The sequence below is a fragment of the Clostridium sp. AF23-6LB genome (assembly GCF_003461085.1).
GTDB lineage: Bacteria > Bacillota > Clostridia > Lachnospirales > Lachnospiraceae > Coprococcus > Coprococcus ammoniilyticus.
Genome location: NZ_QTWK01000001.1, coordinates 230687 through 288357, shown reverse-complemented (window position 1 = coordinate 288357; position 57671 = coordinate 230687). Strand labels below are relative to the sequence as shown.

Here is a 57671-nt window from a genome sequence, read left to right as displayed (position 1 = left end):
TTTCATTTAAAGCAGAAGGATATTGATTACATAAATGAAAAAGGACTGGATACTATAAGACAGCATGCGCAGGACTTTATTGCAAAGCGGGAAGCTCCGGCGGTTATTCCAAACGATGGAAAACAGACGCCGATGAAAGGGCATCCGGTATTTATCGCACAGCATGCAACTGCAACCTGCTGCAGGGAGTGCATCCGAAAATGGCATAAGATACAGCCGGGCAGGAAATTGAGCCAGATACAGCAGGAGTATCTTGTGGATGTGATCATGACCTGGATTCAGAGAGAGATGGAGAGGAATAAGGATTAGATAGGTAAAAATAATATTTCTTTAATTGGGATAGAATACTATGAGATAATTCGCTTAATTTGTTGACTATTCCCTTAATTAACACTATTATTTAAGGAAAAGAAAGGAGAAGTAAGGGAATGCGAAACTTCAATTATTCTGCAATTAAATATCAGAAATGGGATTCAGAGATTTTAGGGTTAATTGCTGCTATTTATAAAGAAGCTGGAAAACAGGAGATGTATTTGAAGCAGCGTCCAGAGGAACTTGATAAACTTGTAGAGATTGCAAAAATACAAAGTACCGAGGCATCTAATGCTATTGAAGGCATTGTTACGACGAGTACCAGAATTCGTCAGCTTGTTGAAGAAAAGACAACACCTAAGAACCGGGATGAGCAGGAAATTGCGGGTTATCGTGATGTGCTGAATGTTATTCATGATAGCTTTGATGTGATTCCTATTACAAAAAATTATATTTTGCAACTGCACAAGATGTTATATAGCCATATGAACAATCCGCTTGCAGGGCAAACAAAGAATGTACAGAATTATATTAGTGCTACTTATCCAGATGGACATGTTGAAGTGCTGTTTACACCACTTGCTCCATTTGAAACACAGGAGGCACTCGACAGAATCTGTGAGGAATACAATCGTGTCATAGGAAATATGGAATTGGAGCCACTTATTGCCATTTCTGTTTTTATACATGATTTTCTATGCATTCATCCTTTCAATGACGGAAATGGAAGAATGAGCCGTCTGCTCACTGCATTACTGTTGTATCGGAGTGGATTCTATGTTGGAAAGTATGTCTCATTGGAAGCAAAGATTGCCAAGAATAAAGACCTGTACTATGAGGCTCTTGCTGCGGCTCAGCCGGGCTGGCATGATGGAACAGAAGATGTAGTGCCATTTATCAAATATTTACTTGGAACCATCCTTGCTGCCTATAAAGATTTTGAAGACAGAATGGCGTTGGTTGAAATAAAACTACCTGCACTTGAAATGGTACGGAGAGCAAGTCATAATAAAATTGGACGTTTCAATAAGCAGGATATACGGGAGCTATGCCCTACACTCAGTGACAGTTCTATTGAAGGTGCACTGCGAAAATTGGTTGCATCAGGAGAATTGAGGAAAGAAGGAAAAGGAAAAAATACCTGCTATTTTGGGGTGAGGTAGGTGGTTGATTTTTTGTAAATATGAATTGGGGTAAGGGGTGGATTCATAACAGGATTTTGTCTGAATACTTATCCAGATGACCAAAACTAAAATATAAGTACCAACCGTCAAATTCGATGGTTGGTATTTTTTTAGAGGTTTCTACGTCGGCAAAAACGACAGAAGAATGAGCACAAAATATGGATTCGTTGCCGATAATGTGGTATAGTAATATAGTAAATATGATTTTTGAAATCATGATAATAAAAGGCTCATAGAATATGCTTTTTATCGTGTGAAAGGAGGAGGGCGGCAGATGCGATATCTTTCAGTTGCTGAAATGGCAAAAAAATGGGATGTATCTGAACGTAGTGTAAGAAATTATTGTGCCCATGGTCGTGTGCCGGGAGCATTTCTTACCGGAAAGACATGGAATATTCCGGAAAATGCAGAAAAGCCGGAGCGCACTAACAAGAAGAAAGAAAAACCAACGACCTTACTGGATGTTTTGCAGGATGAGAAGGCGAATAAATATGCTGGAGGCATTTATCATAAGACACAGATTGATTTAACATATAATTCAAACCATATGGAAGGCAGTCGGCTGACCCGCGATCAGACCCGATATATCTTCGAGACGAATACCATTGGTATAGAAAAAGAAGTGCTTAATGTAGATGATGTGATTGAAACAGCAAGCCATTTCCGGTGTATTGATATTATTATTGATCATGCAAAATTGGCATTGACGGAAAAGTTTATTAAGGAGCTGCATCTGATTCTGAAAAATGGAACCAGTGATTCCAGAAAGGATTGGTTTGCTGTCGGTGATTACAAGAAACTGCCAAATGAAGTCGGCGGTATGGAAACCGCACTTCCGGAAGAAGTTGCAGACAGGATGAAGAAATTGCTGTCAGAGTACAATAACAAGGAAGAAAAGACCTTTGACGATATTCTGGATTTTCATGTGAAGTTTGAACGTATCCATCCATTTCAGGATGGAAATGGTCGTGTGGGACGTTTGATTATGTTCAAGGAATGCCTGAAATACAATATTGTTCCATTTATTATCGAGGATAATTTGAAAATGTTTTATTATCGAGGATTGAAAGAATGGGACAATGAAAAAGGGTATCTGACTGACACTTGCCTGACAGCACAAGATAGATATAAAGCATACCTGGATTATTTTAGAATTGCATATTAAAAGTGCAAATACTGCGGCACAATATCGTGCGACAGTAACATTGAATGCTGTACAGTAATATTAACAGAACCCACCATGCCTCTGATTTTATGCGCAACCCGGTGGGACTTTTTTACTTATGGGGTGTTTTACGTATCAGTATCCAAAACAAATATTAACAATAGAACAGCAGGGGCAATCTTATATTACACATAAATGGGAAGAACAATACAAAGGAGCGAATGGACCTGAATAGTTTTGAATTGATTCCTACGGAAGAAAATTTGATACATACCTTGAATAAAGAGTTATTGAAACGAAACAAAGATTTAGTGCGTTTTTGTGATTTAATATTAGCCCAAGAGGGAGTTCTTTCTATTGCTATTGACGGTAGATGGGGAAGTGGTAAGACTTTTTTGTGAAACAATCGATGCTATTAATAAATGCAAAAAATCCGATGCAGACCTGAGTGGACCGGAGGAAGAAAGAGAAACAGATGACAGGATGGAATGCTTACAGCACTCCGTTCCAACTTCAGACAGGTATCCAATGTCCTTCAGGAAGGTGTGGATGCAGATCGGTTATCTTGTGCCGGAAGAGTATGATCACAGACTTATCGATGTGCTTACAGAGGAGAATATCATGCGTGGTATAAGCATTCGTGACCTTGATCTTCTCACGATTGGTCTCGTGAACGATATGTACGCAGAGAACGGGAACGATGATTATAAAGGATATAAGGAATTGGCAACACAGGAAGACTTTGATAGATTTTAAGTAATTAGTGTTGTTAAAGTAGCAAAAAGGGAGAAATAGAGTATGTTATTATGCTTATTTTATGGTATAAAAAACGGATAGAAAATGATATAATTAACACATCAAGGAAAGGGAGGTACATGATGTGAAATAAAAAATTAAGGTGGTAAGAAAGATGAATAATGTTATTAAGACAACAACAGCTATGAATTTTAGCAAAGAGGCATATGGTCTTGTAAAAAAAGGTGGCAAGTATGGATGCATTGCTTTAGGAATATGGGCATTATACGATTTATGTGTAAAGTCTATGGATAAGGGATACGCATTCAATGTTGACCTCGACCAAGAAGGAAAGGTTAGCTTTAATTTTACTCCACCAATTTCAACGGTCGAATCATAAAGTTTTTCATATTTATCGCCTCCTTTCCGCACACCCCAAGCGATAAGAGGGTAACATCACATCATTACATATCCTTGAAAAGCACTTACAGAAATGTGAGTGCTTTTTTCATGCTCGGAGAAATCCGGGCATTTTTTATGCCTAAATTTAGGAGAGAGGAGGAAACCTATGGCAAGTAGAATACAGGGTATTACTGTTGAGATTGGTGGGGATACCACCAAATTGCAGACTGCCCTTAAGGGTCTGAACGGAGAAATCAAATCCACACAGACGGCTCTTAAGGATGTCGAGAAATTATTGAAAATGGATCCGGCTAATACGGAACTTCTTGCACAGAAGGAAAAACTCCTGGCACAGGCTGTTGATGAAACAAAACAGAAGTTGGGAACACTTAAGACAGCAGCCGAACAAGCGAATACTGCACTTGCGAATGGAGATATTTCACAGGAGCAGTACGATGCTCTTCAAAGGGAAATCGTGGAAACGGAACAGAACCTAAGGAGTCTGGAGACACAGGCGAATCAGTCAGCTACGGCAGTACAGAAGATTGCCGCCACAGGAGAATCTTTAAAAACCACGGGTGATAATATCTCCAATGCCGGAAAGAAACTTCTCCCGGTAACAGCTGCTGTGACGGGACTTGGAACGGCATCGGTCACTACGGCTGCGAACTTTGAAAGTTCCATGAGTCAGGTGCAGGCTACAATGGGAATCACAAAGGATTCCATGTCTACACTTGATGGGCAGAGTGTTAATACGATGGATGCCCTGTCAAACCTTGCAAAGGAAATGGGTGCATCCACAGCATTCTCCGCTACGGAGTGTGCCGAGGCTTTAAACTATCTTGCTCTTGCAGGTTACAGCACACAGGAAATGGCAGATACACTTCCTACAGTACTTAACTTGGCGGCGGCTGGTGGCATTGACCTTGCATCAGCATCGGACATGGTAACGGATGCCATGTCTGCACTCGGTATGGAAACTGCCGAGGCTGATACGATGGTAGACCAGATGGCAAAGACGGCTTCTACCACCAATACATCCGTTGCACAGTTAGGAGAAGGTATTCTTACGATTGGTGCTACGGCTAAATCTATTAAAGGTGGAACGGCAGAACTTAACACAGCACTTGGTATTCTTGCGAATAATGGTATCAAGGGTGCAGAGGGTGGTACGCATCTTCGAAACATTATCCTGTCTTTGCAGAACCCAACCGATCAGGCGGCTGCGAAGATGCAGGAACTAGGTGTGTCTGTATATGATTCTGAGGGAAATGGTCCTATGTCAAGATTTAGTACAAGTTAAAATGAGAAATTTCTCCCCATTTTAACCCACCGGAAGTTCAGCCTCAGTGTGTGTTCTTTCATACAATCGTTCGAATTTATTTGGTGACATATAGTTGCAATGGCTATGAATTCGTTTCGTATTGTAGAAAGCTTCCAGATATTCGAAAATCAAGCGGTATGCCTGCTTGTAATCGTGAATTTTAAAGCGCTGGAGCCATGCACGATATCCTGAACGTGAGACACCTAAAAATTTCAACATTCTGGAGACGGAACCCCGGCGTCCAGCCTTTTGGGCAGCTTCCGTCTTCTCAGACACTTCGAGATAAATTGCTTCCGTCATTTTCCCAGAATATTGATTGCTTTTTTTAATACATCAAGTGCATCTTGGGTATCACGTAATTCACGTCTGAGACGGGCGATTTCCTTCTGTTCATCGGATGCGTAATTACCAGAACCACGAACAGGAATATCACCTGATTCACGGAAGTCTTTCAGCCACTTTGTTAGTGTGCTGTATCCGATGCCAAGATTTTCTGCACATCCACGTACACAGAGATCTTTATGATCTTGATAATACCGCATTGCATCAAGTTTAAATTGTTTGTCATGTTGCATTGCCATATGAGATCCTCCTTCAGCATGTCTTTATTGTACCATGTTAATATGTATTTGGAATTCCTCATTTTGGCTTGTATTATTTATATTCTAGCATCAAAGACAGCACTTCTTGCAAAAGGATTTCGTGAAGCCGGGCAGACAGCAGCCAATGCATTCCGTACTTTTGCTGACAAGCCAGAGGTGGATTACTCACGGAAAGAGCAGAAACATCCCATTACAAAGGCAGTACTTGCTCCGATGAAGGCAGTGAGAAAGTTGTTTGTATCAATGGAGCTGCATTTGGACGCTTCGATTGATAAGCCAGATAGTTTTGAGGGCGTGGGAGAAAACCTGCGTCCTTTTTTGTCGCCTGAAATGCGACACATAAGAAATGGTTCTTGTTATAATTATGATAGCACATGAAATAAGAATCGTTTGAATTTATAGTTGTCCTTTTTATTGGACACATGGTGTGCGTATAATGTAAATACAAAGAACTTAAAAACATGTAAGAATTGTTTGAAAGGAGCTGATTGATATGAAAAAAGAAGGATATAGTCGCCCTGGATTATTTGGCACAATGAAGCATTATGATGCAAATGGCAATAAAATTGGAGAGAGCAGACCGGGATTCTTTGGTAGTATGAACAACTATGATGCTAATGGACATAAAGTAGGACATAGCAGTCCCGGATTATTTGGTACAATGAATCATTACGATAATAGAGGTCACAAAGTAGGACACAGCTGCCCTGGATTATTTGGAAGTGTCAACACATATGATAATAATGGACATAAGACAAGCCATAGTGACAGAGGTTTGTTTGGTGGATTCAATCATTACGATAATTAGGAGGACAGGGATATGTTAGGAACAGATGGAAGATTATATGATTCGGATTTTGACTTTGATGGAGATGGAAAACTTAATGCTTATGAGTACTCTGTAATGGATGATGTAGTTTTCGGTCATGAAGATACGGAAACAAGTGAGGTGGATGAACTGGAAGATGAGTTATCCTTGGCAGGACTAGATGCAACAGAGTTTGAATATATGGATGCAGATGAAAGAAGAGAGGCATTGGAGGATGCCGGCTTAGATCCGGATGATTATGATTTTGACTAAAGGAGTGCAAGATGAAACAACAAACTGAAAAGAAACTACAGGCTAATTTGAAAGCAATAAATAATGATTTCAATACAGTTATTTTGGCGGATATTGAAGTGAAATTTAAGCTGATGGAGTTGGAAGCAATTAGGATATTAATTGATGATTGCGAAAGATTGATAAATGAAGATGCAGGTGAATGAAAGCAGGTGCCGTATATGAAAAAGAATTCGTTTGGACAAGGATTAACAGTATTTTTGGTGGTAATAGGTATTTTTTACATTATTGGTGCTATTAGTGAAGCTAGTGAGCCTAAGTGCATTAAATCAGGCTGTGACAATAAGCAGGCAACAAATAGCAGTTATTGTTATCTGCATAAGCCTTATACTGGAAGTAGTTCTTCGCATAGCAGTTCATCATATTCCAATAAATCAACAAGCAGCAGTTCTTCAAGTAGTCATAACAATAAATCGACAGCAGGAAGCAATGCATCATCGTACAGCAGTACAAAGAAAAGTTCTACTGGAACAAGTAGCTCAAAGAAAAGCAATACATATAACTCATATGATGATGGCTATGATGATATATACATGGATGGCGATTATGATTATGATCGGTATGACAGGGATAGTGATTATGCCGATGGTGTGGATGACGCAATGGATGAATTTGAAGAGGATTGGTAAGTATGGCAGGTAAACATGAGCTGGAAAAATTTGAATATTTGTTTGTAGATATCGAATGGAATCAGACACCGGGAACAAATGGGATAGAAGACAGGGAGCCAATTCAGATTGGTGTGGTAGCGACTGATGAAAGTATGAATTTGAAAAAATCATTTTCCGGAACGATGCGACTGAGTTCAGAAGAAAAATATAATCCGGATACATTAGTACTATCACATTCTACATTAAAATCTGTCATGCAGGCAAATAGTGAAGAAATAGTATTGCGGAAAATTAAGATGTCATTTCCAAAATATAAGTATGTAGTGGTTTGGACAAAGGATACTTATGAATTGTTTAAAAGAGGGATGGACACTTATGGATATTCAATGCCGAGACATAGAGTTATTGTATTTCAAGAAGTTCTTATGCATATTGCAAGTGATGGAGTAAATCAAATTGGTTTTGAGCGTGCATTGAAACAGGCGGGCATTGAATATCAGAAAAACTTTCTTCACTATTCAAAGCATGATGCAAATTATATGTATCACTTATTTTGTAAATGCTATAAGGAATACACGAGGTGGACTAACCAGGAGATATGTTATCTGAGTCCAAGAACTCATATAATACATACTGGAAGCTGCAGATATGCTAATAGAAATCATTTTCTTGCTACAAATAGAGCAGCCAAATATGTGATTTTTCAGGGAAACAGAGTATGTAAAATATGTGGTTGTGAGGATGAATGGAACAGATTGCAATGGGGTGTAAACTCTGGTGTAAAGCAGAATAATCGTGCAGAATATCTTAGAGAATTGCCGCTTACAGATGAAAATATGAGTATGATCTGCAACAAATTCCGATTAGATTACAATATTGCCTCAGATATGGTGTTTATCCGCACAGCGTTCAGTGGGTGGATTGTATATATTCAGAATGACAGGGTGACAAAACTCCGTCATGAGAACTACAGACAAAGGAGGGATGAAGCTTTAAAAATACATAAAAAGTGCTTTGAAGGTTATCACAAGCAGAAACTGCCTTCCAGTAGGTTCTATGATGTGGTAAGCTATATTAAGTATCATGACGAGGGAATGTTGAAGAGGCTTGGTGATAAAAGGAGCCGTATTGATATAATATTAGACAGGATAAGAGAACAAGATGCAGAAAATATGGCATAGATAAAGGAGTTGGAAATGAGAGACCAGAAATTATATGAATCAGTCGGAAAATATATAGATAAATATTACATAGACAAGCCGGATGATATTAAACTGGATAAAGAAATGAAGTCCATATTTGATAGAATCTCAGAATTTAGAAAGAAAAAAGCAACAAAAAAATGCGATGCCGAAGAAGATACAGATATTGAGATAGATGAAAGTGCCGTAGAATCGTTTGATGTTGAAAGTATGCAGAAAACGAAAGCAACTGACTCTATGTCTTCGACATTGGCAACAAACCGTAATATAGAAAGCCTTATGGGGCAGATGGATGAGACATTTTCCAAAAGACTATTGCGTTTAATTGATGAGAGAGGGATGACTGATTCTGAAGCATATAATAAAGCTTATGTGGATCGAAGACATTTCTCAAAAATCAGAAAAGATGTGAATTATACGCCAAATAAGAAGACTGTGCTTGCGTTTGCAATAGCATTAGAACTATCTATTGACGAAGCGAAGGATCTTCTAAATTCAGCAGGCTTTGCGTTTTCAAGAAGTTCAAAGACAGATATTATCGTAGCTTATTTCTTACAGAATAAGATATACGATATGTTTGAAATTAATGAGATATTAGATGCTTATGGACAGCCAATTTTTGAGTAGGTGAAGAAATTGTCGCCTATCATGCGACCAGCTCTGTTAGTTTCGTAGATATAATGTGATTACAATAAACCGAAGGAGGTAAATCACATGAATGCGGAATTAACAGAGCTGGTTTTTATTTTGGACAGAAGTGGTTCAATGGGTGGACTGGAGAGTGACACAATCGGTGGATTTAACGGGATGATAGAGAGGCAGAAAAAAGAAGGAGAAAAAGTTAATGTGACTACAATCCTCTTTGATGATGAAGTGGAAATCATTCATGATCGTTTTCCAATTGATGCAGTTCAGCCGTTGACGGATAAAGAATATTATGTCCGGGGATGTACAGCATTGCTTGATGCAGTAGGACAGGCAATTAACAAAATTGACAATGTGCAGAAACATTTACAGGAGGAACATCGTGCGGGCAAGGTACTATTTGTTATCACTACAGATGGATTAGAAAATTCCAGTACAGAGTTTAATTACAATGACATTAAGCGAATGATTGAAGCAAAGAAAGAATGTGGCTGGGAGTTCTTATTCCTTGGAGCAAATATTGATGCAGGCAAAGAAGCTGAAAAAATTGGTATTGAAAGAAACAGGTCAGTAACATATGAGAATGATCATGATGGAGTAGCACTAAATTACGAGGCTGTTGGCAGAGCAGTGAGAGGCGTTACAAAAAGCAGAACCTGTAGTATAGAACTTGATGATGACTGGGCAGATGGTATTGCAGAATATCATGAGAAGGCAGGAAAAAGGTAGCAGGCATGTAAGAAGGGAGAATAATTTTATGGCAATGATAGTATGTCCACATTGTGGAGAACAGGTATCAGAAAAAGCAAAGAAGTGTGTGCATTGCGGTGCAATATTGATACCGGAAGAGAAGAAGCATTGCATGGAATGCGGTGCTGAACTTGAAGAGGGAATGACAGAGTGTCCGAATTGTGGTTGCCCGGTTGATGATACGCTAGGGCAGGAGACAGATGAAAAGCCACAAAAGGTAGAGGTGACAGGGGTAAAGGTGACTAAGAAGATAAAGATTATTATTGGAATTGTGGTTGCATTACTTGTGGTCGGATGCGCAACAGCATTTGGAGTGACACAATATCAGAAGAAAAAAGCGGCAGAAGAATATGCACAACAGGTAGAGGAATATTACGGCAATCTTGAATTAGCGACATACACAATGTTAACAGGTGCAAGCGAAGCAGAATCAGCGGGAAATCTTATCAAACAGGTGTGGTGCAATGCGATTTACGAGGAAAAGGATGATGATACAGATAATTACACCAGACCCGAAGGAAGCTTTGTATCGGATTTTAACGAAGCATTAGGTAATCTATTCGCAGATTCGAGTTTCAGCAGTAAGATAAGCAGTATTGAAGATAATCAGGAAACAGTCAATGCATTGATGAAAAAATTGAAGAACCCACCAGATGAATACAAGGACGCATACGAAGCCGTATCAGATTTGTATGATTCGTATATATCACTTACCAACTGTGCAACAGATCCGTCAGGCAGTTTGCAGACATATTCAAGTACCTTCAGTGATGCTGATACGAATACATTAAATGCATATAAGGCAATGGAATTGTATCTGGACGATTGATAAATCGTGTAGGTACTTAGAAAATATTTTAATTGGAGAATGAGATATGAGTGAAAAATTGTTGTATGAAATAGAAATGGCTTTCTTAAAACAGATTTATGAACATAAAGGAGCAATAGGAGTTAATGAACTGCTTCATATATTTCAATCAAGTTATGGTTTAAAAGAGGACATATTTAATAGAATTCTAGGAGTAGTAATGCAACAAGAATATTGTATTATTGAAAAAATAAGAAAATTAGATAATACAGAGGAAGAAGTTATATTTGTTACCTATAAAGGATTGGAAAAATTTTTAGAGAAGAAAAAATTTTCAGTCAAAAATTTGTTGAAGAATAAGATCGCGTATGAGCTTAAATGTGAAGGCTATAAAACATATTCAGATTGGCTTGATGCGAACAGAAATCAATTAGCTTTAGAGGCAGAAATTACAAGAATGTTTGCCCGTGTATTAGCAGATATGAGGATTATTTTAATGAATAAGGATAAAGATAATGAAATCAAAGAAACGCTACAAGAGGCAATAGAAAGAATGAATGAACGGGCAAAAAAAATTCCAGAGGTTAATAATTCTGTTGCGTATACAATTGTGTTGGCAATATATGACAAACTGTTGAGTTTGCTTGGAACAGATCAGTTGTTCTATGAGGCAGAAATGACTGGAAAACTGATAGAATCTTATATGTCTGAAAGGCATGCCATGGCAATTGATTTTATTTAGTTAGTGCCATAATTATGAGGCAGAGCGCATAATCAGCACTCTGCCTTTTAACTATCAATTTAGTTACTATACGACGCCGATATATACTCAAAAGCAAGGACTCAAAAGCAAGGACTCAAAAGCAAGATTCTCGGGTTACTATTTACCACATCGAGGTCAAATGAAAAACTAAATTCCAGTTCTAACTGACTTGACCTCGTATTTTCGGTTTTGAGCAACTTTTTTGAAGATACCCTATACAAAAGTACCCTGAAAAGTGCTATAATTCGTGTTATGAAGTCTGTTTGTTTGCATGGCAAACAGACGACTGGAGCAGTTTGAGAAAAAATAAATTCCACCCGTCTAACGTCAGAAATGAAGTTGGATTTTGCGCTTCGTGGTCGCTCGGTGGTTATCTATCTGCTTCTTTTATGATTATACCGGCTGGCAAGGGTCAATTGTCTGGGGAGACAAATATCGACTTGCTGGACGGTATTTTTGTTTTATAAAGTTAATCTTGAGAATGGTAAATCTTCGTCATACTTTTCATATGCGTTATTCTTAAAGTACAGGAATTCTTCATTAAGATTTCTCCATTCTATAAAGGCTTCAAGATAACGTAATTCGTTGAGATACCGCTCATTATCATCCGTTATGTCAAGCATGTGTTCATTGAGAATTTCGTAGCGTTCTTCCAGGCGTTTATACTTCTTTTTGTACTTTTTAGCCATTGATATCACCACCTTCCGTAGACGCTTTGTTTCTTTTGGAAACGTTGTCTTCAATAAGAGAAGGCTTCAGACAGACATCGTCAGCTGGAATTCTAACCTGTCCTGCAAGAGCTGGTATCTTTGCATCAAGAAGCAGGGCAGCCAAATCAAAAGGAGTTGCGCCATTTAAGCTGTCTCTTGCGGTAGAGTTGATATGGCTGGTCATAAGATTGATGTCATCTTGTGTGTATCGATACATGCTACGACCTTTGGGAATAACATAGCGAATGTATTCATGATTCTTTTCCAAACGTCCTTTTTGATTGGAAACATAAGGGTCACAGTAGAATACATAGGTTCTGTGGGTTCCGGATTCGGTCTTTTCGATATCCCATGGATTTTTAAATTCAGAACCATTGTCCGTCAGAATTACCGGAAAATACTTCTTAAAGGTTCTGATGCCAAGAACTTCGGTAAGATCATTTATTGCTTTGATTACGCTTCTTTGGGTGCAGTCCGGCATAAGTATTACAATCATAAAACTACAGCTTCTAAAGAGTAGTGTGAGAAGGCATTTTCCTTTATCCCGTCCACCCTTGACTGTATCCATTTCAACAACATCAAGGTCCGGATGAGCCTCCATAAAACGCTCAAAATCCACATAGGTACGTTTGTTACGATATACCTGTTGAAGATTTTTGTTCTTTCTTGGTTCGGACTTTTTCTTCCGTTTTTTGTAACGGACACGGCGAGGTAAATCAATGTTTCTTGCCTGAAACACACGCTGATCCAGATAGTTGTAGAGTGTTCTTCTGCATACAGGAATCTCATCAGCATGTACTGCAAAGATATGACTTAATGGCTGTCCCTTCAAGATAAGGGGAGATATTAAATCGTTGAGTTCCTGCAATTCTTCCGGAGTCATGTTAATGCCTTTACGGGAATTATAAAGATTTTTCTCGTATTGCCTTTGGGCATAAGAAGCATCATATATTTTCTTGTCCAGAGGACAGGATTTGTAATCCTCACAGTAATTACAAACATATGGTGGTTTGTTAATTTTATCGCATTTGTAAGGCAAGAAATACGGACATACATTGGTTGGGTTACGACGATAACAGCGTTTGCAATAGAAGGAGCAGTAGCGATTATGGTAACTTTGACAATGAAGTTCACTACTTAATAAATCACAGTCTTTGTAATGTTTACAGAGATTGCATTTGTAGCTGTGTTTAGCAGGAACAGTTTTAGAGTAACGTTTTACTTCCTTTGAAATAGTAGAAGGATCTTTATGCAAGACTTCACCTATGGAAGAAAAAGTACTCTTTTGCAACAGTTCCTATTCTATATAAGTCCTGTTGGACAGGGTTAAATGTTTTTGATTATGTTCGCTCATATGGTAATCCTTTCCAACAGACAGATAACCATATGAGATTGTAACAAAAACTATGTGCAAGAGTAAATTCCGGATTTCTGTTTTTGAGGGTAAAAAAACTGGAATTTAAAAATTCACTTTACGATTTAAAAATTCACTTTACGCTCACAAAAACTAATGACTTTTAAATGAAAATAATCAAAGCTCGCAAGAAGATGCGATTATTTTGATTGCAAGAATAAGCGTTTTGTACTATAATTTAAAAAGCGAGTTTTTACTCAATTGTGACAAATATAACATGTCTATAGAAGAAACCACGAGGTGTGAGAATGAGAGTAAGTTACAATAAATTATGGAAGTTATTGGTAGACAAAAAGATGAGTAAAGCCGATTTGAGAAAGGCTGTAGATATTGCTCCGAATACCCTTACAAAGATGCGTAAGGATGGAGAAGTGTCCATGAGTGTATTACTCAAGATTGCTACATATCTGGATTGCGATATTAGCGATATCTGTGAGTTTGTGAAAGATGAAGAATAAACCTTGTTGGAGAGTGCAAAATGGCAGAGTTAGTATATAGTGCAGGACTTACATCAAAATTGTTTTGGCTACAGGAGTCCAGAAAGACCGCTGGATACATCCTGGATGGATATAGTAAGGCGGATATCCGCAAGATAGCCTGGGAAGAGAATATCTATCAAGTAAAAGCAGAATATCGTGCATATGAGGTATTGAATGGTACTTATCGTAGAGTATCTGCTTTACCGGAAGCAGTGCTTCGGGCTTTTACCGCTTGTGATGTGGAGACAGCAAAGATTTTAAACTTAATTGCAATTCTTATGGATAGCCGATTATTTTTTGAATTTCTTCATGAAGTGTATGATGAAAAGCTCAGACTTGGAGAAAAGGAAATCACAGACAGAGATTTGAATGTATTCTTTTCGGATAAAGCGTTGCAGAGTGATGTGGTGGCTGGATGGACGGATACAGCAGTACGGAAATTGAAACAGTGCTTTACTAGAATGATGTTTGAGGCGGGATTACTTGAAAGTAGTGCAAAACCAAGAACAATCAAGCCAATTCACATTGACTATCGTACAGAGAAATTGCTGACTGCAAATGGACTGGGAGAATACTTGAAAGCTGTGAAAGGAGTCTGAGCATGGCAAAGTTAAGTTTGGATGATAGACTGAATCAGATAGAAGACAAAATATCAGATAAGTCGTTTAGAGAGAATAAAGGACTTGGAAATGAAGTCGGATATTATATATTCGATTATGATCCAAGAGAGGAACTGTATGTGAGAAATTACATAGCATACCTCAAGGATAGAATAAACAACGGAAATAAAGATTTCAGAATAGTTGAGTTTGACCTGTTTCATCTTATGATTGAGATATTGCAGGAGGAAGGGTATCTGGAAGCATTCTTTGATTTGGAAAAAGAGAATGGATTTTTTGAAATGGCAGACAGCCTTGTAGAGACTTTGGGACTGGATGAGACAAATGAGCTGAATCTAATCATATCAAGAATATTGCAGGAAGATTTGACAGACAGTGTGGTATTTCTTACCGGAGTAGGCAAGTGCCATCCGATAATAGCAAGCCACAACATCTTAAATAACCTGCATCAGGTACTTGACAGTGTGCCGGTAGTGCTTTTCTATCCGGGAGAGTATAGCGGACAGGATTTGAAATTATTTGGAACGATGGATTCACACAACTATTACAGGGCATTCCGTCTGGTGTAGAGGAGAAAATACAATGCAGATTAAAAATATGTTTGAAAAGCAGATTGACCGTGACATCAAAGGTGTTATTAAAGTAGGTCAGTCGGATGAAGAAAATGTATATCAGGAATTAGATGAATATGTAGTGACCAAGGAACTTCTGAAGCATTTCAGGGATTTCTTCAACAATTATGAAAAAGGGGTAGACGGGTATACAGATAAGATGGGTGTCTGGATTTCCGGATTCTTTGGAAGTGGTAAATCTCACTTCTTAAAAATACTATCTTATTTATTAAAAAACAGCACAGTAGAAGGTAAAAGAGCCATTGAGTATTTTACAGATGGTAAGAAGATAGAAGATCCGATGCTTATTGCAGAGATGACAAAGGCAGGAACAATTGAGTCAGACGTTATGCTTTTCAATATTGATTCAAAGGGTTCTGCAAAGGTAGGCTCCGGCAAGGAGGCTATCGTAGAGGTGTTTATGAAGGTGTTCAATGAGATGCAGGGTTATTGTGGTTCAATACCTTATCTTGCAGAATTTGAACGTCAGTTGGATAACGAAGGCAGATTTGAAGAGTTCAAAGAGAAGTTTGAGGCAAATGCAGGAGCACCTTGGGAGAAAAAGAGACAGGCATTTGCAGTTATTCAGGATAAAGTAGTAAAGACATTAGTTGAGATGGATTTCATGAGTGAGGAGGCAGCCCGTAACTGGTGCAAGAATGCAAAGGGTAACTATGACCTTAGCATCGAGAAGTTTGTATCACTTGTGCAGGAATATTGTGCAAAGAAAGGTCCAAATCATCACGTTATCTTCTTAGTGGATGAAATCGGTCAGTATATTGCAGATGATACACAGCTTATGCTCAACCTCCAGACAATCGTGGAAGACCTTGGAACAGCCTGCAAAGGTAAGGCATGGGTTATCGTAACAAGTCAGGAGGATATTGATTCTATTACAAAGACAAAGGGAAATGATTTCTCTAAGATTCAGGGACGTTTTGATACAAGACTTTCTCTTTCTGCATCCAATGTTGATGAAGTAATCCGTAAGCGTGTGCTTGCAAAGAATGAAACTGCAACACAGACTCTCAGACTTTTCTATGAGCAGAAAGAATCTATTATCAAGAATCTTATTACGTTTACAGCGGATACAGCAGACAAGAAGTTGTATGCAGATAAGGCAGATTTTGCAGACTGCTATCCGTTCATACCATATCAGTTTAATCTTTTGGGACAGGTACTTACTGCCATCAGAACACATGGCGCAAGTGGAAAGCATCTGTCTGATCAGTCACGTTCTATGCTTGCACTGTTCCAGGAGTCAGCAATCAGAGTAATGGATAAAGAGGATGGGGTATTGGTTCCGTTTAGCTTCTTCTATGATCCGTTACATAAGTTTATTGACCACCAGCACAGTCAGGTAATCTCAGATGCAGAGAATAACAGTAAGCTGGATGAGTTCGATGTAGAGCTTTTGAAAGTTCTCTTTATGATTAAATATGTCAAGGAAATCAAGGCAAATGTGGATAACCTTACTACACTTATGATTTCAAATATTGATGATGACAGAATTGAAGTCCGTTCTAAGATTGAAGAATCATTAAAGAAGCTGATTAAAGAGACGCTTGTACAGAAGAATGGTGAAATATACATCTTCCTGACTAATGAAGAGCAGGAAATCAATAATGCTATCAATAATGAGTCGGTAGAGATGGGAGAAATCATCGGAGAGGCTTCTACAGTTATCTTTGAGGAAATCTATACAGAGAAGAAATACCGTTATAGCAGCCGTTACTTATTCCCATTCAACCAGAAGGTGGATGACCGATTCTTCAAGGGCAATCAGTCTAACGATATCGGAGTGACAGTTATCACACCTTATGGCGGAGATTATGCAGACTCTGCACTTCGTCTGCTCTCAGCGCAGGAAAGCAGTGTGATTGTGAAGCTGCCAAATGACAGCACATTCCTTGATGAGATTACAGAATCCATTAAGATATATAAATTCCTTAATAAAAATGCGTCCGGAGCCAGAGGCAGCTTTGACAGCATCCGCAGGGCAAAGGAGGATGAGCGTATTGAGAAGAAGGACAGAATCCGAATCTTTATTGAAGATGCATTAAAGAATGCAGACATCTATGTAAATGGCGATAAGGCAACCATTTCAGCTAAGGAGCCAGCAACAAGAATTAATGAAGCACTTGGTAAGCTTGTAGCAATGAAATACAATAAGCTTACCTATATGGAGACAGCACCGGAGCTTTCAGATATCAGTGCCATCTTTAAGCATAGTGATGGTCAGATGAGCTTCCTTGGCACAAGTGACACCACACCAAATAAGCTTGCTTTAGAGGAAGTGGTACAGGTAATTGGATTAAATAATGCCAGACATATGAAGACATCCCTCAAGTCATTACAGGATAAGTTTGGTGCAGCACCTTATGGATTTGATCCAAAGGATGTGCAGTGGCTTGTTGCAATGCTGTTCAAGCTGGGAAGAGTATCTCTTACTCTTAACAGCCAGAGTATGTCATTGCTTTCAACGAATTCGGATGAATTGGTCAGATATATTACAAAGCGTGAATATGTAGAGAAACTCCTGATAGACATCAGAGAAAGAGCAACGGATGGTCAGATTCGCTCCGCAAAAGAAGTTATGAAGGATTATTTCGGATTTACTGTATCCAGCGATGATGATGACAAAATTATGAGCAGCTTCAAGAGCAGAGCAAAGGATAAAGTCGAAGTATACGATGACATCCTTGTAGAGTACAGAATCAATCCAAAATATCCTTGCAAGCGACTGATGGAAGAGGCTGGAAAGAGACTTGCTGAAATCCTTGATATCAATGAGCCTACAGAGTTCTTCAAGACAGTAGATAAGAAGAGAGATGACCTGCTTGATGATGCAGAAGATACTGCACCTGTATTTGATTTCTTTAAGGGAGATCAGAAAAAGATTTTTGAAGAGGCAGTAAAGAATCTTGCATATTTTGGAAACAGCAAGACTTATGTAAGTGACCAGGAGCTGTTAAAGGTAGTCGAAGAGATAGAGACTATCGTAAAGGACAGCAAGCCTTTCAGTAAGATCCAGAGATTACCGGAATTAAATAAGAGATTTGAAGAGCTTCATATGGAATTGCTTGAAAAGGAAGCAGCTATCATGGATCCATTAGTACATGACGACTTCCTTAAAGTGAAAGAGGTATTGGATACTAAGCCATTTGCGGAAGTGCTCCGTCCTCGTATCAATCAGAGATTTGATGAAATCTGGGAGAAACTCAGAACATCCAGTGATATTGCTGCAATTAAGAATATCAAGCTGGAAAGTGATACTTTAAAAATCAAGTGTCTGGATGAGATAGATGAATATGAGAGGGCACATCAGCCTGCACCGGAACCACCTGTTACACCGGTAGTACCTGGTAAAGATCCGATTAATCCTACACCTGCACCTACGAAAGTAAAGACAAAGAGACGTAAGAATGTATCCATCAGCAATGTGGCAGGGGCTAGAACATATTCGATAGAGACAGAACAGGATATTGATAAGTTTCTTGCCGAGATGAAGCAGAAGCTTATGAATGAACTGGAAGAAGACACAATAATTACATTGAGCTGATAAGCTTGATTGGAGGATATAGCACATGAACAAAAATGCAATTAAGAAATTTGCAATAGATGCAAGAAATAAGCTGATAGCATCCGTTACGGATAAAGCTGGTATGCTTGGAATTACACAGGATAATTGCAGTGAAGCAATCACAAAAGGTGCAGATTTTGAGGTATACAAGACAGCAGCAGGAACAGAGGTAACACTTAACAAAAAACAGTGTGAGCAGAGAAGAAAACTGGTAGACCAGATTCATGCAAGAGGCTTTGAAGCAGTAGTGGAAGAAGTGGCATATACATGGTTTAACAGAATCTGTGCTATCCGTTTTATGGAAGTGAACGACTATATGTATCCTGTAAGAGTTCGTGTGCTTTCTTCTGAAAAAGAAGGAAAGAATGAGCCAGATGTAGTAACAATGGCTCCGGATATTGACTGGGATTTCACGGATAAAGAAAGAGAAGAAATCATTGATGCCAAGATGAATGGTTCTCAAGATGAATTGTTTAGAAAGCTTTTCCTTAAACAGTGTAATTTATTGCACGAGGTATTACCAGGTTTATTTGAAGGCAATGAAGATTATATGGAACCATTGCTTACACTTTCATATACGGATAAAGATGGGATAATTTATCATCTTATTCATGATATTGAGGAAGATGATTTTAATGTCGAAAAAGAGGGACAAGTAGAAATAATAGGATGGTTGTATCAGTATTATATTTCGGAGAAGCATGACGAAATTGTCAATATTTACAAAGGTACAATAAAGAAAGATGATATACCAGCAGCAACTCAGCTGTTTACTACTGATTGGGTAGTACGATATATGGTAGACAATTCTTTGGGCAGATATTGGATTGAAAGAAATCCACAGAGTAAATTGGCGGAGAAACTGGAATTTTTTGTTACACCTAAAAATGGAGAGATACAGTATGTTGATGAAAAGGTAAGTCCTGCAGATTTGACATTTTTTGATCCTTGTATGGGTAGCGGACATATTCTTGTATATGCATTTGACGTACTTATGGAAATCTATCGAGAGGGAGGTTATTCTGATCGAGATGCTGCATTAAATATTGTTGAAAATAATATTTTTGGTATGGATATTGATAAACGTGCGTATCAGTTAGCATATTTTGCAGTAATGATGAAAGCACGTAGTTATAATCGAAGAGCACTTACACAGGGAATAAAAAACCATCTTGCAATTGCAGAAGAAAGTAATTCTATAGATAAATTTGAATGTGACGGTTTAACAAATAATAAAGAAAAAAACAAAATTGGTGATTATCTTGTAAAGGCTTACAAAGATGCTCGTGAAATAGGAACATTACAAACAATAGAAAAGCAAGACTACGATTCTTTTAGAATGTACCTAAATGATATTGAGAAAAGTGCAGGACAGCTTAATTTTTTATCAACAGAATGGCTTAATGGAACGCTTCCATTAATGTTTCAACTTACAAAACAAGCTGAAATTATGAGCAATAAATATGCGGTAGTTTGCACGAATCCACCTTACATGAATAAGTTGGAAGGACAGCTGAAAAAATTTGTTATTGATTATTACAAAGAATATTCGGGTGATTTGTTTAGTGTATTCATATATCGTAATTTTGGATATTGTAAGGCAAATGGTTATTCTGCATTTATGACTCCGTTTGTTTGGATGTTTATAAAAACGTATGAAGCATTAAGAAGATACATAATTAATTCAAAACATATAACATCCTTGATTCAAATGGAATATTCCGCATTTGAAGAAGCAACTGTACCGATCTGTTCATTTGTGTTGAAAAATGAAAAATCGAATGAAAGCTCATTGTGCTTTAGATTATCAGACTTTAAAGGTGGAATGCAAGTTCAAAAAGAAAAAGTTTTGGAGGCTCTATCCAATAAAGAGTGTGGCTATTTTTATGAGACAAATCAGAAAGATTTTATGCAAATTCCAGGAACACCTATTGCATATTGGGTTGGAGAACAGGTTTTAAAAGCTTTTTCATCATCTTTATTGGAGGATTATGGATATCCAAAACAAGGATTTGCAACAGGAAACAATGATACTTTTCTAAGATTTTGGCATGAAGTGGATTTTACAAAAATTGGATTCAACATGGCAGATAGAGAAGAGGCAAGTAAGTCCAATAAAAAGTGGTTTCCATGCAATAAAGGAGGAGCTTTTAGAAGATGGTATGGGAATAACACCTATTTAGCAAATTGGGAATTTGATGGAAAAGAAATGACGGAATTTAAAGGTTCGGTTATAAGAAATCCACAATTCTATTTTAGACAGGGTATGACATGGAGTTCATTAACAAGCGGTAAATTATCTATGAGGTATAGTCCGAAAGGTTTTTTGTTTGAGAGTAAAGGGTCTGTTTGCTTTATGAAAGATGAAAACAATTTGTTATATATTTTAGGTTTGATGAATACTTCAATTGTTAGTAATATGTTGCTTGTTTTATCTCCAACACTTGATTATCACGAAGGACCTATGTCAAGAGTACCTATAATTATTAGCAATCAGTATAAGAACAGGGTAGAGAAAATTGTAAAAGAGAATATTGAAATGTGTAAGGAAGATTGGGATTCTTTTGAAATCTCATGGGATTTTAAACAACACCCATTGGTTAAGTATTCAGTAAGAACAATTAAGGAAGCCTTTGATATATGGACAAGAGAATGTGATGTTCGCTATATTAGTTTGAAAAATAATGAAGAAGAACTTAATAAGATTTTTACTGATATTTATGGTCTAAATGGTGAGGTAAGTGTTGAGGTAGATGAGAAAGATATTTCAGTACACAGAGCTGATTTACAAAGAGAAATTAAAGGACTTATTTCATATGCAGTTGGATGTATGTTTGGACGATATTCTGTTAACGAAGGAGGATTAACGCAAATAGGTAAAACAATACTGAATGATGATTGTTTTATTGATAAAGATAATTGCATACCAATTACCGATGAAGAGTATTTCTTAGATGATATTGTAGGAAAATTCTGTGAGTGGCTCAAGTTGGTATATGGCGAGGATACTCTGGAAGATAATCTTAAATATATTGCTAATGCACTTGGAAATAAAGGAAAAACAGGACGTGAAATAATAAGGGAATATTTTGTAACCGATTTCATTAAAGATCATATAAAAATGTATCAGAAGCGTCCTATTTATTGGCTGTTTGACAGTGGAAAACAAAATGGCTTTAAAGCACTTATTTATATGCATCGTTATGATGCAGACACAGTCGGCAGAGTAAGAACAGATTATCTGCACAAGGCACAGAAATATGTGGAAACCGCAATGCAAAGTGCCCAGTATACTATTGATAATGCAACAACATCATCAGAGAAATCTAAGGCTACAAAGGCGGTGACAAAGTACACAAAGCAGCTTGCAGAGATGAAGATATATGACGAAGCAATTGCTCATGTAGCCAATCAGAGAATCGAGATTGACTTGGATGATGGTGTAAAGGTGAATTATGCGAAATTTCAAGGTGTGGAAGTGGCACAGGAAGGTAAGAAGGCATTAAAAGTAGATTTGTTGGCAAAGATATAGAGGTGACATATGAATTTAGTACCTGATTTTAAAAATACACTGTTTAATGACAATGTTAAGGATATAGCATTAGATTTTTCAGAAATGGGTATAGATGCTGCAATTAACAATGATATATTGGCGGAGGTTCCAATTGCAAAATCTATTGTGGCATTTTGCAAGACAGGAGTGGCTATTAGAGACAGAAATTTGCTCAAGCAAACTTTGAGATTTGTTTATGAATTCCAGAGAAACACTATATCGCCAGAAAAAGTAGAAGCTTATAAGAAAAAAATGGAAAATCCTAAATTTGCAGAAAAAGAGCTTAGCAGGGTTATTTATCTATTGGATTGTAATATTGATACTGTTAAGTCTGGTATATTAGCGAGAATGTATGCTTCATATATAGATGGAAAAATTAGTTGGAATGTATTTTGTGAATTATCTGACCTAAATTCAAGGGTTTTTATTGCAGACTATAAGGCATTGATAATAATGGATGAAGGCGACATTGATTATCATATTACGGAAAGATTAATTGGTTACGGACTAATGATGGAAGTGGAATCACCAAGTAAAACAAGTGCCATAGATGATATATTTTCAGGAATTAGAAGTAAGGAAGATCCAAGTATAGCTTTTGACTTGAATAGGGAGCCATGTGTAAGAATAACTGAATTTGGAAAACTGGTACGAAGTTTTTTAGACAATAATTTATTTGAAGATGATGAGTTATAAATGACAAAGTGACCAATTATTTTAAAGTAAAGGAAGGTTTTATTATTGATAAAGCAGGAAATATTAAACGAGTTGAATCTTGGAGAAAATCATGAGCGAGAATGTAAATTGGCAACTGGTGGACTCCCAGAGAGCATATGGGAGACTTACTCTTCTTTTGCAAATACAAATGGTGGCACGATTCTGCTTGGAATTAGGGAACACAGAGATTCTTTTACTGTTGAAGGACTGACAGACAAGCAGATTGTTAAATATCAGAAAGACTTTTGGAGTACATTGAATGACAGAAATAAAGTATCAAAGAACATCTTACTGAATCATCATGTCAGACCTGTGGCTGTCGGAGAAAAGAAAATACTAAGAATTGATGTTCCAGCAGCAGACAGACATGATAAGCCGGTATACATCGGGACAGATCCGATGAAGGGTACTTACAAGAGAGATTATGAAGGAGATTTCCTTTGTACCGAAGAGGCAGTCCGGGCTATGTTTGCAGACCAGAGAGATGTATCTGGTGATGTGGAAGTGCTGGATGAGTTTGGATTGGATGTGCTGAATCAGGATACGATAAAAGGCTATAGAATTATTTTCGAACAGCTTCACAGTGGTCATCCATGGAATGCTTTGGAAAATGACGAGTTCCTTATGAAATTAAGGGCAGCAGCGAAGAATAAAAATGGTACGTTATCTCCAACGATAGCAGGACTTTTATTCTTTGGAGAGGCTTATCATATTACTGAAGTTTTTCCTAACTATTTTCTGGATTATCGTGAGAAATGTGATGATAAAGCTGTACGCTGGTTATTCCGGACACATTCAAACGAAGGTGATTGGAGCGGTAATATATATGATTTCTTTTGCAAGGTGCGCACCAGAATGGACGATGATGTAGCAGTTCCATTTGCAAATAGGCGAAATGGATATCGTGTAGACAGAGTGGATGTGCATGATGCATTGGAAGAAGCATTGGCAAATGCACTAGCACATGCAAATTATTATGGTAGACGAGGAATCCTCGTTGTTAAAAAGGGTAAAGAACTTAGCATTTCCAATCCAGGTACTATCAGGGTGACGAAAGAGGAATTTTATGCAGGTGGCAATAGTGATCCACGAAATCCGAATATCTTAAAAATGTTTGGGTTTGTAAATGTCGGTGAGCGTGCCGGAAGTGGTGTCGATAAGATTATGACTGCATGGGCAGAACAAAACTGGAAGAAGCCGGAATTTGATTTCTCAGAACGCAGTGATAGAGTAACATTAAAGCTTGAAGTTGGACAAGTGGTATATATTCCGGGAGCTGCTGATATCAGAAATGAAAATACAAATCAGGAAAAAGCAACTGTTGTGTCAAAAGAAGATAAAATACTTGAATATATCAGGCAGAATGGAAGTATTTCTTCCCAAAAAGCTGCTGATATAGGTGGTTATAAGTCAAAGACAGGAGCAAGAAAATTACTTGATAAGATGATAGAAAAAGGATTGATTACGAAGATTGGAAATGGACCGGCAACTAAATATGTGATTTAGTGGTCACCTTACTATTTATCGAACACTTTATTGAACACTATCGGACACTTTGGGGGTTATCGGATACAAAGTGTTCGATAAGTGACCAATAGTGATCATTTATCGGACACTTATTAGCATAGGCTGAATAAAAATATTTGTGCAGAGACTATCTGCTCAAATGGATTAGAAGGTGAAATATGGATTTACAGAACATACAGGATCAATTAAATACAGAATTTGCCAAGTCAGAGACAAGAATTATATTCTGGTTTGATGATAAAGGTGAATATGAGGATGAGGTATCTGAACTGCAGCTTGGTGATGTAAAGCTGCACATTCTTGATGGTACAAACTGGCTCTATTCAAAGTATCTATTAAACGAAGAGGATAAAGAGAGTAAATATCTTGTCTATGCAGCCTTTGCAAAGCCAAGTGATGCAGAGAATCCTCTCGCAGATATGTATTATTACTCAACACCTTATTATACAGACAGAGTATCGCAGATGTCTCAGGAGATTGGTATTGATAATCACTTTAAGGAGCATTTATCACAGTATGGCAATTTTTGGAAAAATAAACATCGTATTGAGAAGTTCAAGGAACTTGGAATTGATCATTACAATGCTCAGACAATTGATATTGGTTTGATTGCTGTACTCACGGATGTAAAGACTCCAAATTTTGAGGAAGTAGTTAAGCAGATGATGCTCGGTGACAATGAGAAGTATTTTAAGGCATTGGATGATAATAGATTGACCGACAAGTTCTGGGAACTTTGCGAAAAATTCTTTGGATATAAGTCAGACAAGCCAAACATAGATGATTTGTCTGCTTGCATGATATTAACTTATGCATCATCTACATTAAAAGCTACTGTCCCGGAAGCAATGAGGTCTTATATTCTTAAGAAACGCAATGATGTTGTGGTCTTTATCCGTAATATCATGGACAATGTGAATTATCGGGATGACTATGACAAACTGGTAGATAGAATAGATAAATCATTGCGTTTTGTGACCAGAATACAGGATGGATTAAAGAAAGATGTAGAGAAGAAAAAAGACAGTTCTCTCCAGTTGGCGGATGTTTTCGCTTGTGATGCTTTTGCCGGGTTAGATGACATTATTATTGATTGGGCATTGGAACAGTTAAATGATGAGATTTTAGATGCACAGATTGATGGACTTAACATTGCACAGGTAGCTGATCAGAGAATGTCTAAGGCATATCATTATAGCGAAAGATACAAGAATGAATATACGACTATCAAGTATGCGTATTTGATGATGAAGTCTGTATCACTTATGGAATTTTCAAGTGATATTAAGACATTGGTTGCAAATTATCAGAAAGAGTCCTATTTGATAGATTCATATTATAGATGGTTTTATTATGCATATGACCAAATTGAAGATAACAGTAAATTCTCTGATGTAAGACAGAGAGTAGAGAATATTTATGCGAATACATATTTGCAGAAGATAACACCGAAGTGGAATGAAAATTTCACAAATGAGGTAATGAATGCTACAGACTTGCCTAAGCAGGAAGATTTCTATAAGCATTATCTTAGAGGCTACGATGGAAAGCAGAGAGTCATTGTTATTATTTCCGATGCTTTTCGGTATGAGTGTGCAAAGGAACTTTTCGGCAGATTGGAATTAGATGAGAAGTGTACACCGAAGATGGAGTGTATGCTTAGCTGCCTGCCTTCTGTTACATCAGTAGGAATGGCGAGCCTGCTTCCACATAAAGAGATGCAGGTGGATGGCAACTTGAATGTGACTGTTGATGGACAGGCGTGTGCAAGTATGGAGCAGAGAGACAAGATACTGAAATCTTATAATGAAAATAATGTGGCTTTGTCATTTGATGAAGTGGTAAATGCTAATCAGACTCGAATCAGGGAGTTGATTCAGGGCAAGAATATCGTGTACATCTATCACAATCAGGTGGATGCAAGAGGAGATAAGCCAGCAAGTGAGAATGAGGTCTTTAATGCTTGTGCAGAGGCTATAGAAGAGATACATAAGTTGGTTAAGAAACTGACTGGTTATGTATCAGCACCAAAGTTTTTTATTACTGCAGATCATGGCTTCTTATATAAGAGAGACAGATTACAGGAGTTTGACAAGGTGTCATATCCAAAGGATAAATGCATTTATACAAACAAGAGATTCCTTATTACAGAAGATGCAGTAAATGAGCAGGGAATCATGGCAAGAACAATGGCGTATCTTAATAAACTCTATGTAGATACTCCGATAGGAGCAGATATTTTCAAGGTTGCCGGAGGTGGACAGAACTATGTACATGGTGGTACGTCCTTGCAGGAGATGATAGTTCCAGTCATTGAACTTACAACGAATACCAGAGGTGTGGCATACGATTATGTGGATGTTGTCTTGACATCTGTTACCCGTAAGGTGACAAATCTTATTACATACTTTGATTTTATCCAGACAGAGAAAGTCACAGACACCATGAAAGCAAGAAGCATCGTGGCTTATTTTACTACGGAAGATGGCGAAAAGATTTCATTTGATGTACCTATGATTGCAAATAGCAGGGAAGAAGCACCGGAGAAGAGAACCTTCCATGAGAAGTTCACTTTGAAATCAAGAGAATATAAGTATGGAGATAAGTATTATCTTGTGTTGGCAGATGCAAATGATGAGAAGAATATCTTGCAGCAGTATGAGTTTATGATTGATATTGCGTTTGTGGATGATTTTGGGTTTTAAATTACGTTAGGATATGGAGTTGAAAAAATGCAACTAGTAAATTTTTCAGTTACAAATTATAGAAGTATAACAAAGGCACATAAAATAAATCTTCAAAATATTACAGTGTTAGTTGGAAGAAATAATGAAGGAAAATCTAACATACTTATGGCACTAAATGTTGCGATGGAAACAATGATGCAACATGCTAATCATGCAAATGTACATGAACGTTTGTATGATTGGCAAAGAGATTTTCCAGTTCAATTGCAACAACGAAAGAATAACCTAGATTCTGTTTTTAGATTGAATTTTAGATTGAATCATGATGAAAATACTGAATTTTTTAGGACAACCGGAATTAGAAGTAATGAGGATATACCGATTGAACTTAAATATGGACGAGATAATAGAGCTAAAATAACAGTTCCAAAGAAAGGATCTTCTTCATTTAATGATAAATCAGAAAAAGTAACTGCATTTATATGTGAGAGAATTGCCATTAATTATATACAGGCAGTAAGAACAGAAGATATGGCTATGGATGTTATACATAGACTAATATCTACAGAGTTATCAAAGTTATATGATAATGAAGAGTATAAATCCGCAGAACAAACAATTTACAATTTACAAGAAGCAGTATATAACGATATTGCAAATAGAATATTAGCACCTTTGCAAGAATTTTTACCACAGCTTACAAACGTGGAAATAAGATCTAGAGGAAGAAGATTAGTATGGCGCGGATTTAGAAACGATGTAGATGTAATTCTAAATGATGGTACGCCAACAAGTATTCTTTATAAGGGAGATGGAATAAAAAGTTTAGTATCATTAGCGATACTAAAGGAATCGAAAAATGAGATAGGTGCATCAATAATTGCAATAGAAGAGCCAGAGTCACATTTGCATCCAGAAGCCATACATAGCTTAGTAAATGTAATAAAGGGTATTTCAGAAAATCATCAAGTAATTATAACAACGCATAATCCGTTATTCGTTCAAAGAAATAATATATCAAATAATATTATTGTAGATCATGGCACTGCTAAACCAGCAAAAAATATTAAGGAGATTAGAGAATTATTAGGTGTTTTACCAGAGGATAATTTGATTAATGCAAGTCATGTATTGGTAGTAGAAGGAGAGGATGATAAGATAGCATTAAATAAAATTTTATCATCATTGAGCCCTACTATAAAAGATGCACTTATAAAAAATAAATTGGTGATACAACCGCTTGCAGGAGCGACAAACTTAAACTATGAACTATCTAGGCTTAGATCTTATGTATGCAGATACTTTGTATTTCTGGATGCAGATGAAGCAGGGTATGATGCCGCGGAAAAGGCAATTGAAAAAGGTTTGCTATCAGAAAGTGATGTAAAGTATTCAATATGTAATGGAAATAATATATCAGAGTTTGAAGATTGTCTTAAAAAAGATTTTTATATAGAGGCGATAAGAAATAAATTTTCGGTAGATTTAGGAGTGACGTCATTTAGAAATAGTAAAAAATGGTCAGATAGAGTAAAGGCTGTATTTTTATCTCAAGGACAACGATGGACAGATGCTGTTGAGAAAAAGGTAAAAATGGAAGTCGCAAAATTGATACCTGTAGAAGATGCGGATTCAGTATTAGATGAGCATAAAAGAGGTTCAATCGATGCGTTAGTCAATGCCTTAGAAAATATGCTATCTCAAAGATAAAATATGGAGGTAATTATGGATAAATACACTGATATAAATATTAAGGAAGCGTATGATATTGAGAATCCTAGAGATATTATCAAGAAAAAACTCCGCCAATATTATGATGGTCGTATAGTCCGTAAGGACTTGACCAAATCAATTCGTGAAGGAGCAAATGTTCCGGTCTATGTATTGGAATATCTTCTCGGACAGTATTGTAATTCTGATGATCAGGAGATTATTGACGAGGGAGTAGACAATGTGAAGCGTATTCTGCGTGATAACTATGTTCGTCCAGATGAGGCACAGAAGATATTGTCGCTTCTTAGAGAGAGAGGCAGTTATACAGTTATTGACAGGATTACAGTAGTACTCAATACCAAGGAAGACAGATATGAGACAACATTCTCTAATCTTGGAATTAAGAATATTCCTATCAGTGCTGACTATGTAAAAGATTATGACCGCCTGCTTTGTGGCGGTATCTGGTGTATTCTTCAGCTTGATTATGAGTTTATTGAGGAAGACAAGAAGAATACACAGCCTATCCGTATCAGAAAGCTGACACCGATTCAGATGCCGCATGTGGATATGGATGAAGTAAAGAATGGTCGTAAGGCATTTACTAAGGAAGAGTGGATGGATATTCTGCTTCGATCTACTGGTATGGAACCGGACAAGCTTTCTGACAGAGCTAAATGGTTATTGATTGCCCGTATGATTCCGCTTGTTGAGAACAACTTTAATATGTGTGAATTGGGACCTCGTTCTACAGGTAAATCATACATATATGAGCAGATTTCTCCAAACAGTATCCTTGTAGCTGGTGGACAGACAACTGTTGCAAATCTGTTTTATAACATGTCTAACAATACAGTCGGTCTTGTCGGAATGTGGGATGTTGTAGCATTTGACGAGGTTGCCGGTATCAAGTTTAAGGATAAAGATGGTATCCAGATTATGAAGGGATACATGGCATCAGGTGCATTTTCCCGTGGCAAGGCTGAGATACAGGCAAAAGCATCTATGGTCTTTGTAGGTAATATCAATCAGAGTGTGGAGACTTTGCAGAAGACATCAAGTCTGTTTGATCCATTTCCTCCTGAAATGGGTACTGATACTGCGTTCCTTGACCGTTTCCATGCATATATACCGGGATGGGAGATCCCTAAGTACAGACCGGATTCATTTACAAATGATTATGGATTTATCACAGATTATCTTTCAGAGTTTATGCGTGAGCTTCGTAAGGATAATTACAGCAATATAGCAGAGAAGTATTTCAAATTAGGAAATAACTTAAATCAGAGAGATGCAATTGCTGTTCGTAAGCTGATTTCCGGATTTATCAAATTGATTTATCCGGATGGAGAAGTCAGCAAGGATGAAGTTGCAGAGATTATGGATATTTCACTTGAACTTCGTAGGCGAGTAAAAGAGCAGCTTAAGAAGATTGGTGGAATGGAGTTCTATGATGTGAACTTCTCATACATAGACAATGATAGTTTTGATGAGCATTTTGTAACTGTACCGGAGCAGGGCGGCGGAAAGATGATTCCTGAAGGTATGGGCAAACCGGGATGCTTATATACAGTATCAAAGTCAAAGACTGGAATGATAGGCTGCTATCGTCTTGAAACGCAGATGATGCCGGGAAATGGAAAATTGACTTGCACAGGTATTGGTTCCGGAAAAGAGCCAAAGGAAGCTACCAATACAGCATTTAATTACCTGAAGGCAAATGGCAATGCAATATCGGGTTCAATAAGTACAACAACTAAGGATTATATCATCAATTATCAGGATATGCAGGGACTTGGAATGACGGGAAATCTTGCACTTCCTACACTAATTGCTATTTCATCGGCGGCACTTAGCAAGCCTCCAATCAGCAGTCTTGCGGTACTTGGTGAGATTAGTATCGGTGGAACACTTATTAAGGTAGAAGATTTGGCAAGTACATTGCAGGTATGCCTTGATAGTGGAGCAAAAAAAGTTCTGCTTCCAATCACATCGGCAGCAGATTTAGGTACTGTTCCGTCTGATTTGGTGGGAGCGTTTAGCTTGATATTTTATTCTTCGCCAGAAGAGGCAGTGTATAAAGCGTTAGGAGTAGAGTAGATATGATAAACATTGATAATCAGCAGATGATAAGAGAGAATTTATCAAATAAAAAAATACTCAAAGCTATAATAGCTGATTTATATGAAGATAAAAAAGTCAAAAATCTTATGTCTTTAGCAGTAGATTTAGGAATAGAGGAAGAAATTGCAAAAAAGACATCTCTGACAAAACAAGAGGCATATAGAATAGCACAAATATTTCACTATGAATATGGAACGAATATTGAAGATGCAATTGTTGCAGTTTATCAATGGGCAGATATATTTGGCGTCGGATATGAAAATGATGATTTATTTTTTACGGCAAAAGAACTTATATCGGCGAATATAGATTTTGTTGATTGGAATCAATTGAAGGATGATGTATTTAATGTTCTTTCATATGCTTATGTGTTATCTGATAATACTGAAAGAGATGAAATAGTTAAAAATGCTGAACAATTATTTGATGAAAAAAATGTGGAAGACAATCTGATTAAGAAAATTGTGAAAATAGATGAACATGATTTTTTGGAAAAGAATATAGACAGATTGTTTCCAGGTGTGTATGCAATAGTTGACAAGGCAATTAAAGAACAAAATATTGAGATAATAAACATAAAATGCTATACATACATAAAAATAATGAAATTATTGATAGCTACAATTTTATACAGAAATAAAAAAATATATCAGAGTTTGTATCTTATTTTGATAACAGCAATGTTTTATGCCGATAAATATAAATTGGACAAGGTTGGTTTTAAAGATAAAGCCATAGATGAAATAGTGTCATTTCCAAGCTTTGAGGATGTTATATTACATAGTGACGAGTGCGAAGAAATGGAATATTGTGATTTGGCTATCAATGAAGTCAACAAAAAAGGAAAGAAATTGTTTGATATTGTAAAAAGAGGAACTCTTACTGGAGAAATAGAAAGAATAACACAAGATTTATCTAATGTGTATGATGAATATTTGGCTAATAATTTAGAAATTAAAGTGGTAGGTTCGACAACTCATGGAGGGTGATGGCGTATTTTTGAGCAGGATTTTGAAGCAATGCTTCGACAGTATGAAAATTCAATAGATGATAAGCGACAGTTTACTGCATTGGTGAAAGATATATTTCCGGAAGATGCAAAGAATATCAATCTGATTCTCATGGCATACAACATGGGAATTGCACAGGATATTCAGAAGGCAAATCTGCTTAATAATACATTTGCTTTCCGGTATGTGAAGCAGTTGATGGATGACTATGGCATCAGCAGAGTGAATGCAGATTGGGTCGTGTCAGTATGGTGTTCTTGTTATGGTAATAAAGTATTGGGAAAAGCCTGTGACATATCAGTGCAGAAGCAGGGTGGTGGTCCGGCGATAAAAGATAATAAGTCATCTTCGGGAAAATCATATGGAGATTTATTTGTATATGAGAAAAGTCGCAGAGGCAACGGACTGGCTGTAACAGGATTCCTTGGAGATAAGAACCAGACGATTATATTTCAAAATAGGTCTGGCAATGAAAATGTTATAGAGATTGCGGATAACAGTTTTAGCAAATCTTCCATAGAAGAGGCAATTCTGACGGAAGATTTTAAATACATAGGGTTAAATGCTTTTTCTGACTGTGAGAAATTACATCAGGTGGTATTGCCAGTCAGCGTAGAAGAGATTGAAAACTCAGCTTTTGAGAATTGTAACAGCTTAAAATCAATCTCCTTGCCGATACTGCTTAAGACAATCGGAGATGCAGCCTTTAAAGGAACAGGTTTACGGACACTGGATATTCCAAAGAGTGTATTTGGGATAGGTGATGATTTATTGGCAGAGTGCCAATCGCTGGAGCATATTAGGATACCGGATAACATTGCAAGGATAACTGATCGGATGTTTATGAATTGTAGTGGCTTAAAAAAGGTGGAGCTGCATGAAAAACTGAATGCGATTGGTGAACGTGCATTTTTCGGCTGCTCCAGTCTTGATTTTATTATAATTCCAGATAGTGTACAGCAGATTGGTCAGGATGCTTTTACGGGAACAGATGATATGTTTATCGTGCAATGCTCATTTGGCTCTTTTGCAGAGCAGTATTGCAAGAAGAATAAGATTAAGTATCAGCTGGTATAATGTCGCCAGCGATGCGACACATAAAGCATGAAATTACGATAGAATACAGGAAAGAGGTGATATGTATGGGCTTATTGGATGCAATATTTGGCAATAATCAGCCACCTAAGATAAATTCCATACTTCCTACAGCTGCGAAGAACGAGATCTGTGCAGGAAGATTACCGATATTGAATACAGACAGCTTATTTCTCAAGCGTGATGAGAAAATCCATTATATTGATAAAGCAATCAACCTTGAAATCAAGGTAGTAAAGCAATACCGGCATGTGGGACACAGTACACCTGGATTGTTGAAAGGCAATCGTTGGAATGTGGGGGTGGCGAAGCCTATTGAGCATGGTGAGCTTGTACAGCATCGGGGAATCCTGTATGTGACTAATCAGAGAATTGTATTTCAAGCTTCTGAAAAGGGGTTTGATAAAACATATAGATATCTAACAGCGGTAACTCCGTATGTAGATGCCTGTGAACTGCAGTTTGGCAGTAAAACATACAATATGTATGTTGATGATGGAAATCTATTATATGAAGTATTACAGCTTGTGAAGCAAAGGAGGCAGATTCCATAATGGAGGGACAGTTAAAAAACGGAACAATACTTACTTCGGAAAGCGGAAATAAGTATACTGTAGTGAATCTTCTGGGTGCCGGTGGACAAGGTGAAGTCTATGATGTGGAATGTGATGGAAAGCATTATGCGTTGAAATGGTATTTCAAGGGAAGTGCTACAGCACGGCAGAAGAAATTATTGGAAGAGATTATTGCAAAGGGAGCACCGGATAGTTCGTTTCTCTGGCCGATGGAACTGATTGTTCCGTCACAGGGAAACTTGTTTGGATATATCATGCCGCTTCGTCCAAAGAATTATAAGAGCATAGTGGATTTGATGAAGAATCGTGTAAATCCATCATTTTATGTTATATGCAGGACAGCATTTAACCTTACAAAAGGATATCGAAATCTACATATTGCCGGGGCAAAGTATCAGGATATTTCATTTGGAAATCTTTTCTTTAATCCGGATAACGGAGATGTCTTGATTTGCGACAATGATAATGTATCATATGGTAACAGTAAACCGGGTGGAGTGCTTGGTACACCGGGATTTATGGCACCTGAGATTGTAAGAGGTGAAGCGAGACCATCAAGGGATACGGACAGATATTCATTAGCGGTATTGCTGTTTTACCTCTTTATGGTAAATCACCCATTGGAAGGCAAGCAGGAAGCTAGTATCAAGTGTATGGATATGGCAGCCAGAGTAAAACTCTATGGAACTGATCCTATTTTTATATTTGATCCGGATAATAAGACAAACAGACCAGTACCGGGAATCCATGATAACGCCAATATTTATTGGCCGTTATATCCGGAACAGCTGCGCCAACTGTTTATCAAATCTTTTACAGTCGGACTTAATAATCCAAGCAAGCGTGTAACGGAGCCTGAATGGATGAACCTGTTTGCAAATATGATGAGTGGGTTGATGAAATGCACCTGTGGTGCAAGTGTTTTCTATGATGAAAGTCTGGAAGCAAATGGTGTGGCACATACATGTTGGAATTGTCAGCAGACAGTGAAAGTACCAACAAGGATTGTGATTGGAAAGAATACCGTGGTACTAAATCAGAACAGTAAGCTGTTACATCATCACATTTATAGTGATTTTGATATGGAAACAGTAGTTGGAGAAGTAGTTCAGAATCCAAAGAACCCTGCATTATGGGGAATCCGCAATGAAGATAAATTAAACTGGACTTATGAAAAAGCGGATGGAACACAGATTCCTGTTGAAGTAGGAAAGACAGCAGGTATTGCAGCAGGCGTGAAAATACATTTCTCCGAGTCAGTCGGAGAGTTCAAGTAAAAGGAGGAAATTGTTATGGCAGATTTACAAAGACCGGGTGGAGAACTGGCAAGCAGACCGATTCATTTCTTTTGGGTAGTGGATTGTTCGGGTTCAATGTCTTATGACGGAAAGATGGAAGTGGTAAATACAGCTATTGAGGAGTGTATCCCGGAGATGGCATCAGCTGCGGATAATAACCCAAATGCACAGCTGCTTATTAGGGCACTTCAATTTTCATCCGGGGCAAGCTGGCTTACTGCAAAGCCTGTACCGGTTGAGGAATATTCATGGAATCCTTTGGAAGCATATGGTGTAACAGAGATGGGAAAAGCATTTGAATTACTGGCAGCACAGCTTTCTATTCCACCAATGCCAACACGAGCATTGCCGCCGGTAATTGTTTTATTGTCTGATGGACAGCCAACAGATTCTTACAAGGATGGATTGAATAAGTTAAAAGCACTTCCTTGGTTCAAGAAAGCAGTTAAGATTGCGATTTCTATCGGTTCCGATGCAGATGATGATGTGCTTGAAGACTTCACAGGTAACAAAGAACTGATATTACAGGCAAATAATGCAGCTGCACTTGCAAAGATGATTAAATGGGCGTCTACAACTGCATCTATGGTATCCGCTCCAGCAAGCAAACCTATGAATGCTGACGCAGTATCTACACCTGCAGGCAGTGGAGATCCTTTTGCACCTGCAAATGGAGGAGCACCACTTGTTATAGATATGAGTAATATTCCTAGTCCGGATGACTTTGACGATGGAGCAGTTTGGTAAAAAGGAGGGATTTCATGAAGCGTTATGTATTTGGCAAAAGTGTAAAAGGCGCTACTCACGAAAAGAATGGATTACCTCTTCAAGATAACTGCAAGATAGAAAAAATTTCAGATAAGATTACGATTATAGCTGTAGCAGATGGACATGGCAGTTCAAAGTGCCCCAGAAGCGACAGAGGTTCTTTGATTGCGGTAAATACTTTCTGCACAGTAATGAAAAACTATCTGCTCAATTATGGAAAAGAAAAGGATGGTCTTACGAATCTGGTAACATTTCTGAACAGAGAAGGCGATATGCGCTTCGCACAGGATATATGTGAGGAATGGCAGGCAAGAGTAAAACAATCATTTTATAAGAACAAAGATGGCAGCGTATTAGACAAAGAAGGTAATACCGACTGGAAAAAGGTTTACTCTCTGTATGGAACTACACTTCTGGGTATGCTGATTACAGATACCTTTGTATTCTCATTTCAGATAGGTGATGGCGACATCAACTATATTACAGATGATGAGATTTCTCCATTGGTAGAACCGGAGAAGTTCCTTGGCACAGAGACACATTCTCTATCCAAACCGGATGCATGGAGAAAATCGGTAGCGTCCGTAAGGAGAAAGAATGCAGCAGATGATGTGCCATATTTATATATGCTTTCGACAGATGGATTTTCCAACAGTTTTGTGAACGAAGAGGAGTTTCATAAAACCTGCAGAGAGTACTATAAAATGATTGGCGAGCATGGATACGAGGCAGTAAGAGATAATCTTGAAAAGTGGCTCAAGGAGACGAGTGAGCTTGGATGTGGTGATGATGTCACTGTGGTTATGGCTTATGTAGACAAATAACGGAGGAAGCGGATGTGATTGTAGATCGCTACTATTATGCACAACTGAATAAGCAGGAGCAGGCGGTTTACAAGGCTTTCTACAATGGGCTGATGGCTCATGAGGATGTCATTCCTATTCCAATCAAAGGGCAGCTATCAAAAGAAGTATTCAACAAAATATTCCGGGCAATGACAAGGGATAATCCGTTGATATACTATGTCAATCAATCTGCGTGTAACTGGGCGACGGATGCATTTGGTCATACAGCAATCTGTCCACAGTATTTTTACAGCAGGGAAACTGTTCGAAAGTACAACCGTAACATAGAAAACGCAGTGAATAATCTGGCTGCACAGTTAAGACTGACAGAAGGCACAGATTATGAGAAAGAAGTAAGAGTCCATGACTGGTTCTGTAAAAATGTGAAATATGATTTTAAAGGCGCAGACATGGACGAACCAGCTAGAGTAGTTCTCTCACATAATATTGTAGGAGTTTTTGCGAAACAGAAAGCCCAGTGTGAGGGAATTGCCAAAGCTGTAAAAGTATTGCTGAATGCAGTAGATATCAAGTGTATTGTGGCTACTGGAGAAGCAGAGGCAAGTGGTAAGAAAGAACACCATGCTTGGAATGTTATTGATATTGGTGGAAGTCCATATCAGGTGGATGTAACATGGGATATCGGAGCTTCCAAGGGAAGAATTGCATATGATTATTTCAATGTTACAGATGAAATTATAAGCAAAACACATAGCTTTGAAGATGAGATGCCGAAATGCATTTCATTAAAAGATAATTATTTTGAAAGAAACAGGCTGACATTTAGAAGTAGAAGTCAGCTGATAGCATATATAACACAAGAGCTAGAGCAAGGTCGGAATAAATTATATTTTCGGATAGATGGGTTATTTCCGAAACTAAGACGGTCAGAGCTTGCAGGCATGGTTGCAAAGATTGCAGCAGGAGGACAGAGCAGGGCAGTTAAAGTCCAGCAGATTCCAAATGAGAAGGTGGGAACTTACTGGATTAGAATATACTAAGTATTGGGGAGGAAACATTATGTGGCACACAGCAGAAATGGTTAAGATATTTGAGAAAATGACAGAGGGATACGGATACGATATATATCAGAATAGAAAACTGTGTGTCGCATTATGCAATGATTTATTAGCTGCTTATTCAGTGGAAAAGAATATTATGCAGATGCTTTTTCAGGCAGGGCTTGGAGAGGCTATGAAGGGAGTCCCATTTAAGAGTGAAAGAGAGCTTAAAATGGGACTTTCTAATATCGAGAAGTTTTTAATGGCGCAGGCGATTGAGAGTAGTGTCAGGGATGATGTATTTGATGTAATTGTGGACATTTCTTGAAACCGGACGAAATCTGAGAGAAGGTGGTAATTTATGTTGGAGACAATATTGTATGCAGTAGGATTTTTTATATTTACTATTTCCCTTCAGTGGCTGTTACATAAGGTCAGAAAAAACCACAATCAGGGGAACTCTGCAATATGGGTAGGCAATGGAGCAATTATTGTTATTTGTGTAATGGGCTTGATGACTAAGAATATCAACTATTTTTCTGCATTGATTGGATTTGTTGTGGGGGATGAAGTTGGTAAACAGGCAGGATGGCAGTAGAGACGCATTGTAAATTGAGGAAGGCAGGTGGCAGTATGGTAGAAAATAATAGATTACCTGATACACCTTGGCATGTAGGATATGCAAAGAAACAGGAGGATGATCCACGTAGACATAAGGCGAGATGCATTCATTATCGTGATGGACAATGTGGATGGAAAGCAAATTATTCGGGTAAATGCATAGGTTCAAGTCATTGCATGGATTATTCAGAGTCACTTGAAGATTTTAAGAAATTGCAGGAGAGCAGAAAGACTGCGGAACAAATTGAAAGAGATAACATTGACAAATATAAGAAAAGCCTTGAACCTAAAAAAGAGCAGTTAGAACGAAGTAATAATCCATATAAATACAGAAAATGCAGTGAACTGAATCGTTGTCTGGTGTGTGATGAGCATCTGTATAAAGAGAAGTATTCGTTAAAGAGATGCAAGTACTGTGGCATGTTTTATGTGGATATTGATGATTCTACCAGAGATGAGATTATGGATATTGTGAAGGCTGATCCGATATTTGTTATGAATATTAAGAGAAAATAAAGTTCGACAGATAAAGGAGGTTCATTATGATTTCAGATGAAAAAGCTCAGGAAAAATTGGATGAAACAACAAATATGTTAAATATGATTAATAAGATTGAATTATATTCTCTTTTGATGAAGATTAAATATTCTAATAACAGAGAAAAAATTATTGATGAAACATTGAAAGTTACAAGATTTTTTTAACAAACGTTATGGATGTAAAGAAAGAATCTTTAAAGGAAATAGATGAATGCTTTTCGAAATAAATAATTATAAAAGACGACAGGAGGATTACATCATGGAACGAGTAGTAAAATTTTTAAAAGAAGCAGAGACATATTATTTGGCGACAGTAGAAGGAGACCAGCCAAGGGTAAGACCTTTTGGTACAGCACACATTTTTGAAGGAAAACTGTATATTCAGACTGGCAAGGTAAAGGATGTTTCAAAGCAGATTCACGCAAACCCGAAGGTGGAAATCTGTGCATTTAAAAATGGCGAGTGGCTTCGTGTAGCCGGAGAACTTGTAGAAGATGACAGAAGAGAAGCAAGACAGTCTATGCTCGATGCTTATCCATCTTTACAGAATATGTACTCAGCAGATGATGGAAATACAGAGGTGTTCTATTTTAAAAATGCGACAGCTACATTTTCATCATTTACACATGAGCCGGAAGTAGTGAAGTTTTAATGACGAAGGATGAATGGTACAGGCAGTTATTTGAGCGGCTGGATAATTCCAAGTTCCGAAGCAGTTTCCATCTGAAGCAGAAAGATATTGATTACATAAATGAAAAAGGGTTGGACACAATCAGACAACATGCAAAGGATTTTATTGCAAAGAGAGAAGCTCCTGCATATATAGCGAATGATGGTAAACAAACACCGATGAAAGGTCACCCAGTATTTATTGCTCAGCATGCAACGGCAACATGTTGTAGGGAGTGCATCCGAAAGTGGCATAAAATGCAGCCAGGCAAGGAATTGAGTCAGGTGCAGCAGGATTACCTTGTAGATGTAATTATGACATGGATTCAACGAGAAATGGAGAGAGGTTAGTGCAGATATTTGTAGATGCAGATGCGTGTCCGGTAGTGGACATTGTCGAGACAATAGCAGAGAAATACAATATTTCCACCACATTGCTGTGTGATACGAATCATATTTTGTATTCTGATTGCAGCAAGGTGATTGTGGTAAGTGCAGGAGCAGATGCAGTGGATTATAAACTGATCAGCATTTGTCATAAAGGGGATGTAGTAGTATCGCAGGATTATGGTGTCGCTGCTATGGCACTTGGGAAAGGTGCATATGCTATTCACCAATCCGGTAAGTGGTACACGAATGAGAACATAGATCAGATGCTTATGGAGCGACATCTTAATAAGAAGGTAAGGCGCAGCTCTCATAAGAATCATATGAAAGGACCGAGAAAGCGTACAGAAGAAGATGGCGTACGCTTTGCACAGCCCTTTGAAAAACTTATACTGATGGCAAAATCAAAAGAAGGTGCTCAGAGTGGGACTATTTAAGAAAAATATAGTTACAAAGACATATGATAAAGGAAATAAGAAACCAGTAATCAAGGCGAGCATATGTAATGGCGAGCAGGTTGCCGGATTTAAGAATATTCATACAGGTAAGATAGACGAGGTTATGCTGATTAAGAATCAGGCAGACCTTGATGCATTCAAGAAAATGTATGGAATAGATGGCGAAATAGAGAAGGAATATTAAACAATGTATTTGATTAAAACGATAAAAGGTGACATAACAAAAGTAACAGATGTGCAGGCAATCGTTAATGCTGCAAATAATTCTCTGCTTGGCGGAGGTGGTGTAGATGGAGCGATTCATAGAGCGGCAGGACCGGAGCTTTTGGTAGAGTGCAGGACACTTCAAGGATGTGAGACTGGAGAAGCAAAGATAACAAAAGCCTATAATCTGCCATGTGATTATGTGATACATACTGTAGGACCAATATGGAATGGTGGAAGAAATAGAGAAGAGGAACTTCTTGCTAACTGTTATTTTAATTCTATGAAGCTGGCAATGGATAATGGAATCAGGTCTATTGCATTTCCTTCCATATCAACTGGAGTATATAGTTTTCCGGTTGAGTTGGCAGCAAAGATTGCAGTACATACAGTAAACAGATTCTTACAGGATAATCCGGACAGTTTTGATTAGTGGAATGGGTGCTGTTTGATACTCACACTGAATCAGTATACGAAGCAGAAGTTGATCAACTTGATGCTAGAATATAAATAGTACAAGCCAAAATGAGAAATTCCAAGTACACATAAGCATGATACAATAGAAGCATGCTGAAGGAGGATCTCATATGGCAAAGCAACATGACAAACAATTTAACCTTGATGCAATCCAGTACTACGAGGATCATAAAGATCTTGGTGTACGTGGATGTGTAGAAAATCTTGGCATCGGATACAGCACATTAACAAAGTGGCTGAAAGACTTCCGGGAATCTGGTGATATTCCTGTTCGTGGTTCTGGTAATTACGCATCCGATGAACAGAAGGAAATCGCCCGTCTCAGACGTTAATTACGTGATGCCCAAGATGCACTTGATGTATTAAAAAAAGCAATCAACATTCTGGGAAAATGACGGAAGCCATTTATCTCGAAGTGTCTGAGAAGACGGAAGCTGCCCAAAAGGCTGGACGCCGGGGTTCCGTCTCCGGAATGTTGAAATTTTTAGGTGCCTCACGTTCAGGATATCGTGCATGGCTCCACCGCGTGCCTTCTGATACAGAAAAACGCCGTGAATCTGTAAAAGCAAAAATACAGGATATATATGATGATTCCAAGCAGAACTACGGTGCTCCGAAAATCACTGTAGAATTGCGGAAAACCGGTGAAGTCATTTCGGAAAGAACTGTTGGTACATACATGTGTCAAATGGGAATCCGTGCCCAGTGGAGCAAGCCATGGACAATTACCACAAAAGATTCTGATTTCAGCACTGAATTACAAAATATCCTCGATGAGCAGTTTAATCCTGACCGCCCGAATGCCGTCTTGTGTTCGGATATCACCTACATCTGGACAATAGACGGATTTGTCTATCTGACCAGTATTATGGATTTATTTTCCAGAAAAATCATAGCATGGACACTTTCAAAAACACTGGAAGTATCCTGCGTGATTGATACGATAAACAAAGCCAAAGCTCGCCGAAATATCGATCAACCATTAATTATCCATTCGGATCGTGGCAGCCAATATGTTGCAAAGGAATATATAAAAGCGACCGAAAATATGCAGCGTAGCTACTCGAAGAAGGCTTTTCCGTGGGATAATGCATGCATTGAATCCTTTCATTCTATTATCAAACGTGAATGGCTCAATCGCTTTAAAATTCGCGATTATAAGCAGGCATACCAGTTGATTTTTGAATATCTGGAAGCTTTCTACAATACGAAACGAATTCATAGCCATTGTAACTATATGTCACCAAATGAATTTGAACGATTGTATGAAAGAACGCACACTGAGGCTGAGCTTCTGGCGGATTAAAATGGGAAAAGTTTCTCATTTTAACTTGTACTAAATCTTGACATAGGACCATATTGAGGAGAAAAATGCTTCTAAAAGAAATTTTATAGTGGGAACAGTTGTTATTGGAACAGTTTTAGGTATTGTAGGAAATTACATAAGCGATTTCATTTTCTAACTGTGTTAGTAGCCCCCCTCTTTTTTTACTACCAACTTTACAACTAACACTAACAAGTAGTAAAAATTTGCTCAATTCTGCTCTGATTTGCCGCAATTTGTAACTTTAGAGCAAAACCAAGATTACCACGAAATATTAGGAACTAAGATATACTAGGACAAAAAGGAGAAACAGATAATGACTCAATACAGTGAAAAATCTTATAAAATGGCGTCAGATAACACCAAGTATAATGATGACGGAAAAGCAGTAATATCAGAAAATGATGCGTGGCGTGACGAGAAAGAATGGGATGAAGTATTTGAGCAGATGCAGAAGGAACGGCAAAACCTTTAGTAGTAACCATTTCCCTTTTACTACCAATTTTGCTACTAACAGGTAGTAACAACTTGCAGGGTTCTGCTCCAATCTGCCACAATTTGTAATTTTAGAGCATATCACAATAACCCCGAAAACCTTTGCAAAATACGCGAAGCAACGAGCGAAGTGTCCCGATATGCTTGCATAATCGGGCATTTTGCGACTGCCGCGACCGAGACGATAGTCGAGGTAGGGCATTTCCGGGCAAAACAAGGAGAAACAAAACTATGATAAAAGTACTTTTCATCTGCCACGGCAACATCTGCCGTTCCCCCATGGCAGAATTCATATTAAAAGATATAGTAACAAAACGTGGCATTGCCGATCAGTTTGAGATCGCATCGGCAGCCACCAGCACAGAAGAGATTTGGAATGGTGTAGGGAATCCGGTGTATCCGCCGGCAAGAGAAGAACTTGCCAGACATGGGATAAGCTGCAAAGGCAAACGGGCCGTGCAGCTTACAGCCTCAGATTATGATCATTACGATTATCTGATCGGTATGGATTCTATGAATATGAGGAATATTGAACGAATGACCGGACACAGACGTGGGGATAAGATCTATAAGATGCTGGAGTTTGCCGGACGAGATGCAGATGTCAGAGATCCGTGGTACAGTGGAAATTTTCGGGAGACTTATGAAGATGTTGTAGAAGGCTGTCAGGCGTTTCTTGACTGGTTGACAATTAACAAGAAATTAAGTAATTGATTAACCCAAATTTCACTTAATTTCCGAATAATTAAGTCGGATGCAAACTTTCTTTTTGCTAAAGAACATGTTAATATATATATAATAGCAAGTTCCTGTGGGAACAGAACATGTAAAATTAGGTAAGTATTCATTGTTGGGAGAAGATATTATTATGGCATTTGAATCATGGAGAGAGATTAACAGAATAAGGAAAAATCACCGCGACGCCATATATTTTTACGCGAATCTGCAAGATCGGTTTTACACGATTGAGGAAAATGATATTCTGCCTGATGAGTTGAATCCGGATGATAAAAATTTACTAAAAGCATTTTGCAACTGCACATGTATAGAAGAAACAGAGAAGAATAAAATGTGCAATTTGTATAGACAGATTGAGCAGGGAACAAAAGAGCCGATCAAGATGGATGACTTGGAGACATGGGTGCATCTTGAGACCAGATCAGGGAAGAAAGCTCTGATGGCAGTCCTTTGTTACCTTGAGAAAGATGAAAAAGGATTGATTCGGGAGTATGTGGGCATGATACGGATCATGCGCAAACAGGAATTAGAGAATCGGGAGATTGTGACATCGTTTAGCAATGATAAGAATCCGGCATTCTTTCTCAAGAAGATTGCACGTTTTCAGGCAGAGCATCCGGAGCGGGAGTATGCATATATTCAGTTTGATGTCCGTAGATTTAAGTATATCAATGAGAAGTATGGCAGTGATACAGGAGATAATATTCTTCGGTATATATATGACACGCTGGATGTGATGTGTGATAAGGAACATCTGCATTGTAGATTGTCAGCGGATGTATTCCAGATCGTGACCTATTATAATTCCAGAGAAGAAATCATGGAATTTATTGATAAACTTGATGAAAAGATTCGGAGATATGGTGATATCAAGTTAAGCATTACATATGGAGTGAATATCGTACCGGGCAGCTCAACGGCATATCGCAAGCATGGAGATGAAGCAGGACTTGCCCGTGCAGAGGGTAAGCGGACGATTTTGAATAAGGTTGTATTCTATGAGGATACGCTGATGAATCATGTGAAACAGACGGGAGCGATCGAGGAAGTTGAGGAGGAGGCTCTGAGACGGGAAGAATTTCAGGTTTATCTTCAGCCGAAGTACCAGTATGACAGAAGCCATGCGAAGATCGTCGGAGCAGAGGCACTTGTGCGCTGGATTGATGCAAATGGAAAATGCAAGTCGCCGATGGAATTTATTCCGGTATTTGAGGCAAATGGATTTATATACAAATTAGACTGTTTCATGTGGGAGATGGTATGTAAAGTTATCAGAAGATGGCTGGATACCGGAAGGCAACCACTTCCAATCTCGGTGAATGTGTCGAGAACCTATCTTCAGAAAGAAGATGTTGCAGGATATATCAGGAATCTGATCGACAAATATCAGATTCCGATGGAGCTGTTCCAGTTAGAGATCACGGAGACAACGGAGAATGCAGAATCATTGTCTTATATCAATAGTTTGAAACAGGCGGGATTTACATTGTTAATGGATGATTTCGGATCAGGTTATTCTTCCCTTTGTATGTTGAAGAATACACCATTTGACGTATTGAAGATGGATCGGCAGTTTTTGGATGAATGTTTGGACAGTAAACAGGGTAAGACGATCATTTCTCATGTGATATCCATGTCAAATGATTTGGGCTTAAGTATTATAGCAGAAGGCGTAGAGAATCGAGGAACGGCAGATTTCCTTTATGATAATGGATGTAGTGTATCTCAGGGATTTTATTTTTCCAAGCCTGTTCCGATTCCGGAGTTTGAGCATATGCTGGATGAACAGCAGAGGTAGATATAAGGAACGGGAGGGCAAAGTACTGTTGGAACTTTTGAATGGAAGACCGGAGAATACGGAAGGAAGACTGGAGAAGGAGATTCGGGTATATGATTTTCTTGACCATCTTGGAATAGAATATAAGAGAGTCGACCATGAACCGGCATTTACGATGGAAGTATGTGAGGAGATTGATAAGATGTTGCAGGCGACAATCTGTAAGAATCTTTTCCTGTGCAATCGTCAGAAGACACAGTTTTATCTGTTGATGATACCGGGAGACAAGCCGTTTAAAACGAAGGAGATCACTTCACAGATCGGGAGCGCAAGACTGTCATTTGCATCGGCTGAGGACATGGAGAAATATCTGGATATCGAACCGGGGGCTGTCAGTGTCATGGGACTGATGAATGATACGGAGCATCATGTACGGCTGCTGGTGGATGAAGACATATTAAAAGGCGAGTATCTTGGCTGCCACCCATGTGTGAATACATCCAGTCTGCGGATGCGCACGACAGATGTATTCGGATTGTATCTGGATGCGGTCGGACACGATATGACAAAAGTCGTCCTGACAGGTAAAGCATAGAGCAAAGAAAAAACCAGGCCATAAGTCATATACATTCAAGGAAATGTTGTTGACCATGTGTTTGGTTTTTGCTATGTTTAGACGAGAGATTTGAAAGGAAATAAAATATGAAAGAAAATATAAAGGGACAGCCGGGAAATAGAAAACCGGATGGCAGAAAAGTCCAGTCCCCAAATAAGAAACCTAACCCCGTGGCATACGAATATACAGACGAAGAATACCGGAGATTACTTGTAAAGAAGCAGACAGAGATGGAAAAGCTGCTTTCAGGATTTGCACCGGTCGATCCAATCGTGGGAATGGAAAATCCGTATTATTACAGGAACAAAGTATGTGCGGAATTCAGAAAACTGAAGAATGGTACGATCATCTCCGGCCGATATCAGGAGGGTACTCATAATGTCATAGAGACAAAAGGCTGCAAGATCGAAGATCAGCGGGCGGATGCGATCATTCAGGATATCACAGAGCTGTTCCGGTCATTTAAAATGATGATCTATAATGAAGACAGCGGATATGGACTGATCCGTCATGTACTGATCCGGACAGCACATCAGACCGGACAGATCATGGTGATCATTGTGACGGCATCTCCGGTATTTCCGTCGAAGAAGAATTTTGCAAATGCACTTTTGAAGCTTCATCCGGAGATCACAACGATCGTTCAGAATATAAATACAAAGGATACGAATATGGTGTTAGGTGACCGAAATCAGGTCATCTATGGCAAAGGCTATATAGAAGATGTTCTCTGTGGCAAACGGTTTCGTCTGTCGCCGGGAAGCTTTTACCAGATCAATTCTGTTCAGACGGAGAAATTATATAACAAGGCGATCAAATATGCGGATCTGAAAAAGAAAGAGACGGTGATAGATGCATACTGCGGAATCGGAACGATTGGTATCGTTGCAAGCGACCGGGCAAAACGAGTGATTGGTGTGGAACTGAATGCAGAAGCAATCCGTGATGCGAAGATTAACAGCCGGATGAACAAGATAGAAAATATCGAGTTCTATGCAAATGATGCAGGCAGGTTTATGGTAGAACTGGCAGACGCAGATGAGCATATTGATGTTGTGTTTATGGATCCGCCTCGTTCAGGAAGCACGGAAGAATTTCTTTCTTCCGTTGTAACGTTGTCTCCGCGTAAGGTAGTTTATATTTCCTGTGGACCGGATACCCTTGCGAGGGATCTGAAGTATCTGACCACACATGGCTATCAGGTGTTAAAGATCACACCATTTGATCTCTTCCCATTTACTGAGCATACAGAGGTTGTTACGCTATTGACGAGAGACAGAGTTATTTTTAAGTAGGAGAGGAACGTTATTAAAGATGAAAGAAAAGATAAAATTATTATCCGGTGCACAACTGAAATATATAGCATTTGCTTCAATGTTGATCGATCATGTTAATAAAACATTTTTCATATATTTTAACAGTAAGGCTTTAATAGTTATGAGTGAACTGTTTGATATATTAGGCAGGATCGCATTTCCTATCTTTATTTCCCTGTTGGTGGAGGGATATTTTAAAACGAGAAATCGATGGAGATATTTGGGAACACTCCTGGTATTTGGAATTATATCAGAGGTTCCGTTTGATATGTGTACATCTAATGTATTTTTTGAACCAAACTGGAATAATATCATGTTTACGCTTGCGCTGGTGTTGGCGATGATCTGGATTATTGATGCCCTGAAAAAGAAGATGCAGACGCTGCCCAAGTTCTTGTGGTATCTTGTATAATTGTAGCAGTAACTTGTCTGATAGCCATGAATCTGAGTCTGGATTATGATTCCCATGCGGTGTTGATCGGTTATTTTCTGTATCTTTTTCATGACAGACCGATTATTGCTATTCCGTTTAATTTTGCATCGATGTATAAGGAACCATGGGCACTTCTGGGTTTTGGCCTGATGCTTACTTATAATGGAAAGCGTGGAAAGCAGAATAAGCTTGTGAACTATTTGTTTTATCCGGTGCATCTTCTGATATTGGGAATTCTGAGAATGCGTCTTGGAATTTGACAGTAATTTGACGGCAACCGGCTGATAATCATTGAATTTTATGCCCCAATGTAGTATAATCATCGTGCTATTTTGGGGCTTTTTTGCGCCATTATACAGGTAAAGAACAAGAATACAGAGAAAAATTACCTTGTGGCATCAACTTTGAACGGCCATCTGACATAACGTAATATGGCTGAATGGTATGAGTTGTATGACCTTATAAATCAAGGTTTTAAGGAGGAATTATAACCATGAAGCTCGGCATAGTTGGACTTCCCAATGTTGGAAAAAGTACATTATTTAACTCTCTGACAAAAGCAGGTGCAGAATCAGCAAACTATCCATTCTGTACCATCGACCCAAATGTTGGTGTCGTTGCAGTACCGGATGAGAGGTTAGACAAGCTGACAGAGATGTATCACTCAGCAAAGACCACTCCTGCAGTTATTGAATTCGTAGATATCGCAGGACTCGTAAAGGGCGCATCCAAAGGCGAAGGTCTGGGAAACCAGTTCCTTGCAAATATCAGAGAGGTAGATGCGATCGTTCATGTTGTCAGATGCTTTGAAGATACAAATGTTATTCATGTAGATGGTTCGGTTGATCCGATCCGTGATATTGAAACGATTAATCTGGAGCTGATCTTTTCCGATATTGAAGTTCTGGATCGTAGAATAGCAAAGACGATACGAGGTGCAAGAAATGATAAGATGCTTGCAAAGGAGCTGGATTTCCAGCAGCGTATCAAAGCACATTTGGAGGAAGGCAAGCTTGCAAAGACTCTTGAAGTAACAGATGAGGACGAACAGGGTTGGATCGAGGAATACAACCTTCTTACATGGAAACCGGTTATTTTCGCAGCAAATGTAAGCGAAGACGATGTAGCAGATGATGGAGCATCAAATGAGCATGTTCAGAAAGTAAAAGAATACGCAAAAGAATTTGATTCAGAAGTGTTTGTTGTCTGTGCACAGATCGAGCAGGAGCTGGCAGAACTGGATGACGAAGAAAAGAAAATGTTTTTGGAAGATCTTGGAGTAAAAGAATCCGGTCTTGATAAACTGATAAAGGCAAGCTATTCACTGCTTGGACTGATCAGTTATCTGACAGCCGGTGAGACAGAATCCAGAGCATGGACGATCAAGAAGGGAACAAAAGCGCCGGGAGCAGCCGGCAAGATCCATTCTGATTTTGAGCGTGGATTCATCAAGGCAGAGGTTGTAAGCTATAAAGATCTTATGGAATGTGGCAATATGGTAGCTGCCAAAGAAAAAGGTCTGGTAAGACAGGAAGGTAAAGAATATGTGGTAGAGGACGGAGATGTCATCCTCTTTAAGTTCAACGTATAAAACAGCTTCCTTTAGGAGATAACAAGAAAATGGAAACAATTTCAGAATATTTTAACAGTATTATCTTTCCGCATTTGGGAATCTTCCTGAAGCATGTAGGTGATCATATATCCATTGGCAGCTTTGAGATCCGGTTTTACGGTATCATCATTATGTGTGGATTTATCCTTGCCTACTTCCTTGTGACAAATGAAGCGAAACGAACAGGGCAGGATCCGGAAATGTATCTGGACTTTATCCTGATCCTGATCATTCCGGTAATCTTAGGCGCAAGAATTTATTATATATTGTTCCGGCTGGATCAGTATATAGTGGCGGGAAATATAAAAGAAACCATCCTTGGCATGTTAAATATCAGAGGTGGCGGACTTGCGATCTATGGTGGTGTAATTGCTGGTGTTATTACCGGATGCATCTTTGCGAAGAAGCGGAAGGTAAATGTGCTTCGGCTTGCCGACACAGCAGCGTTTGGTCTGCTGATCGGACAGATCCTTGGACGCTGGGGCAATTTCTTCAACAGGGAGGCGTTTGGTGCGTATACAGATTCTGTATTTGCGATGGGAATCCCTCTTGATTATTACAGACATGAAGGAACACTAAACAGTCTGATCAACAGTGGAGTGATCTCAGATACCATGCTTGCAAATACACAGACACTTCATGGTATGGAATGTATAACAGTACATCCTACGTTCCTGTATGAGTCACTCTGGAATCTGATGTTGCTGATCTTTCTTCTTATATATAGAAAGCATCAGAAGTTTACAGGTGAATTCGCATTTATCTATGTAGCAGGCTATGGACTTGGAAGATGTATCGTTGAAGGACTTCGTACAGATTCCTTAATGATCGGCAATTCCGGTATCCGTGTATCACAGCTTCTTGGATTTGCATGCTTTTTAGTTGGTGCAGTTGTGCTCATCGTTGGCTATGTTCGCAGAGCAAAAGGGCAGTTGCAGACCATTGAAAATGAGTCTGTTCAGGCGCCTTCAGAGGATGAAAACAACTAGGCTCAATGCGGTAATTCATTGCGTGAAAAAAATATTTAAAAAAGTTGAAAAAAGTTGTTGACAGATACAACGTCTTATGATAACATATCCATTGTTGTGAGGCAAACAAATCACAACAATGGAAAATGCGCGAGTGGCTCAGCGGTGGAGCACCTCCTTGCCAAGGAGGGGGTCGCGGGTTCGATCCCCGTCTCGCGCTCTTATTATTTTATAGGAAGTCTTATTTAAGACTTCCTATTTTTATGTAGCAAAGGTTTTGAAACCAACCATATGAGCCACTGCCATTTATCAGAAAAACAGTAGCATAGACGACTGACTTTCGATGATCCGATGCTGGAACGCCTGGCACAACGAATTTATCGTGCCCGGCGTTCCATGCAGATCGGATCGGAATCGAAAGGAGGAGAGTCATGCGTGTTTTACGATAAATGGCAGTGGCTCATTTGGGCTCAAAGTCTTAATCATCTTAAGAATCCTAAAGAAGATTTAATAATTGTTTTATTGTAGTTTCCTCCGAAATATGATATTTTCCATCATATAAAGCATTCCCAAAGATATAGATAGAAGAAAAGTAAGTAAAAATTACGCAAAAAATGAAAAAATGAGGTAATTATTTGTAAAATTTGCGGATTGAATAAAAAGAAAGGAATGCTATAATGAAACCGGTTTAATCTTATTCTGAAATTACCGGTTTATGAATAAGATAACAGGATTGCATTAAGTATTTGGTTAGTGGTTGCCGAATCACGGCAGAATGGAGTTTTAGATGAAAGACAAATTGAAGAAATTGTGTAGTACAGCTATATTCCAGTGTGTTGCGATTGCAATTGTGCTGGATATTATTTTGGAGATATTGGGAAGACACTCATTTATCAATACGATGAAATATATTGTGAATGAACCATTGGTGTTCCTGTATAACTGTTCCATTATCTTTTTTACTTTGACATTGGCACTGCTGATGCGTAAGAGAGTGTTTGGTTATGGTATTATTTCATTTGCATGGCTGCTTTGTGGTGTAACGAACTGTATTGTTTTAGGTTTTCGTATCACTCCGTTTTCAGCGATCGATATGCTGATGGCGAGAAATACGATCACCATCATTGATAAGTATTTCTCAGTATGGCAGATTGTATTCATCGGTGCAGCGTTATTTGTTGCACTGGCAGCGGTTATCATATTGTTCTTAAAATCCCCGACAATCCAGGGAAATATTTACAGGATTCGTACAACGGTTCTGATCGTTGCATCTTTTTGTATGGTTATGCTGTTTACAAAGATTGCATTAAATGCGCAGGCAATCTCGGATAACTTTGCAAATCTGGCAACAGCATATGATAAATATGGTTTTGTATATTGCTTTTCAAACAGTGTAGTGGATGTCGGAATCAGCGAGCCGTCAGATTACAGTGAAGAAAAGATGTTTGAGATCAAGGATGAACTGGATACGGTGAAAGCTTCGGGAGCAAAATTTGCAAAGAGAAAGCCAAACGTAATTGTAGTTCAGTTGGAATCTTTCATGGATCCATCTTATGTAAAAGAATTATCTTTTAATATGAATCCGATTCCGAATTTCACAAAATTAAAAGAAGAATGTTCGTCCGGTTTCCTTACGATGCCTGCAATCGGAGCGGGAACGGCAAATTCGGAATTTGAGGTGCTTTCCGGATTTGATGTGGCATACTTCGGTGCTGGTGAATATCCATATAAGACGGTACTTGGAAGCACAACCTGTGAGACGATGGCGACACAGTTTAAAAAGCTTGGTTATTCTACTCATGCGATGCATAACCATGACGGTACATTCTATGACCGTTATATCGTATACAAGAATCTTGGCTTTGATACATTTACCCCTATGGAATACATGTATGACGTAGAGCATACCCAGAAAAACTGGGAAAAGGATAATGTACTGACCGGAGAGATCATGAAGACCCTGAAATCTACAGAGGACAGGGATTTTATCTTCACGGTCAGTGTTCAGGGACATGGAAGATATCCGAGTGAATTAGATTATGAGAATTATTCTTATCCGGTAAAAGTAACAGGTACGGGAAGTGAAGAACTGGACAATGAATGGACATATTATTGCAATCAGCTTCATGAGATGGATGAATTTATCAAGGATTTAATTGAAGAACTGAAGAATTATGATGAAGATGTAGTACTGGTAATGTATGGTGATCATTTACCGGGATTTGAACTGACAAATGATGACGTAGAGAATGGAAATTTGTACCAGACGGAATATTTCATATGGAGCAATATGAAGCATTTCATTGATAAAGATGAAGACATTCCGGCTTATGATCTGAGTACGAAGCTGTTTGATGTGATCGGACTTGAAAAGAGTGCCATGCAGAAGGTGCATACACTTTACAGCGAAGATGATCCTGAATACAGCGATGTAATGTGGAATGTAGAATATGATATGTTATACGGTAAGCGATATATGTATCCGGATGGCTGGCCATATGAGCCTACCGATATGCAGTATGGTGTAGAACCAATCTATATTACGGATATAAAAGAAGGCGATTATCAGAAATTGTCCGATAACCCGGAGAAAGCGCCGGAGCAGCTCCATGGATATTATATCAAGGGTGAGAATTTCAATGAATGCAGTTTTGTTTGGATCAACAACGGATTCAAGAAGGAAACAATCTATATAGACCGGAATACTCTGTTTATTCCTGATATCACGTTTGACGATGGCGAGGAAGTCTATGTTGCTCAGGTTGGTGATGACAGCATTGATATCGGAAAGTCGGAAGCGTTTATTTATCAGGCTCCGGTAGCAGAAAATTAAAGATAACTGATAATTTCTCATAAAAAAGAAATTTTTTGGTAATAAATAATCTTGACATTAAATAGGTTATTTGATAGCATAGCATCATATATTTTGGATATAACAGGAGCGTTCGTTTGAATGCTCCTGTTATATCAACTTACAAATAAAAAAAAGAAAGTGAGAGAAAAAAATGGGTAAGATCATAGGCGAAGGAATTACATTTGATGACGTATTATTAGTACCTGCATATTCTGAGGTGCTTCCAAATGACGTGGATTTAACAACTAACTTAACAAAGAAAATACAGCTTCAGATTCCTCTTATGAGTGCCGGTATGGATACCGTAACAGAGCACAGAATGGCTATCGCTATGGCTCGTCAGGGTGGTATCGGTGTTATTCACAAAAATATGTCAATCGAGGAGCAGGCAGAGGAAGTAGATAAGGTTAAGCGTTCTGAGAATGGTGTAATTTCTGACCCATTTTATTTATCTCCTGAGCATACACTTGCCGATGCAAATGCACTTATGGCAAAGTTCAGAATTTCAGGTGTGCCTATCACAGAGGATGGCAAATTAGTCGGTATCATTACAAACCGTGACCTGATGTTTGAAGAAGATTATTCCAAGAAGATCAGCGAGTCAATGACTTCAGAAGGTCTGATCACAGCAAAGGAAGGCATTACATTACCGGAAGCAAAGAAGATTCTTGCAAAGGCTCGCAAAGAAAAGCTTCCGATCGTTGACGATGATTTCAGATTAAAAGGACTTATCACAATTAAGGATATTGAAAAGACGATCAAATATCCACATTCTGCTAAGGATCCACAGGGAAGACTTCTCTGTGCAGCAGCCGTTGGATGTACAGCAAATATTCTGGATCGTGTCGCTGAACTTGTATCAGCAAAGGTTGATGCTATTGTTATTGATACAGCACATGGGCATTCAGCAAATGTACTTCGTACTTTCAAGATGGTAAAGGAGAAGTATCCGGATCTTCAGGTTATCGCCGGTAATGTAGCGACTAAGGCCGGTACACAGGCAATGATCGATATGGGTGTAGATGCAGTTAAGATTGGTATCGGACCTGGTTCTATCTGTACAACTCGTGTTGTAGCAGGTATCGGTGTTCCGCAGATTACAGCTATTATGGAAGCATATGATGCAGCCATGAATGCAGGTATTCCTGTTATCGCTGATGGTGGTATCAAGTATTCAGGTGATATCACAAAGGCAATTGCAGCAGGTGCAAACGTATGTATGATGGGTAGCTTATTTGCAGGTACAGATGAAGCTCCTGGTGACTTCGAATTATATCAGGGACGTAAGTACAAGGTATACAGAGGTATGGGTTCTATCGCAGCTATGGAGAACGGCAGCAAGGACAGATACTTCCAGGAGAATGCAAAGAAGCTTGTTCCGGAAGGAGTAGAAGGACGTGTTGCATACAAGGGTTCTGTAGAAGATACTGTATTCCAGTTGATCGGCGGACTTCGTTCCGGTATGGGATACTGTGGTGCTCATAACATTCCTGAATTACATGAGAAAGCAGAGTTTGTTAAGATCTCAGCAGCGTCATTAAAAGAGAGTCATCCACATGATATCCATATCACAAAGGAAGCTCCAAACTACAGTGTAGAGTAATAAAAGTATATAATAGAAATATAAGTCAGAATATAGCCGGTGAGAATATGCAGATAACATATATCACTGGCTATATTTGAGTACTGAGTTTGACGACTGCTGTGATGACATAAAAGTATAAGAAGTCTGTGTCTGCGATTATCATGATGACATATGTTTTAATAATTGGAAGGAGAATTAAGATGCTCTATCTGGCACCTTTAGAGGGGATAACCGGATATATATACAGAAATGCATACCAGAAATATTTTGGAGGAATCGATCGGTATTTTACGCCTTTTATAGCTCCTGCAAAGGGGAAACCGTTCAGACATCGTGAGCTGGCGGATGTTCGCCCTGAACATAATACGGGCATAATGGTGATCCCACAGATTCTGACGAATCATTCAGAAGGCTTTATAAAAGCGGCAAAAGCTTTAGTTGATATGGGATATGATGAGATCAATATAAACATGGGTTGTCCTTCCGGTACGGTTGTTTCAAAAGGAAAAGGTTCAGGAATGCTGGCAGATCCCACAAAGCTGGATCATTTCCTTGAGGAGATATTTGCAGCCGATATCTGCAAAATATCGGTAAAGACCAGACTGGGAATGGAATTTGCAGATGAATTCCCGGATATACTGGATGTATTAATGAAATATCCATTTACCGAAGTGATCATTCATCCAAGAACCAGAGAAGATTATTATGGTGGCAGCGTAGATCTTGCTATGTTCGATCTGGCAGTAGAACGATACGGAGAGCAGACAGAAAGTGTCCTTTGCTATAATGGTGATATTACCGATGTTGCCGGCTATAAAAATATTCAGAAACGATATCCACAGGTTGATAAGATCATGATCGGACGTGGAATCATAGGAAATCCGTTTCTTCCACAGGAGATTGCAGAACAGAGGTGCTGCTATAACGCAGGAATCCTTCTGGCATTCCACGATGAACTGTTTGCCGGTTATATGGAAGCAGGGCTTGGGGCGAGAAATGTCATGTTTAAGATGAAAGAGTTGTGGTCGTTTATGGGATGTCTCTTTGAAGCTCCCGACCAGCAGAAGATATTAAAAAAGATCCGCAAAGCCAACGATCCGGATACCTACAACACCGAAGTCCGGAAGCTGTTGCGGTAATGAAGAAAACAGAATAAAAATGAAAAAAGATATTAGCATGAAGTATATCCTATAAGTTGAATACTAGAAAAAGGAAGCTGACAATACTATGTATTGCCAGCTTCCTTTTTTATAGGGGAAGTTTAGAACTCATTTCCGGGAAAATGAGGGATTCCGTCAAAACCTGCCTTCAAATCTTCGTCGGTAGGAATATAATCGCTCATCTCACCATCGTTATATTTGCCGTAAGCCACCATATCAAAGTATCCGGTTCCGGTCAGACCAAAGACGATCGTCTTTTCTTCTCCGGTTTCTTTACATTTCAGTGCCTCGTCGATAGCAACTCGGATCGCGTGGCTGCTTTCAGGAGCAGGAAGAATACCTTCCACTCTTGCAAATTGGGTTGCTGCTTCAAATACTGCTGTCTGTTCAACGCTTCTGGCTTCAATGATGCCATCATGATAGAGCTGGGATACAACCGGGCTCATACCGTGATAACGAAGTCCGCCTGCATGGTTTGGTGAAGGAATGAATCCGCTTCCGAGGGTGTACATCTTTGCCAGTGGACATACCTTGCCGGTATCACAGAAATCATAGGCATAGACACCCCTTGTCAGACTTGGGCAGGATGCCGGTTCTACAGCGATGATCTGGTAGTTCTTCTCGCCACGGAGAACCTCGCCTGCAAATGGGGAGATCAGACCACCGAGGTTTGAACCGCCGCCGGCACATCCGATGATGATATCCGGTGTGATGTTATATTTGTCAAGTGCTGCTTTTGTTTCAAGACCGATAACAGTCTGGTGAAGTAATACCTGATTCAGTACACTTCCGAGTACATAACGATAGCCTTCCTGCTTGGACTCTGCTTCAACAGCTTCTGAGATGGCACAGCCAAGGCTTCCGGTTGTTCCAGGATGCTCAGCAAGGATCTTGCGGCCAACCTCTGTTGTGGTACTAGGAGATGGAGTTACGGTTGCACCGTAGGTACGCATAACTTCACGACGGAATGGCTTCTGTTCATAGGAAACCTTAACCATATATACCTGACAGTCCAGACCAAAGTAGGAGCATGCCATAGAGAGGGCGGTTCCCCACTGACCGGCACCGGTCTCGGTTGTAACACCCTTTAAACCCTGCTGCTTAGCATAATAAGCCTGAGCGATAGCGGAGTTTAATTTGTGGCTGCCGCTTGTGTTGTTTCCTTCAAATTTGTAGTAGATCTTAGCTGGTGTCTGCAGTTTTTCTTCCAGACAGTATGCACGAACCAGTGGAGCAGGACGGTACATTTTATAGAAGTCCTGAATTTCCTGTGGAATCGGGATGTATGGAGTGGTGTCATCCAGCTCCTGCGCGATCAGTTCGTCACAGAATACAGGACGAAGATCATCGGCTGTCATTGGCTGAAGTGTTCCCGGATTTAACAGAGGTGCCGGCTTGTTCTTCATATCGGCACGTACGTTATACCACTCTTTTGGGATCTCGTTTTCACTTAAATAGATTTTGTAAGGAATGTTTGCATCTTTT

At 38.7% G+C, this 57671-nt stretch carries 60 protein-coding genes, 1 tRNA gene and 1 pseudogene (2 of these 62 running past the window's edge); 57 read left to right on the top strand and 5 right to left on the bottom strand.

Going from position 1 to position 57671, the window contains the following annotated elements:
* From DWY07_RS01265 to DWY07_RS01235, 6 genes are all read left to right on the top strand, one after another.
* On the top strand, positions 1-309 hold the 3' portion of the coding sequence (locus DWY07_RS01265; protein WP_117821994.1) for a DUF4186 domain-containing protein. It extends 66 nt beyond the left edge of the window; 309 of the gene's 375 nt are visible here — the last part of the coding sequence; its start codon lies off the left edge, out of view; it ends in the stop codon at positions 307-309.
* A 119-nt stretch (positions 310-428) separates the two neighbouring features.
* Complete coding sequence (locus DWY07_RS01260) at positions 429-1475, top strand: Fic family protein (RefSeq protein WP_117821993.1); 1047 nt, start codon at positions 429-431, stop codon at positions 1473-1475.
* Between the two features lie 295 nt (positions 1476-1770).
* Complete coding sequence (locus DWY07_RS01255) at positions 1771-2661, top strand: Fic family protein (RefSeq protein ID WP_117821992.1); 891 nt, start codon at positions 1771-1773, stop codon at positions 2659-2661.
* A gap of 357 nt (positions 2662-3018) precedes the next feature.
* A complete protein-coding gene (locus DWY07_RS13555) occupies positions 3019-3417 on the top strand; it encodes a hypothetical protein (RefSeq protein ID WP_347465186.1) in 399 nt (132 codons plus the stop codon).
* Between the two features lie 154 nt (positions 3418-3571).
* Positions 3572-3796 carry a hypothetical protein gene (locus DWY07_RS01240; RefSeq protein ID WP_117821990.1) on the top strand — a complete coding sequence of 75 codons (225 nt, stop codon included), beginning with the start codon at positions 3572-3574 and terminating at the stop codon, positions 3794-3796.
* 168 nt (positions 3797-3964) lie between these two features.
* The gene (locus tag DWY07_RS01235; protein WP_347465056.1) at positions 3965-5101 is read left to right on the top strand and encodes a phage tail tape measure protein; all 1137 of its coding nucleotides are present in this window, start codon (positions 3965-3967) and stop codon (positions 5099-5101) included.
* A 21-nt stretch (positions 5102-5122) separates the two neighbouring features.
* On the opposite strand, the gene DWY07_RS13330 is transcribed toward DWY07_RS01235, so the two are convergent.
* Entirely contained in the window at positions 5123-5422 is a 300-nt protein-coding gene (locus DWY07_RS13330; protein WP_242997288.1) for an IS3 family transposase, read from the bottom strand.
* Entirely contained in the window at positions 5419-5703 is a 285-nt protein-coding gene (locus DWY07_RS01225) for a transposase (protein WP_117821989.1), read from the bottom strand. Before DWY07_RS01225 ends, DWY07_RS13330 begins: the two co-directional genes overlap by 4 nt.
* Positions 5704-5766: 63 nt before the next feature.
* On the opposite strand from DWY07_RS01225, the gene DWY07_RS01220 reads away from it, so the two are divergent.
* From DWY07_RS01220 to DWY07_RS01180, 10 genes are all read left to right on the top strand, one after another.
* Positions 5767-6102: a DUF6674 family protein gene (locus DWY07_RS01220; RefSeq protein ID WP_347465054.1), complete on the top strand. Its 336-nt coding sequence runs from the start codon at positions 5767-5769 to the stop codon at positions 6100-6102.
* Between the two features lie 115 nt (positions 6103-6217).
* Positions 6218-6532, top strand: a complete 315-nt coding sequence (locus DWY07_RS01215) for a hypothetical protein (protein WP_242997287.1) — start codon at positions 6218-6220, stop codon at positions 6530-6532.
* Positions 6533-6544: 12 nt separating this feature from the next.
* Positions 6545-6805, top strand: coding sequence for a uroporphyrin-III methyltransferase (locus tag DWY07_RS01210; RefSeq protein ID WP_117821988.1), 261 nt, complete (start codon positions 6545-6547; stop codon positions 6803-6805).
* Between the two features lie 11 nt (positions 6806-6816).
* Entirely contained in the window at positions 6817-6990 is a 174-nt protein-coding gene (locus DWY07_RS13140) for a hypothetical protein (protein WP_181983867.1), read from the top strand.
* Positions 6991-7005: 15 nt separating this feature from the next.
* Positions 7006-7473, top strand: coding sequence for a hypothetical protein (locus DWY07_RS01205; protein ID WP_242997286.1), 468 nt, complete (start codon positions 7006-7008; stop codon positions 7471-7473).
* A 2-nt stretch (positions 7474-7475) separates the two neighbouring features.
* Positions 7476-8636: a hypothetical protein gene (locus DWY07_RS01200; RefSeq protein WP_117821987.1), complete on the top strand. Its 1161-nt coding sequence runs from the start codon at positions 7476-7478 to the stop codon at positions 8634-8636.
* A 15-nt stretch (positions 8637-8651) separates the two neighbouring features.
* Complete coding sequence (locus DWY07_RS01195) at positions 8652-9284, top strand: hypothetical protein (RefSeq protein WP_117821986.1); 633 nt, start codon at positions 8652-8654, stop codon at positions 9282-9284.
* 87 nt (positions 9285-9371) lie between these two features.
* Complete coding sequence (locus tag DWY07_RS01190) at positions 9372-10031, top strand: vWA domain-containing protein (protein ID WP_117821985.1); 660 nt, start codon at positions 9372-9374, stop codon at positions 10029-10031.
* A gap of 28 nt (positions 10032-10059) precedes the next feature.
* Complete coding sequence (locus DWY07_RS01185; protein WP_181983866.1) at positions 10060-10881, top strand: zinc ribbon domain-containing protein; 822 nt, start codon at positions 10060-10062, stop codon at positions 10879-10881.
* Between the two features lie 46 nt (positions 10882-10927).
* On the top strand, positions 10928-11602 hold the full coding sequence (locus tag DWY07_RS01180; protein ID WP_117821983.1) for a hypothetical protein: 675 nt from the start codon (positions 10928-10930) through the stop codon (positions 11600-11602).
* Positions 11603-12084: 482 nt separating this feature from the next.
* Here the strand turns inward: DWY07_RS01180 and DWY07_RS01175 are convergent, their stop codons facing one another.
* The gene (locus DWY07_RS01175) at positions 12085-12312 is read right to left on the bottom strand and encodes a hypothetical protein (protein ID WP_008399884.1); all 228 of its coding nucleotides are present in this window, start codon (positions 12310-12312) and stop codon (positions 12085-12087) included.
* Complete coding sequence (locus tag DWY07_RS01170; RefSeq protein ID WP_242997285.1) at positions 12305-13588, bottom strand: IS30 family transposase; 1284 nt, start codon at positions 13586-13588, stop codon at positions 12305-12307. Before DWY07_RS01170 ends, DWY07_RS01175 begins: the two co-directional genes overlap by 8 nt.
* 407 nt (positions 13589-13995) lie before the next feature.
* Between DWY07_RS01170 and DWY07_RS01165 the strand changes: the two genes are divergently transcribed.
* The 41 genes and pseudogenes from DWY07_RS01165 to DWY07_RS00980 all read left to right on the top strand — a co-directional run bounded on the left by DWY07_RS01165 (position 13996) and on the right by DWY07_RS00980 (position 56165).
* On the top strand, positions 13996-14205 hold the full coding sequence (locus tag DWY07_RS01165; RefSeq protein ID WP_022262498.1) for a helix-turn-helix transcriptional regulator: 210 nt from the start codon (positions 13996-13998) through the stop codon (positions 14203-14205).
* Positions 14206-14225: 20 nt separating this feature from the next.
* Positions 14226-14825, top strand: coding sequence for a DUF1819 family protein (locus DWY07_RS01160; RefSeq protein ID WP_117821982.1), 600 nt, complete (start codon positions 14226-14228; stop codon positions 14823-14825).
* A gap of 2 nt (positions 14826-14827) precedes the next feature.
* Positions 14828-15415, top strand: coding sequence for a DUF1788 domain-containing protein (locus DWY07_RS01155; protein WP_117821981.1), 588 nt, complete (start codon positions 14828-14830; stop codon positions 15413-15415).
* Positions 15416-15428: 13 nt separating this feature from the next.
* Entirely contained in the window at positions 15429-19019 is a 3591-nt protein-coding gene (brxC, locus tag DWY07_RS01150) for a BREX system P-loop protein BrxC (protein ID WP_117821980.1), read from the top strand.
* Between the two features lie 25 nt (positions 19020-19044).
* Positions 19045-22572 carry a BREX-1 system adenine-specific DNA-methyltransferase PglX gene (gene pglX, locus DWY07_RS01145; RefSeq protein ID WP_117821979.1) on the top strand — a complete coding sequence of 1176 codons (3528 nt, stop codon included), beginning with the start codon at positions 19045-19047 and terminating at the stop codon, positions 22570-22572.
* A gap of 9 nt (positions 22573-22581) precedes the next feature.
* The gene (locus DWY07_RS01140) at positions 22582-23289 is read left to right on the top strand and encodes a hypothetical protein (RefSeq protein WP_117821978.1); all 708 of its coding nucleotides are present in this window, start codon (positions 22582-22584) and stop codon (positions 23287-23289) included.
* A gap of 45 nt (positions 23290-23334) precedes the next feature.
* The gene (locus DWY07_RS01135) at positions 23335-24816 is read left to right on the top strand and encodes an RNA-binding domain-containing protein (protein ID WP_117821977.1); all 1482 of its coding nucleotides are present in this window, start codon (positions 23335-23337) and stop codon (positions 24814-24816) included.
* A gap of 179 nt (positions 24817-24995) precedes the next feature.
* Positions 24996-27542, top strand: a complete 2547-nt coding sequence (gene pglZ, locus DWY07_RS01130; RefSeq protein WP_117821976.1) for a BREX-1 system phosphatase PglZ type A — start codon at positions 24996-24998, stop codon at positions 27540-27542.
* 27 nt (positions 27543-27569) lie between these two features.
* Positions 27570-29234, top strand: a complete 1665-nt coding sequence (locus DWY07_RS01125) for an AAA family ATPase (RefSeq protein ID WP_117821975.1) — start codon at positions 27570-27572, stop codon at positions 29232-29234.
* A 15-nt stretch (positions 29235-29249) separates the two neighbouring features.
* Positions 29250-31337, top strand: a complete 2088-nt coding sequence (brxL, locus tag DWY07_RS01120) for a protease Lon-related BREX system protein BrxL (protein WP_117821974.1) — start codon at positions 29250-29252, stop codon at positions 31335-31337.
* Between the two features lie 2 nt (positions 31338-31339).
* Positions 31340-32350 (top strand): hypothetical protein, encoded by a 1011-nt coding sequence (locus tag DWY07_RS01115; protein WP_117821973.1) that lies wholly within the window; start codon positions 31340-31342, stop codon positions 32348-32350.
* A 30-nt stretch (positions 32351-32380) separates the two neighbouring features.
* Complete coding sequence (locus tag DWY07_RS01110; protein WP_117821972.1) at positions 32381-33448, top strand: leucine-rich repeat domain-containing protein; 1068 nt, start codon at positions 32381-32383, stop codon at positions 33446-33448.
* A gap of 65 nt (positions 33449-33513) precedes the next feature.
* On the top strand, positions 33514-34020 hold the full coding sequence (locus DWY07_RS01105; RefSeq protein ID WP_117821971.1) for a hypothetical protein: 507 nt from the start codon (positions 33514-33516) through the stop codon (positions 34018-34020).
* Positions 34020-35318, top strand: coding sequence for a hypothetical protein (locus DWY07_RS01100; RefSeq protein ID WP_075720901.1), 1299 nt, complete (start codon positions 34020-34022; stop codon positions 35316-35318). The genes DWY07_RS01105 and DWY07_RS01100 overlap by 1 nt, the downstream gene beginning before the upstream one ends.
* Before the next feature lie 15 nt (positions 35319-35333).
* On the top strand, positions 35334-36086 hold the full coding sequence (locus tag DWY07_RS01095) for a tellurium resistance protein (protein WP_117821970.1): 753 nt from the start codon (positions 35334-35336) through the stop codon (positions 36084-36086).
* Between the two features lie 14 nt (positions 36087-36100).
* The gene (locus DWY07_RS01090) at positions 36101-36931 is read left to right on the top strand and encodes a PP2C family serine/threonine-protein phosphatase (RefSeq protein ID WP_117821969.1); all 831 of its coding nucleotides are present in this window, start codon (positions 36101-36103) and stop codon (positions 36929-36931) included.
* A gap of 14 nt (positions 36932-36945) precedes the next feature.
* Entirely contained in the window at positions 36946-37953 is a 1008-nt protein-coding gene (locus DWY07_RS01085; protein WP_117821968.1) for a transglutaminase domain-containing protein, read from the top strand.
* Positions 37916-38281 carry a hypothetical protein gene (locus tag DWY07_RS01080; protein ID WP_147340231.1) on the top strand — a complete coding sequence of 122 codons (366 nt, stop codon included), beginning with the start codon at positions 37916-37918 and terminating at the stop codon, positions 38279-38281. The genes DWY07_RS01085 and DWY07_RS01080 overlap by 38 nt, the downstream gene beginning before the upstream one ends.
* A 33-nt stretch (positions 38282-38314) precedes the next feature.
* Positions 38315-38551: a hypothetical protein gene (locus DWY07_RS01075; protein ID WP_117821966.1), complete on the top strand. Its 237-nt coding sequence runs from the start codon at positions 38315-38317 to the stop codon at positions 38549-38551.
* A 35-nt stretch (positions 38552-38586) separates the two neighbouring features.
* Positions 38587-39090, top strand: a complete 504-nt coding sequence (locus tag DWY07_RS01070) for a hypothetical protein (RefSeq protein ID WP_117821965.1) — start codon at positions 38587-38589, stop codon at positions 39088-39090.
* Positions 39091-39116: 26 nt separating this feature from the next.
* Positions 39117-39278 (top strand): hypothetical protein, encoded by a 162-nt coding sequence (locus DWY07_RS13135; RefSeq protein ID WP_181983865.1) that lies wholly within the window; start codon positions 39117-39119, stop codon positions 39276-39278.
* A gap of 94 nt (positions 39279-39372) precedes the next feature.
* Positions 39373-39765 carry a pyridoxamine 5'-phosphate oxidase family protein gene (locus tag DWY07_RS01065; RefSeq protein ID WP_117821964.1) on the top strand — a complete coding sequence of 131 codons (393 nt, stop codon included), beginning with the start codon at positions 39373-39375 and terminating at the stop codon, positions 39763-39765.
* On the top strand, positions 39765-40133 hold the full coding sequence (locus tag DWY07_RS01060) for a DUF4186 domain-containing protein (RefSeq protein WP_117821963.1): 369 nt from the start codon (positions 39765-39767) through the stop codon (positions 40131-40133). The genes DWY07_RS01065 and DWY07_RS01060 overlap by 1 nt, the downstream gene beginning before the upstream one ends.
* Positions 40133-40606, top strand: coding sequence for a YaiI/YqxD family protein (locus DWY07_RS01055; protein WP_117821962.1), 474 nt, complete (start codon positions 40133-40135; stop codon positions 40604-40606). The genes DWY07_RS01060 and DWY07_RS01055 overlap by 1 nt, the downstream gene beginning before the upstream one ends.
* Positions 40593-40811 carry an aspartate dehydrogenase gene (locus tag DWY07_RS01050; RefSeq protein WP_117821961.1) on the top strand — a complete coding sequence of 73 codons (219 nt, stop codon included), beginning with the start codon at positions 40593-40595 and terminating at the stop codon, positions 40809-40811. Before DWY07_RS01055 ends, DWY07_RS01050 begins: the two co-directional genes overlap by 14 nt.
* Positions 40812-40814: 3 nt before the next feature.
* Positions 40815-41341: pseudogene (locus DWY07_RS01045) on the top strand (O-acetyl-ADP-ribose deacetylase).
* Positions 41342-41418: 77 nt separating this feature from the next.
* Complete coding sequence (locus tag DWY07_RS01040; RefSeq protein WP_242997284.1) at positions 41419-41640, top strand: helix-turn-helix domain-containing protein; 222 nt, start codon at positions 41419-41421, stop codon at positions 41638-41640.
* Between the two features lie 59 nt (positions 41641-41699).
* Positions 41700-42614 carry an IS3 family transposase gene (locus DWY07_RS01035; RefSeq protein ID WP_117821960.1) on the top strand — a complete coding sequence of 305 codons (915 nt, stop codon included), beginning with the start codon at positions 41700-41702 and terminating at the stop codon, positions 42612-42614.
* A gap of 334 nt (positions 42615-42948) precedes the next feature.
* A complete protein-coding gene (locus DWY07_RS13130) occupies positions 42949-43107 on the top strand; it encodes a hypothetical protein (RefSeq protein ID WP_181983864.1) in 159 nt (52 codons plus the stop codon).
* A 251-nt stretch (positions 43108-43358) separates the two neighbouring features.
* The gene (locus DWY07_RS01030) at positions 43359-43841 is read left to right on the top strand and encodes a low molecular weight protein-tyrosine-phosphatase (RefSeq protein WP_117821959.1); all 483 of its coding nucleotides are present in this window, start codon (positions 43359-43361) and stop codon (positions 43839-43841) included.
* Between the two features lie 154 nt (positions 43842-43995).
* Positions 43996-45663 carry a GGDEF domain-containing phosphodiesterase gene (locus DWY07_RS01025; protein ID WP_147340230.1) on the top strand — a complete coding sequence of 556 codons (1668 nt, stop codon included), beginning with the start codon at positions 43996-43998 and terminating at the stop codon, positions 45661-45663.
* Complete coding sequence (locus DWY07_RS01020) at positions 45647-46237, top strand: prolyl-tRNA synthetase associated domain-containing protein (protein ID WP_347465044.1); 591 nt, start codon at positions 45647-45649, stop codon at positions 46235-46237. Before DWY07_RS01025 ends, DWY07_RS01020 begins: the two co-directional genes overlap by 17 nt.
* Before the next feature lie 107 nt (positions 46238-46344).
* A complete protein-coding gene (gene rlmD / locus DWY07_RS01015) occupies positions 46345-47553 on the top strand; it encodes a 23S rRNA (uracil(1939)-C(5))-methyltransferase RlmD (protein WP_117821957.1) in 1209 nt (402 codons plus the stop codon).
* A gap of 19 nt (positions 47554-47572) precedes the next feature.
* Positions 47573-47986: a TraX family protein gene (locus DWY07_RS13550; RefSeq protein WP_347465043.1), complete on the top strand. Its 414-nt coding sequence runs from the start codon at positions 47573-47575 to the stop codon at positions 47984-47986.
* Positions 47971-48267, top strand: a complete 297-nt coding sequence (locus DWY07_RS13545; RefSeq protein WP_347465040.1) for a TraX family protein — start codon at positions 47971-47973, stop codon at positions 48265-48267. Before DWY07_RS13550 ends, DWY07_RS13545 begins: the two co-directional genes overlap by 16 nt.
* 233 nt (positions 48268-48500) lie before the next feature.
* Positions 48501-49598, top strand: coding sequence for a redox-regulated ATPase YchF (gene ychF / locus DWY07_RS01005; RefSeq protein WP_117807322.1), 1098 nt, complete (start codon positions 48501-48503; stop codon positions 49596-49598).
* Positions 49599-49627: 29 nt separating this feature from the next.
* On the top strand, positions 49628-50608 hold the full coding sequence (gene lgt / locus DWY07_RS01000) for a prolipoprotein diacylglyceryl transferase (protein WP_117821956.1): 981 nt from the start codon (positions 49628-49630) through the stop codon (positions 50606-50608).
* 127 nt (positions 50609-50735) lie between these two features.
* A tRNA-Gly gene (locus DWY07_RS00995) sits at positions 50736-50807 on the top strand.
* A gap of 567 nt (positions 50808-51374) precedes the next feature.
* On the top strand, positions 51375-53420 hold the full coding sequence (locus DWY07_RS00990) for an LTA synthase family protein (protein ID WP_117821955.1): 2046 nt from the start codon (positions 51375-51377) through the stop codon (positions 53418-53420).
* 172 nt (positions 53421-53592) lie between these two features.
* Positions 53593-55044, top strand: coding sequence for an IMP dehydrogenase (guaB, locus tag DWY07_RS00985; RefSeq protein ID WP_008401827.1), 1452 nt, complete (start codon positions 53593-53595; stop codon positions 55042-55044).
* A gap of 182 nt (positions 55045-55226) precedes the next feature.
* Entirely contained in the window at positions 55227-56165 is a 939-nt protein-coding gene (locus DWY07_RS00980; protein WP_242997283.1) for a tRNA-dihydrouridine synthase family protein, read from the top strand.
* Positions 56166-56287: 122 nt separating this feature from the next.
* Here DWY07_RS00980 and DWY07_RS00975 read toward each other — a convergent pair whose 3' ends face one another.
* Positions 56288-57671, bottom strand: partial view of a TrpB-like pyridoxal phosphate-dependent enzyme gene (locus tag DWY07_RS00975; RefSeq protein ID WP_117821953.1) — the 3' portion only. 5 nt of this gene lie beyond the right edge of the window; 1384 of the gene's 1389 nt are visible here — the last part of the coding sequence; its start codon lies off the right edge, out of view; its stop codon occupies positions 56288-56290.

What these genes read in the sequence shown, in the direction of transcription:
- DWY07_RS01260 (WP_117821993.1), top strand. Translation starts at nt 429, where the DNA reads ATGCGAAACTTCAATTATTCTGCAATTAAATATCAGAAATGGGATTCA.
- DWY07_RS01255 (WP_117821992.1), top strand. Translation starts at nt 1,771, where the DNA reads ATGCGATATCTTTCAGTTGCTGAAATGGCAAAAAAATGGGATGTATCT.
- DWY07_RS01240 (WP_117821990.1), top strand. Translation starts at nt 3,572, where the DNA reads ATGAATAATGTTATTAAGACAACAACAGCTATGAATTTTAGCAAAGAG.
- DWY07_RS01235 (WP_347465056.1), top strand. Translation starts at nt 3,965, where the DNA reads ATGGCAAGTAGAATACAGGGTATTACTGTTGAGATTGGTGGGGATACC.
- DWY07_RS13330 (WP_242997288.1), bottom strand. Translation starts at nt 5,422, where the DNA reads ATGACGGAAGCAATTTATCTCGAAGTGTCTGAGAAGACGGAAGCTGCC.
- DWY07_RS01225 (WP_117821989.1), bottom strand. Translation starts at nt 5,703, where the DNA reads ATGGCAATGCAACATGACAAACAATTTAAACTTGATGCAATGCGGTAT.
- DWY07_RS01215 (WP_242997287.1), top strand. Translation starts at nt 6,218, where the DNA reads ATGAAAAAAGAAGGATATAGTCGCCCTGGATTATTTGGCACAATGAAG.
- DWY07_RS01210 (WP_117821988.1), top strand. Translation starts at nt 6,545, where the DNA reads ATGTTAGGAACAGATGGAAGATTATATGATTCGGATTTTGACTTTGAT.
- DWY07_RS13140 (WP_181983867.1), top strand. Translation starts at nt 6,817, where the DNA reads ATGAAACAACAAACTGAAAAGAAACTACAGGCTAATTTGAAAGCAATA.
- DWY07_RS01205 (WP_242997286.1), top strand. Translation starts at nt 7,006, where the DNA reads ATGAAAAAGAATTCGTTTGGACAAGGATTAACAGTATTTTTGGTGGTA.
- DWY07_RS01200 (WP_117821987.1), top strand. Translation starts at nt 7,476, where the DNA reads ATGGCAGGTAAACATGAGCTGGAAAAATTTGAATATTTGTTTGTAGAT.
- DWY07_RS01195 (WP_117821986.1), top strand. Translation starts at nt 8,652, where the DNA reads ATGAGAGACCAGAAATTATATGAATCAGTCGGAAAATATATAGATAAA.
- DWY07_RS01190 (WP_117821985.1), top strand. Translation starts at nt 9,372, where the DNA reads ATGAATGCGGAATTAACAGAGCTGGTTTTTATTTTGGACAGAAGTGGT.
- DWY07_RS01185 (WP_181983866.1), top strand. Translation starts at nt 10,060, where the DNA reads ATGGCAATGATAGTATGTCCACATTGTGGAGAACAGGTATCAGAAAAA.
- DWY07_RS01180 (WP_117821983.1), top strand. Translation starts at nt 10,928, where the DNA reads ATGAGTGAAAAATTGTTGTATGAAATAGAAATGGCTTTCTTAAAACAG.
- DWY07_RS01175 (WP_008399884.1), bottom strand. Translation starts at nt 12,312, where the DNA reads ATGGCTAAAAAGTACAAAAAGAAGTATAAACGCCTGGAAGAACGCTAC.
- DWY07_RS01165 (WP_022262498.1), top strand. Translation starts at nt 13,996, where the DNA reads ATGAGAGTAAGTTACAATAAATTATGGAAGTTATTGGTAGACAAAAAG.
- DWY07_RS01160 (WP_117821982.1), top strand. Translation starts at nt 14,226, where the DNA reads ATGGCAGAGTTAGTATATAGTGCAGGACTTACATCAAAATTGTTTTGG.
- DWY07_RS01155 (WP_117821981.1), top strand. Translation starts at nt 14,828, where the DNA reads ATGGCAAAGTTAAGTTTGGATGATAGACTGAATCAGATAGAAGACAAA.
- brxC (WP_117821980.1), top strand. Translation starts at nt 15,429, where the DNA reads ATGCAGATTAAAAATATGTTTGAAAAGCAGATTGACCGTGACATCAAA.
- pglX (WP_117821979.1), top strand. Translation starts at nt 19,045, where the DNA reads ATGAACAAAAATGCAATTAAGAAATTTGCAATAGATGCAAGAAATAAG.
- DWY07_RS01140 (WP_117821978.1), top strand. Translation starts at nt 22,582, where the DNA reads ATGAATTTAGTACCTGATTTTAAAAATACACTGTTTAATGACAATGTT.
- pglZ (WP_117821976.1), top strand. Translation starts at nt 24,996, where the DNA reads ATGGATTTACAGAACATACAGGATCAATTAAATACAGAATTTGCCAAG.
- DWY07_RS01125 (WP_117821975.1), top strand. Translation starts at nt 27,570, where the DNA reads ATGCAACTAGTAAATTTTTCAGTTACAAATTATAGAAGTATAACAAAG.
- brxL (WP_117821974.1), top strand. Translation starts at nt 29,250, where the DNA reads ATGGATAAATACACTGATATAAATATTAAGGAAGCGTATGATATTGAG.
- DWY07_RS01115 (WP_117821973.1), top strand. Translation starts at nt 31,340, where the DNA reads ATGATAAACATTGATAATCAGCAGATGATAAGAGAGAATTTATCAAAT.
- DWY07_RS01110 (WP_117821972.1), top strand. Translation starts at nt 32,381, where the DNA reads ATGCTTCGACAGTATGAAAATTCAATAGATGATAAGCGACAGTTTACT.
- DWY07_RS01105 (WP_117821971.1), top strand. Translation starts at nt 33,514, where the DNA reads ATGGGCTTATTGGATGCAATATTTGGCAATAATCAGCCACCTAAGATA.
- DWY07_RS01100 (WP_075720901.1), top strand. Translation starts at nt 34,020, where the DNA reads ATGGAGGGACAGTTAAAAAACGGAACAATACTTACTTCGGAAAGCGGA.
- DWY07_RS01095 (WP_117821970.1), top strand. Translation starts at nt 35,334, where the DNA reads ATGGCAGATTTACAAAGACCGGGTGGAGAACTGGCAAGCAGACCGATT.
- DWY07_RS01090 (WP_117821969.1), top strand. Translation starts at nt 36,101, where the DNA reads ATGAAGCGTTATGTATTTGGCAAAAGTGTAAAAGGCGCTACTCACGAA.
- DWY07_RS01080 (WP_147340231.1), top strand. Translation starts at nt 37,916, where the DNA reads ATGAGAAGGTGGGAACTTACTGGATTAGAATATACTAAGTATTGGGGA.
- DWY07_RS01075 (WP_117821966.1), top strand. Translation starts at nt 38,315, where the DNA reads ATGTTGGAGACAATATTGTATGCAGTAGGATTTTTTATATTTACTATT.
- DWY07_RS01070 (WP_117821965.1), top strand. Translation starts at nt 38,587, where the DNA reads ATGGTAGAAAATAATAGATTACCTGATACACCTTGGCATGTAGGATAT.
- DWY07_RS13135 (WP_181983865.1), top strand. Translation starts at nt 39,117, where the DNA reads ATGATTTCAGATGAAAAAGCTCAGGAAAAATTGGATGAAACAACAAAT.
- DWY07_RS01065 (WP_117821964.1), top strand. Translation starts at nt 39,373, where the DNA reads ATGGAACGAGTAGTAAAATTTTTAAAAGAAGCAGAGACATATTATTTG.
- DWY07_RS01060 (WP_117821963.1), top strand. Translation starts at nt 39,765, where the DNA reads ATGACGAAGGATGAATGGTACAGGCAGTTATTTGAGCGGCTGGATAAT.
- DWY07_RS01040 (WP_242997284.1), top strand. Translation starts at nt 41,419, where the DNA reads ATGGCAAAGCAACATGACAAACAATTTAACCTTGATGCAATCCAGTAC.
- DWY07_RS01035 (WP_117821960.1), top strand. Translation starts at nt 41,700, where the DNA reads ATGACGGAAGCCATTTATCTCGAAGTGTCTGAGAAGACGGAAGCTGCC.
- DWY07_RS13130 (WP_181983864.1), top strand. Translation starts at nt 42,949, where the DNA reads ATGACTCAATACAGTGAAAAATCTTATAAAATGGCGTCAGATAACACC.
- DWY07_RS01030 (WP_117821959.1), top strand. Translation starts at nt 43,359, where the DNA reads ATGATAAAAGTACTTTTCATCTGCCACGGCAACATCTGCCGTTCCCCC.
- DWY07_RS01025 (WP_147340230.1), top strand. Translation starts at nt 43,996, where the DNA reads ATGGCATTTGAATCATGGAGAGAGATTAACAGAATAAGGAAAAATCAC.
- DWY07_RS01020 (WP_347465044.1), top strand. Translation starts at nt 45,647, where the DNA reads ATGAACAGCAGAGGTAGATATAAGGAACGGGAGGGCAAAGTACTGTTG.
- rlmD (WP_117821957.1), top strand. Translation starts at nt 46,345, where the DNA reads ATGAAAGAAAATATAAAGGGACAGCCGGGAAATAGAAAACCGGATGGC.
- DWY07_RS13550 (WP_347465043.1), top strand. Translation starts at nt 47,573, where the DNA reads ATGAAAGAAAAGATAAAATTATTATCCGGTGCACAACTGAAATATATA.
- ychF (WP_117807322.1), top strand. Translation starts at nt 48,501, where the DNA reads ATGAAGCTCGGCATAGTTGGACTTCCCAATGTTGGAAAAAGTACATTA.
- lgt (WP_117821956.1), top strand. Translation starts at nt 49,628, where the DNA reads ATGGAAACAATTTCAGAATATTTTAACAGTATTATCTTTCCGCATTTG.
- DWY07_RS00990 (WP_117821955.1), top strand. Translation starts at nt 51,375, where the DNA reads ATGAAAGACAAATTGAAGAAATTGTGTAGTACAGCTATATTCCAGTGT.
- guaB (WP_008401827.1), top strand. Translation starts at nt 53,593, where the DNA reads ATGGGTAAGATCATAGGCGAAGGAATTACATTTGATGACGTATTATTA.
- DWY07_RS00980 (WP_242997283.1), top strand. Translation starts at nt 55,227, where the DNA reads ATGCTCTATCTGGCACCTTTAGAGGGGATAACCGGATATATATACAGA.